The organism is Ruegeria sp. CDSC042, assembly GCF_059610745.1.
In genome coordinates, this window is the sequence record NZ_JBXWOF010000011.1 from 55,950 (window position 1) to 113,347 (window position 57,398).

51 protein-coding genes, 1 tRNA gene and 1 riboswitch (2 of these 53 cut by a window edge) are annotated in these 57,398 nt (G+C 58.0%); of the genes, 37 read left to right on the forward strand and 15 right to left on the reverse strand.

All coding sequences use genetic code 11. The features are described 5' to 3' along the window. Together AC2FHX_RS18365 and ilvA are read left to right on the forward strand one after the other, a co-directional pair. Positions 1-738, forward strand: partial view of a hypothetical protein gene (locus AC2FHX_RS18365; RefSeq protein ID WP_496703245.1) — the 3' portion only. It extends 24 nt beyond the left edge of the window; the window shows 738 of its 762 coding nt (coding positions 25-762); its start codon lies off the left edge, out of view; it ends in the stop codon at positions 736-738. A 57-nt stretch (positions 739-795) separates the two neighbouring features. Next, a complete protein-coding gene (gene ilvA / locus AC2FHX_RS18370) occupies positions 796-2,022 on the forward strand; it encodes a threonine ammonia-lyase IlvA (protein WP_142637386.1) in 1,227 nt (408 codons plus the stop codon). 125 nt (positions 2,023-2,147) lie between these two features. Here ilvA and AC2FHX_RS18375 read toward each other — a convergent pair whose 3' ends face one another. After that, complete coding sequence (locus tag AC2FHX_RS18375; RefSeq protein ID WP_496702884.1) at positions 2,148-2,471, reverse strand: Hpt domain-containing protein; 324 nt, start codon at positions 2,469-2,471, stop codon at positions 2,148-2,150. A gap of 156 nt (positions 2,472-2,627) precedes the next feature. On the opposite strand from AC2FHX_RS18375, the gene AC2FHX_RS18380 reads away from it, so the two are divergent. After that, complete coding sequence (locus tag AC2FHX_RS18380) at positions 2,628-3,899, forward strand: PP2C family protein-serine/threonine phosphatase (protein ID WP_496703243.1); 1,272 nt, start codon at positions 2,628-2,630, stop codon at positions 3,897-3,899. On the opposite strand, the gene AC2FHX_RS18385 is transcribed toward AC2FHX_RS18380, so the two are convergent. Continuing rightward, a complete protein-coding gene (locus AC2FHX_RS18385; protein ID WP_271950593.1) occupies positions 3,896-4,339 on the reverse strand; it encodes an NUDIX hydrolase in 444 nt (147 codons plus the stop codon). The genes AC2FHX_RS18380 and AC2FHX_RS18385 overlap by 4 nt on opposite strands. A gap of 76 nt (positions 4,340-4,415) precedes the next feature. On the opposite strand from AC2FHX_RS18385, the gene hslO reads away from it, so the two are divergent. The 8 genes from hslO (at position 4,416) to AC2FHX_RS18425 (ending at position 13,642) form a co-directional block, all read left to right on the forward strand. Then, positions 4,416-5,393: an Hsp33 family molecular chaperone HslO gene (gene hslO / locus AC2FHX_RS18390; protein WP_496703241.1), complete on the forward strand. Its 978-nt coding sequence runs from the start codon at positions 4,416-4,418 to the stop codon at positions 5,391-5,393. After that, positions 5,377-5,982, forward strand: a complete 606-nt coding sequence (locus AC2FHX_RS18395) for a CoA pyrophosphatase (protein ID WP_496703239.1) — start codon at positions 5,377-5,379, stop codon at positions 5,980-5,982. The genes hslO and AC2FHX_RS18395 overlap by 17 nt, the downstream gene beginning before the upstream one ends. Then, positions 5,982-7,133, forward strand: a complete 1,152-nt coding sequence (locus AC2FHX_RS18400) for a CCA tRNA nucleotidyltransferase (protein WP_496703291.1) — start codon at positions 5,982-5,984, stop codon at positions 7,131-7,133. The genes AC2FHX_RS18395 and AC2FHX_RS18400 overlap by 1 nt, the downstream gene beginning before the upstream one ends. 190 nt (positions 7,134-7,323) lie before the next feature. Next, the gene (locus AC2FHX_RS18405) at positions 7,324-9,162 is read left to right on the forward strand and encodes an ABC transporter ATP-binding protein (RefSeq protein ID WP_496703237.1); all 1,839 of its coding nucleotides are present in this window, start codon (positions 7,324-7,326) and stop codon (positions 9,160-9,162) included. Then, positions 9,159-10,991 carry an ABC transporter ATP-binding protein gene (locus tag AC2FHX_RS18410; RefSeq protein ID WP_496703236.1) on the forward strand — a complete coding sequence of 611 codons (1,833 nt, stop codon included), beginning with the start codon at positions 9,159-9,161 and terminating at the stop codon, positions 10,989-10,991. The genes AC2FHX_RS18405 and AC2FHX_RS18410 overlap by 4 nt, the downstream gene beginning before the upstream one ends. A gap of 38 nt (positions 10,992-11,029) precedes the next feature. Beyond that, complete coding sequence (locus tag AC2FHX_RS18415) at positions 11,030-12,259, forward strand: class I SAM-dependent RNA methyltransferase (protein ID WP_496703235.1); 1,230 nt, start codon at positions 11,030-11,032, stop codon at positions 12,257-12,259. 20 nt (positions 12,260-12,279) lie between these two features. Next, positions 12,280-13,065: an ion transporter gene (locus AC2FHX_RS18420; protein WP_271950705.1), complete on the forward strand. Its 786-nt coding sequence runs from the start codon at positions 12,280-12,282 to the stop codon at positions 13,063-13,065. A gap of 58 nt (positions 13,066-13,123) precedes the next feature. Next, on the forward strand, positions 13,124-13,642 hold the full coding sequence (locus AC2FHX_RS18425) for a L,D-transpeptidase family protein (RefSeq protein WP_142637369.1): 519 nt from the start codon (positions 13,124-13,126) through the stop codon (positions 13,640-13,642). Here the strand turns inward: AC2FHX_RS18425 and AC2FHX_RS18430 are convergent. From AC2FHX_RS18430 to cysQ, 7 genes are all read right to left on the reverse strand, one after another. Continuing rightward, positions 13,626-15,071, reverse strand: coding sequence for a nodulation protein NodH (locus AC2FHX_RS18430; protein ID WP_496692615.1), 1,446 nt, complete (start codon positions 15,069-15,071; stop codon positions 13,626-13,628). The two genes, AC2FHX_RS18425 and AC2FHX_RS18430, sit on opposite strands and share 17 nt — an antisense overlap. 6 nt (positions 15,072-15,077) lie before the next feature. Next, entirely contained in the window at positions 15,078-16,778 is a 1,701-nt protein-coding gene (locus AC2FHX_RS18435; protein WP_496703233.1) for a DUF5927 domain-containing protein, read from the reverse strand. Beyond that, a complete protein-coding gene (locus tag AC2FHX_RS18440; protein ID WP_496690221.1) occupies positions 16,775-17,761 on the reverse strand; it encodes a glycosyltransferase family 2 protein in 987 nt (328 codons plus the stop codon). Before AC2FHX_RS18440 ends, AC2FHX_RS18435 begins: the two co-directional genes overlap by 4 nt. Before the next feature lie 146 nt (positions 17,762-17,907). Then, entirely contained in the window at positions 17,908-19,002 is a 1,095-nt protein-coding gene (locus tag AC2FHX_RS18445) for a glycosyltransferase family 2 protein (RefSeq protein ID WP_496703231.1), read from the reverse strand. Next, entirely contained in the window at positions 18,962-19,945 is a 984-nt protein-coding gene (gene galE / locus AC2FHX_RS18450) for a UDP-glucose 4-epimerase GalE (protein ID WP_496703229.1), read from the reverse strand. The genes AC2FHX_RS18445 and galE overlap by 41 nt, the downstream gene beginning before the upstream one ends. A gap of 48 nt (positions 19,946-19,993) precedes the next feature. Further along, entirely contained in the window at positions 19,994-20,794 is an 801-nt protein-coding gene (locus AC2FHX_RS18455; protein WP_496692620.1) for a 3-deoxy-manno-octulosonate cytidylyltransferase family protein, read from the reverse strand. Beyond that, positions 20,794-21,591, reverse strand: a complete 798-nt coding sequence (cysQ, locus tag AC2FHX_RS18460) for a 3'(2'),5'-bisphosphate nucleotidase CysQ (RefSeq protein ID WP_496702870.1) — start codon at positions 21,589-21,591, stop codon at positions 20,794-20,796. The genes AC2FHX_RS18455 and cysQ overlap by 1 nt, the downstream gene beginning before the upstream one ends. Before the next feature lie 122 nt (positions 21,592-21,713). Here cysQ and AC2FHX_RS18465 point away from each other — a divergent pair, with 122 nt between their 5' ends. Next, positions 21,714-22,535 (forward strand): ABC transporter permease, encoded by an 822-nt coding sequence (locus AC2FHX_RS18465; protein WP_496692621.1) that lies wholly within the window; start codon positions 21,714-21,716, stop codon positions 22,533-22,535. Here the strand turns inward: AC2FHX_RS18465 and AC2FHX_RS18470 are convergent. Continuing rightward, a complete protein-coding gene (locus AC2FHX_RS18470) occupies positions 22,532-23,134 on the reverse strand; it encodes an alpha-ketoglutarate-dependent dioxygenase AlkB family protein (RefSeq protein WP_142637351.1) in 603 nt (200 codons plus the stop codon). The two genes, AC2FHX_RS18465 and AC2FHX_RS18470, sit on opposite strands and share 4 nt — an antisense overlap. 211 nt (positions 23,135-23,345) lie before the next feature. Between AC2FHX_RS18470 and dnaK the strand changes: the two genes are divergently transcribed. The 13 genes from dnaK to radC all read left to right on the forward strand — a co-directional run bounded on the left by dnaK (position 23,346) and on the right by radC (position 34,943). Beyond that, positions 23,346-25,253 carry a molecular chaperone DnaK gene (gene dnaK, locus AC2FHX_RS18475; RefSeq protein ID WP_281973405.1) on the forward strand — a complete coding sequence of 636 codons (1,908 nt, stop codon included), beginning with the start codon at positions 23,346-23,348 and terminating at the stop codon, positions 25,251-25,253. A 74-nt stretch (positions 25,254-25,327) separates the two neighbouring features. Then, complete coding sequence (gene dnaJ / locus AC2FHX_RS18480) at positions 25,328-26,476, forward strand: molecular chaperone DnaJ (protein WP_496692623.1); 1,149 nt, start codon at positions 25,328-25,330, stop codon at positions 26,474-26,476. 165 nt (positions 26,477-26,641) lie between these two features. After that, positions 26,642-26,748: riboswitch (TPP riboswitch) on the forward strand. Between the two features lie 44 nt (positions 26,749-26,792). Next, positions 26,793-27,596, forward strand: a complete 804-nt coding sequence (thiD, locus tag AC2FHX_RS18485; protein ID WP_496703227.1) for a bifunctional hydroxymethylpyrimidine kinase/phosphomethylpyrimidine kinase — start codon at positions 26,793-26,795, stop codon at positions 27,594-27,596. Beyond that, a complete protein-coding gene (locus AC2FHX_RS18490; RefSeq protein WP_496703226.1) occupies positions 27,593-28,570 on the forward strand; it encodes an FAD-dependent oxidoreductase in 978 nt (325 codons plus the stop codon). The genes thiD and AC2FHX_RS18490 overlap by 4 nt, the downstream gene beginning before the upstream one ends. Then, positions 28,554-28,748 (forward strand): sulfur carrier protein ThiS, encoded by a 195-nt coding sequence (gene thiS / locus AC2FHX_RS18495; RefSeq protein WP_496703224.1) that lies wholly within the window; start codon positions 28,554-28,556, stop codon positions 28,746-28,748. The genes AC2FHX_RS18490 and thiS overlap by 17 nt, the downstream gene beginning before the upstream one ends. 2 nt (positions 28,749-28,750) lie before the next feature. Further along, the gene (locus tag AC2FHX_RS18500; protein ID WP_496703222.1) at positions 28,751-29,515 is read left to right on the forward strand and encodes a thiazole synthase; all 765 of its coding nucleotides are present in this window, start codon (positions 28,751-28,753) and stop codon (positions 29,513-29,515) included. Next, a complete protein-coding gene (locus AC2FHX_RS18505) occupies positions 29,512-30,108 on the forward strand; it encodes a thiamine phosphate synthase (RefSeq protein ID WP_496703220.1) in 597 nt (198 codons plus the stop codon). The genes AC2FHX_RS18500 and AC2FHX_RS18505 overlap by 4 nt, the downstream gene beginning before the upstream one ends. After that, positions 30,105-31,070: a ThiF family adenylyltransferase gene (locus AC2FHX_RS18510; protein ID WP_496703218.1), complete on the forward strand. Its 966-nt coding sequence runs from the start codon at positions 30,105-30,107 to the stop codon at positions 31,068-31,070. The genes AC2FHX_RS18505 and AC2FHX_RS18510 overlap by 4 nt, the downstream gene beginning before the upstream one ends. 19 nt (positions 31,071-31,089) lie before the next feature. Next, positions 31,090-32,025 (forward strand): ABC transporter substrate-binding protein, encoded by a 936-nt coding sequence (locus AC2FHX_RS18515; RefSeq protein ID WP_142637333.1) that lies wholly within the window; start codon positions 31,090-31,092, stop codon positions 32,023-32,025. Further along, positions 32,022-32,696: a thiaminase II gene (tenA, locus tag AC2FHX_RS18520; protein WP_496703216.1), complete on the forward strand. Its 675-nt coding sequence runs from the start codon at positions 32,022-32,024 to the stop codon at positions 32,694-32,696. The genes AC2FHX_RS18515 and tenA overlap by 4 nt, the downstream gene beginning before the upstream one ends. Further along, complete coding sequence (locus AC2FHX_RS18525) at positions 32,693-33,421, forward strand: ABC transporter ATP-binding protein (protein ID WP_496703214.1); 729 nt, start codon at positions 32,693-32,695, stop codon at positions 33,419-33,421. The genes tenA and AC2FHX_RS18525 overlap by 4 nt, the downstream gene beginning before the upstream one ends. Continuing rightward, on the forward strand, positions 33,418-34,152 hold the full coding sequence (locus AC2FHX_RS18530; RefSeq protein ID WP_282022166.1) for an ABC transporter permease: 735 nt from the start codon (positions 33,418-33,420) through the stop codon (positions 34,150-34,152). The genes AC2FHX_RS18525 and AC2FHX_RS18530 overlap by 4 nt, the downstream gene beginning before the upstream one ends. A 35-nt stretch (positions 34,153-34,187) precedes the next feature. Next, a complete protein-coding gene (gene radC, locus AC2FHX_RS18535; protein ID WP_496703212.1) occupies positions 34,188-34,943 on the forward strand; it encodes a RadC family protein in 756 nt (251 codons plus the stop codon). A gap of 3 nt (positions 34,944-34,946) precedes the next feature. Here the strand turns inward: radC and AC2FHX_RS18540 are convergent, their stop codons facing one another. The 3 genes from AC2FHX_RS18540 to secA form a co-directional block, all read right to left on the reverse strand. Next, on the reverse strand, positions 34,947-36,503 hold the full coding sequence (locus AC2FHX_RS18540; RefSeq protein ID WP_496703210.1) for a phosphate ABC transporter substrate-binding/OmpA family protein: 1,557 nt from the start codon (positions 36,501-36,503) through the stop codon (positions 34,947-34,949). A 25-nt stretch (positions 36,504-36,528) separates the two neighbouring features. Further along, complete coding sequence (locus AC2FHX_RS18545; RefSeq protein WP_496692628.1) at positions 36,529-37,455, reverse strand: hypothetical protein; 927 nt, start codon at positions 37,453-37,455, stop codon at positions 36,529-36,531. Between the two features lie 100 nt (positions 37,456-37,555). Beyond that, a complete protein-coding gene (gene secA / locus AC2FHX_RS18550) occupies positions 37,556-40,273 on the reverse strand; it encodes a preprotein translocase subunit SecA (protein WP_496703208.1) in 2,718 nt (905 codons plus the stop codon). Between the two features lie 176 nt (positions 40,274-40,449). On the opposite strand from secA, the gene AC2FHX_RS18555 reads away from it, so the two are divergent. The 3 genes from AC2FHX_RS18555 to AC2FHX_RS18565 are packed head-to-tail and all read left to right on the forward strand — an operon-like array spanning position 40,450 to position 42,924. Further along, entirely contained in the window at positions 40,450-41,298 is an 849-nt protein-coding gene (locus tag AC2FHX_RS18555; RefSeq protein WP_142637319.1) for a peptidylprolyl isomerase, read from the forward strand. Positions 41,299-41,302: 4 nt separating this feature from the next. Further along, entirely contained in the window at positions 41,303-42,529 is a 1,227-nt protein-coding gene (argJ, locus tag AC2FHX_RS18560; protein WP_281973415.1) for a bifunctional glutamate N-acetyltransferase/amino-acid acetyltransferase ArgJ, read from the forward strand. Then, positions 42,526-42,924: a (deoxy)nucleoside triphosphate pyrophosphohydrolase gene (locus tag AC2FHX_RS18565; protein WP_142637315.1), complete on the forward strand. Its 399-nt coding sequence runs from the start codon at positions 42,526-42,528 to the stop codon at positions 42,922-42,924. The genes argJ and AC2FHX_RS18565 overlap by 4 nt, the downstream gene beginning before the upstream one ends. Before the next feature lie 133 nt (positions 42,925-43,057). On the opposite strand, the gene AC2FHX_RS18570 is transcribed toward AC2FHX_RS18565, so the two are convergent. After that, positions 43,058-43,144, reverse strand: a tRNA-Leu gene (locus AC2FHX_RS18570). A 198-nt stretch (positions 43,145-43,342) separates the two neighbouring features. Here AC2FHX_RS18570 and AC2FHX_RS18575 point away from each other — a divergent pair. Continuing rightward, positions 43,343-44,326, forward strand: coding sequence for a complex I NDUFA9 subunit family protein (locus AC2FHX_RS18575; protein ID WP_496703205.1), 984 nt, complete (start codon positions 43,343-43,345; stop codon positions 44,324-44,326). Here the strand turns inward: AC2FHX_RS18575 and AC2FHX_RS18580 are convergent, their stop codons facing one another. After that, entirely contained in the window at positions 44,327-45,130 is an 804-nt protein-coding gene (locus AC2FHX_RS18580; protein WP_142640289.1) for an undecaprenyl-diphosphate phosphatase, read from the reverse strand. A gap of 230 nt (positions 45,131-45,360) precedes the next feature. Here AC2FHX_RS18580 and AC2FHX_RS18585 point away from each other — a divergent pair, with 230 nt between their 5' ends. The 8 genes from AC2FHX_RS18585 to AC2FHX_RS18620 all read left to right on the forward strand — a co-directional run. Further along, on the forward strand, positions 45,361-46,794 hold the full coding sequence (locus AC2FHX_RS18585; protein WP_496703203.1) for an NAD(P)-dependent oxidoreductase: 1,434 nt from the start codon (positions 45,361-45,363) through the stop codon (positions 46,792-46,794). A gap of 23 nt (positions 46,795-46,817) precedes the next feature. After that, positions 46,818-47,252, forward strand: a complete 435-nt coding sequence (locus AC2FHX_RS18590) for a GFA family protein (protein ID WP_496702850.1) — start codon at positions 46,818-46,820, stop codon at positions 47,250-47,252. Further along, positions 47,249-51,781, forward strand: coding sequence for a glutamate synthase large subunit (gene gltB / locus AC2FHX_RS18595; protein WP_496703201.1), 4,533 nt, complete (start codon positions 47,249-47,251; stop codon positions 51,779-51,781). Before AC2FHX_RS18590 ends, gltB begins: the two co-directional genes overlap by 4 nt. 185 nt (positions 51,782-51,966) lie before the next feature. Further along, positions 51,967-52,881, forward strand: a complete 915-nt coding sequence (locus AC2FHX_RS18600; protein ID WP_496703200.1) for a Hint domain-containing protein — start codon at positions 51,967-51,969, stop codon at positions 52,879-52,881. Positions 52,882-52,920: 39 nt separating this feature from the next. After that, positions 52,921-53,655: a monofunctional biosynthetic peptidoglycan transglycosylase gene (mtgA, locus tag AC2FHX_RS18605; RefSeq protein WP_142640279.1), complete on the forward strand. Its 735-nt coding sequence runs from the start codon at positions 52,921-52,923 to the stop codon at positions 53,653-53,655. Between the two features lie 58 nt (positions 53,656-53,713). Beyond that, positions 53,714-54,379 (forward strand): FtsZ-binding protein FzlA, encoded by a 666-nt coding sequence (fzlA, locus tag AC2FHX_RS18610; RefSeq protein ID WP_271951686.1) that lies wholly within the window; start codon positions 53,714-53,716, stop codon positions 54,377-54,379. A gap of 76 nt (positions 54,380-54,455) precedes the next feature. Then, positions 54,456-55,493, forward strand: a complete 1,038-nt coding sequence (gene queG / locus AC2FHX_RS18615; protein ID WP_271951688.1) for a tRNA epoxyqueuosine(34) reductase QueG — start codon at positions 54,456-54,458, stop codon at positions 55,491-55,493. Between the two features lie 72 nt (positions 55,494-55,565). Further along, positions 55,566-57,398, forward strand: partial view of a hydantoinase/oxoprolinase N-terminal domain-containing protein gene (locus AC2FHX_RS18620; RefSeq protein WP_496703198.1) — the 5' portion only. Its footprint extends 171 nt past the window's final position; 1,833 of the gene's 2,004 nt are visible here — the first part of the coding sequence; its start codon is at positions 55,566-55,568; its stop codon lies off the right edge, out of view.

Consider the following 57,398-nt stretch of genomic DNA (forward strand, 5'->3'; position numbering starts at 1 on the left):
CATTCGGTGCGGATGGTTTTTGGGAATCTCAAACAGGTTTTGCAGATTACCTTCGGGCCATCTTTGGTTGCGACAGCGGTGATTGTCGCCCTGTTTTTTGTATTGGACGTTCCGCTGGATCAACTCAATACAACCACCGGAGAGTTGCCTGCAGGTGTTTCGAGCGGATCGGTGATTGGCTTCCTGGTGGGCTTTATGGTCGTGATATTTGTGACGATGTTCTGGATTGTGGTGTCGTGGCACCGCTTTGTCCTGCTTGAGGAATATCCAAGAGGTATTTTCCCAACCTTCCGGTTCGATAGAATTCTGGCCTATTTCGGGCGGGTTCTTCTGTTGGGTATCTTGATGGCTATCGCGTTCCTGCCGGCGGGCGCGGTACTTTCAGCGCTGGGCGGTGGAGCATTGTCAGTTGTGTTTGTCATTGTCCTTGTCGTCTTCCTCATCATCTGCTTCTACCGTTTGTCCATAATCCTGCCCGCAGCAGCGATTGGGCAACCGTTGACGCTTGGGCAAGCTTGGAACAACACCGCCGGTGCGGGTGGTGCGATCATCGTTCTATTGCTTGTAAGCTTTGTGTTCCAGGTCGTGGTCCAGTTGGTCTTTACAGCTCTCGCTTTCATCCCGGTTCTGGGTGTTTTGCTCTCACTGTTCTTTGGGGTTCTGGTTTTGCCGCTGATCAATGTCAGTATCTTGACCACCATGTACGGCGTGTTCGTTGAAAAGCGCCAGCTGACCTGAACTCGTACACATATGTATTCCTTGCTCTTTCAGCGATGATGGGGCAGGGAAACCGGCATGAGTGATTTCATGACCCGCGCCCGCGCTGCCGAACAGGCGATGCGCTCTGTGTTTCCGGTGACGCCTTTGCAGCGCAATGCCCATCTGTCTGATCGTTTCGGGGCCGATATCTGGCTGAAACGTGAGGACCTCAGCCCGGTGCGGTCCTACAAGATCCGCGGTGCGTTCAACGCCATGCGCAAACAGCAGGGGCAGAACCTGTTTGTCTGCGCCAGCGCGGGAAATCATGCGCAGGGCGTGGCCTTTATGTGCAAGCACATGGATGTGAAGGGTGTGATCTTCATGCCCGTGACGACGCCGCAGCAGAAAATCCAGAAAACTCGTATCTTCGGCGGCGACAATATCGAGATTCATCTGACCGGCGACTATTTCGATGACACGTTGGCCGCCGCGCAGGCGTGGTGCACCGAACAGGGCGGCCATTTTCTGTCGCCCTTTGACGATGTTGATGTGATCGAGGGGCAAGCCTCGCTTGCGGTTGAGATCGAAGCGCAGTTGGGTGGGTTGCCGGACCACATCCTTTTGCCAGTAGGCGGTGGCGGCATGTCTGCGGGCGTGGCTACGTGGTTTGGCGATCGGACCCATTGCCTGTTTGTGGAACCCAAAGGCGGTGCCTGTCTGCACGCGGCAATGGCAGCAGGACATCCGGTGGCATTGGATCAGGTGGACAATTTCGTTGACGGTGCTGCCGTTGGTCGGATCGGTGAAAAACCGTTCGAATTGCTGAAATCCCGTCATCTGTCGGATGCTCTGGTCCTGTCCGAAGACCGAATCTGCACAACCATGATCGAGATGCTGAATGTCGAGGGCATCGTTCTGGAACCCGCCGGGGCCCTCGCGATTGAGGCGCTGAGCGACATTCAGAGTTTTATCCGAGGGAAAACCGTTGTCTGCGTAACCTCTGGCGGCAACTTCGATTTCGAACGTCTGCCCGAGGTCAAGGAACGCGCGCAGCGCTATCTGGGGGTGAAGAAATACTTCATCCTGCGCTTGCCACAGCGCCCTGGCGCATTGAAAGAGTTCCTGAACATCCTTGGCCCCGAGGATGACATTGCGCGGTTTGAATACATGAAGAAATCGGCACGTAACTTCGGCTCGGTTCTGATTGGTATCGAAACCCGCAAGCCCGAAAACTTTGCCCGTCTGTTCGCGCATCTGGATGAAGCCGGGTTCACTTTTACGGATATCACCGAGGACGAGACCCTCGCCCAGTTTGTGATCTGAGCAAATGACCAGACTGCAATGTTGTCTTTCGCGGCGATGGATCAGCTGCGTTTGAAACAGGCAATATACAGGGCCGGGTTGTCACCCATCGCTAGTGTACCTGTTTGCTGCCTGTACGGCGCCGCTCAGAGCTCGTTCAATCCTGCCTGAAACTCCGTTGCTGAGGTCCGGAATGTGCCGACTATTTCGGCGATATCGACGGTTGCGGCCTGACCCTGTGCCGAATGGCGCTCACCATCCTGGCAGAGCCTGGCCAATGTCCTGAATCCCAGACTAAGCGCGCTGCCCTTCAAGGAGTGTAGATGCTGTTCGAAGTCAGACCGATCATCATCGACCTGCAAATGCTCCAGGCCTTGTTGCACCTCATCGAGAAAGATTTCCACTACCTCGTCAAACTCGTCGGCGCCGACCTCGTCCCGCAGCTGTCTGACCCTGGACCAGTCGATCATGGCCATCCTTTCCCTAAAGATAACGACCCGATTATCACTACAGGCCGTTGGTAAATCCGTGGTTAAGATGGATGTATTTACGACCTTCACAGGATGTTAAATAGCCGTGCGCTAGGGTCGTCCCGTTCCGCATTATATGGCAGAGCTGAGGGTCAGGTGGCAGAGGTCAGTCAGGCAGAAACAAAGGCAGAGCTGGATTTTGGTGCGATTCGCAAGGTGCTGGTCGTTGATGACAGTCGTCTGCAACGTCGCATCCTTGTGGCCTCGCTGAAGAAATGGGGCTTTGAGGTGCTCGAGGCAGACAGCGGAGAGGCCGCCATCGAAATCTGTGCGGCCATGTCCCCCGACCTGGTCCTGAGCGACTGGGTCATGCCGGGGATGAGCGGGCTGGAATTCTGTCAGGCATTTCGGGCGTTGGAGAATGACGAATACAGCTATTTCATCCTTCTGACTTCAAAAAGCGAAAAGCAGGAGGTTGCGCGCGGACTGGATGCCGGGGCGGATGATTTTCTGATCAAACCTCTTGAGGCCGATGAATTGCGGGCGCGCATATCTGCGGGCGCGCGGATATTGGATATGCAGCGTGAGCTGTCTGATAAGAACCGTATGATCGAGACCGCGCTCGAAGAACTGAAAGTGGTCCATGATGCGATCGACAAGGACCTGATTCAGGCGCGTAAGATACAGGAATCTCTGGTCCCCGAACTCACGCGTGATTTCGGTAGATCGCGTATCAGCATGTTGCTGAAACCTTGTGGGCATATCGGTGGCGATCTAGTGGGAATGTTTTCACCGGGGGTCAACCGTGTGGGGTTTTACAGCATCGATGTGTCCGGCCACGGCATCACCTCGGCGATGATGACAGCACGGCTGGGCGGGTATCTGTCCAGCAAACATTTCGATCAGAACGTGGCGATGGAAAAGCGGTTCGATAAATTTTACTCATTGCTACCACCTGATCAGGTGGCAGAGATGCTCAATTCCCGCCTTATGGCCGATGCTGGCGTCGAAGAGTATTTTACCATGGTCTATGCCATTATCGACCTGCGAAACGGACATCTCAAGATGGTGCAAGCAGGGCATCCGCATCCGCTGTTGTTGCGACAGGATGGTGGGACCGAGTATCTGGGGCAAGGTGGCCTGCCCATCGGACTGTTGCCGGATGTCACGTTTCAGCGAACCGATACCTACATGAAGCCCGGTGACAAGCTGTTGCTATATTCAGACGGGTTCACGGAATGCCGGATGGCGGATGGATCCCTGCTGGAAGAAGAGGGGCTGTGCAGAATGGTGACGGATTGTGCCACCGATCTCAGCGGGCCCGAATTTCTGGACGATATGTTCTGGCGGCTGACACAGGCCATGGATCCGGACCAGGGTATGGATGATGACGTATCTGCGGTTTTCTTTGAATACAGCGGGCCTTAAAGCCCCATCAGGTGTCCCGAAGCGAAATGTCGGTCACCGCTGTTGCCCAGCATCTGCGCGGCATCCGCACTGTCCAGCCAAAGGGCTTCGTGGAATGGCTCTGAAGGTGGACCTATGCGGCGCACAGGGCGGGCTCGATATATCAAACAGACCTTTTCGGCCCACAGGTCATATTCGGGCATGTATGTGAAACGGCGAAAAGCGCCGACCCGCCGCGGGCTGGCAATCAACCAGCCGGTTTCTTCAAAGACTTCGCGATGCAGGGCGGTGATGGGCGATTCGCCCGGGTCAATACCGCCACCCGGCAACTGTAGATCAGGGCCGGGCTCTGTCTGGCAGGTCAGCAACAGATGTCGTCCTCGAGGCAACAATGCGTATACACCCACACGTCGTGTGTATTTGCGCCCCGCTTGTGGGGTTTCACCGAACCGTCTGATCATGTATGGCCTCTTACAACCCGAAATCTTCGACCTATATGCTGGCGGTATGCCAATCTGTGGCGTTTAAGGAAACCCCATGTCTCTTGGAACAAAAATCGCGTGGGACGACACCGTCCTGCCCTTTCAACTTGATATACCGGATATGCGCGGACGTGTGGCGCGGCTGGACGGAGTGTTGGATGGCATTCTGAAACAGCACGACTATCCCGAAAAGGTCGAGGCTTTGGTGGCCGAGATGGCCTTGCTGACTGCTCTGATCGGCCAGACAGTCTCGCTGCGCTGGAAGCTGTCGCTTCAGGTTCAGTCCAAAGGCGCCGTTCGGATGATCGCAACCGATTACTACGCTCCGCAGGCCGAGGGCGAACCGGCTCGCATCCGCGCCTATGCCAGTTTTGACCCGGACCGCCTGACCGATTCCACACCGTTTGATCAGGTGGGTGAAGGCTATTTCGCCATCATGATTGACCAGGGCGAGGGCACGCAACCTTACCAGGGGATCACACCGCTGGCTGGCGGCTCTCTCAGCGCATGCGCAGAGGCGTATTTCGCACAGTCCGAACAGTTGCCGACGCGGTTTTCACTGAGCTTCGGAAAATCAACTGAACCTGGCGTCGGTGAGCACTGGCGCGCAGGCGGCATCATGCTGCAGCACATGCCCAAAGCGTCACCATTTGTAGCCAATGCAGAGGGTGACGGTCAGATTCTGTCGGCGGATGATCTGGTTGACGGTGAGGAAGGTGAAAATTGGGGGCGCGTCAATATCCTTCTGGATACTGTTGATGACCTTGAACTGATCGGCCCTTCGATTGCGCCAACCGACCTGTTGATCCGGCTGTTTCATGAGGAACAGCCACGGGTTTATGATGCGCAATCGGTTCAGTTCGGCTGCACCTGCTCGGAAGAGCGCGTGCGCCAAAGCCTGTCGATCTATTCGGCGCGCGACATCGAAAAGATGACAACTTCCGAGGGCCAGGTCACCGCCGATTGTCAGTTCTGTGGTGCCCATTACGTATTGGACCCCGTCACCGTTGGCTTCGATGCCGGTGAAGCCTGATCCAACAGAACAGCTGCGGGCGGCCCTGAGCCGCCCCGGCAACGGGTCCAGTGATTTCGATCTGAACCCTGATGCGGTTTTGCCAGCGGGGCGCAAGCTGCGTCCAGCCGGGGTTCTGGTTCCGATTCTTGTGACGGATGAGGCCCCACACCTGCTTTTGACCAAGCGCTCGTCGGCGCTGAAACACCATCCCGGCCAGATCGCCTTTCCTGGCGGAAAACAGGATGAGACCGATCCGGATGTAACCGCAACCGCCCTGCGGGAAGCACAGGAAGAGATTGGCCTTTCCTCGGATATGCCTGAAGTTCTCGGGCATTTGCCTACCCATGAAACCGTGACATCTTTTGTCGTAACCCCGGTTGTCGCGATCCTACGAGACGGGTTCGACCCAATTCCTGAGCCGGGTGAAGTTGACGAAGTTTTTTCAGTCCCACTTGCGCATGTTCTAAACCCTGCGAATTATATCGTTGAGTCGCGTCGCTGGCGGGGCCAGCGGCGGTATTATTTCACCGTGCCCTATGGCCCTTATTACATCTGGGGGGCTACGGCCCGGATGTTGCGGGGCTTGGCTGCGCGGGTGAGTGAATGATGAAGCTATCAGAAAGCTGGGTTACAAACCCGGCAACCCAGACAGTCTGCGCCGTTTTGATCGATGCCGGTTTTCAGGCGCTTTTCGTCGGCGGTTGCGTCCGCAACGCGCTTTTGGGGGCGCCGGTCTCGGATCTGGATATTGCCACGGACGCTCCGCCCCAGCAGGTGCTGGATTTGATGCGGGCGGCGGGGTTGAAGGCCATTCCAACTGGGATCGAGCATGGCACGATAACTGTTGTCAGCCAAAGCATCCCGCATGAGATCACGACCTTCCGGCGAGATGTCGAAACCGATGGCCGCCGGGCTGTTGTGGCGTTCTCGGACAATGTTGATGAAGATGCCAGCCGGCGCGATTTCACCATGAACGCGCTGTATGCCCGCCCGGATGGGACGCTTTTGGACCCGCTGAACGGACTGCCCGATCTAAAGGCCCGAAAGGTTCGGTTCATAGGCAACGCCCAGCATCGCATCCGCGAAGACTATCTGCGGTCTCTGCGCTATTTTCGGTTTCACGCCTGGTATGGGGATGTCGAAGACGGGTTTGATCCCGAAGCTCTGTCGGCCATTTCAACCAATCTGGACGGATTGGCAGGCCTGTCGCGCGAACGGGTTGGGGCCGAGTTTATGAAATTGCTGACCGCGCCTGACCCTGCGCCTTCGGTCGCTGCCATGCGCAGCACGGGCGTTCTGGCACAGATATTGCCGGGGGTTGAAGATCGATCACTTGCCCCGCTGATCGCCTTGGAACAGCAGGCTGGGGCAAAGCCCGAGCCGGTCCGGCGACTTTCCTCCATCGCCACGCCCGAGATTGCCCAGACCCTGCGTCTGAGCAAGGCCCAGATGCAACGCCTGACACGGATGCGGGATGAGGCCGCGGGAACCGCGGGCACTGCCGAGCTTGGGTTCCGTTATGGTGAAGAGGACGGCCTGCACGAAGTTCTGCTGCGTTGTGCTTTGTTGGAACAGCCCTGGTCCGAGGATAAGTGGCAAGCGCTCCGGGACGGGGCGGCAGCGGATTTTCCCGTGCGGGCCGCTGACCTGATCCCTGACTTTACCGGCCCGGCGCTGGGCAAGAAACTGGCCGAGCTTGAGGCGCGCTGGATCGCCTCGGGTTTCACCCTGACGCGCTCCGAGTTGCTGGTCGAGTAAATTGAAGTCTCAAAAGGGGATGACAAGCCGGATCGTTTGTGTTTTCTTGCGCCTGTAACATGAATGGAGGGATGCGAATGTATTACGGGATCTGGTTCGGCTAAAGCCATAACACTTGACCCGTAGGGGTGGTGTTCTGGCGCCATCTTTTTTCGCATGACTTGTTATCTGCTCAATCGGAGCACTCTCTATGTTTCGCTATTTCGAAAATCTCGTCGACCCTTTTGTCGACTACGAAGAAACCGACACGCCGCCGACACGGCTGTGGCCCTTTATGTTGAACTATTCCCGCCCTTTTATGCGGGTGTTCTTCTGGGCCGGATTGATTTCGGTCGTGGTGGCCGCGGTTGAGGTCGGTCTGATCTATTATATGGGTCGCGTTGTTGACTTGCTGTCCGCCCCGCCGGACGAAGTTTGGCAGACCCATAGTACGGAACTGATCCTGGTGGCGCTTTTTGTGCTGCTGCTGCGACCCATGCTGCATGTCGTTGACGTGCTGTTGCTGAACAACACGATCCTGCCGAATTTTGGCACTTTGATCCGTTGGCGCGCGCATAAGCACGTGTTGCGGCAATCGGTGGGCTGGTTCGAGAATGATTTTGCAGGCCGCATTGCCAACCGGATCATGCAGACGCCGCCCGCTGCGGGTGAGGCCGTGTTTCAGGTGTTTGATGCGATTTCTTTCTCGCTGGCATACTTGATCGGCGCAGCCATTTTGTTGATGACGGCTGATGCCCGGCTGCTGTTGCCGTTGTTGATCTGGCTCGTGCTGTATGGGTTTCTGGTGCATTGGACGGTGCAGCGGGTGGGGCCGGCTTCGAAGGCGGCCTCAGACGCGCGCTCGGCCGTAACGGGCCGGGTTGTGGACAGCTATACCAATATCCATTCCGTAAAGATGTTTGCCCATGGGGCACAGGAACTGGATTATGCGCGCGAAGCGATCGAGGAAACCCGCCGTACCTTTCAGGCTGAGATGCGGATTTTCACCATCATGGATGCGGTTCTGGTTGCATTGAACGGGTTGCTGATCGTTGGTGTGGTTGGCTGGGCGATTGCTCTGTGGATGCAGGGCAGTGCTACGGTCGGTGTGGTCGCGGCGGCCACAGCCCTGACCCTGCGCCTGAACGCGATGACCGGATGGATCATGTGGGCGCTGACCAGTTTTTTCCGCCAGCTTGGTGTCGTTGCCGAAGGTATGGAGACGATCGCTCAGCCGATCGACCTGTTGGATGCGCCGCAGGCCAAACCCCTGCATCTGTCCAACGGCAAGATCGAGGTTCGTGATCTGTCGCATCATTACGGTCGCAAGACCGGCGGGCTGGACCATATCAACCTGACCATCGAGCCGGGCGAAAAGATCGGTCTGATCGGACGGTCGGGAGCTGGTAAGTCGACCCTAGTTAAGCTCCTACTTCGGTTCTACGATGTGGAGCAGGGGGCCATTTTGATCGACGATCAGGACATTGCTCGGGTCACTCAGGACAGCTTGCGCATCCATATCGGTATGGTGCAACAGGACAGCGCGTTGCTGCACCGCTCGGTGCGCGACAATATCCTCTATGGCCGCCCCGAGGCTTCCGAAGAGCAGATGATTGCCGCGGCCAAACAGGCCGAGGCGCATGAGTTCATCCTTGACCTGCAGGACCCGAAGGGGCGTACCGGCTATGATGCGCATGTGGGCGAGCGGGGCGTGAAGTTGTCAGGTGGTCAGCGGCAGCGGGTGACGCTGGCGCGGGTGATCCTGAAGGACGCGCCGATCCTGTTGCTGGATGAGGCGACCTCGGCGCTGGATTCAGAGGTCGAAGCATCGATTCAGGAAACGCTCTATGGCATGATGCAGGGCAAATCCGTGATCGCGATTGCCCACCGCCTCAGCACCATTGCCCAAATGGATCGCATCCTGGTGATGGATGGCGGCCGGATCGTCGAGCAGGGCACCCATTCCGAATTGCTGTCACAGGGCGGGCTTTACGCCCAGTTCTGGGCACGGCAATCTGGGGGCTTCCTGAACACGGAGGCAGCTGAGTGAAACTTGCCGATCTCATAGATCCGTTCAAACCCACCGAAATGCCCCCGCCGCAAAGGCTGGGGGCGTTCATTCGCTGGTGCCTGTCCGGAGCTTGGCCGATGATCCTTGTCGCCTCCGTGTTTTCGGCCTCGGCCGGGGCGATGGAGGCCGGAACCGCCTGGATGCTGGGTCTGGTGATCGACATGGCAAACGAAAGCGGGCCGGATGGGGTTTTGACGGCGGGCAATCTTTGGATAATTGGAGGGGTCGCCGCATTTTTCATGCTGCTGCGACCGGCGCTGTTTGGTCTTTCGGCCTTTTCCAACAACTATATTGTCATGCCCAATATCCCGCCCCTGGTTCTGGCCAAGCTGAACCGGTGGACTTTGGGTCAGTCTGTGACCTATTTCGACGACGATTTTGCCGGGCGGATCGCTCAGAAACAGATGCAAACTTCGAACGCGATGGCCTCGGTCGTGTCCGAGACGATAAGCGCAATGGTTTTTGCGCTGGCGTCTCTGGCAGGGACTTTGCTTTTGTTAGGGTCTATTCATCTGCTGGTCATGCTGCCCTTCGCCGCCTGGTTGGCGGTGTATTTCCTGCTGATCCGCTGGTATTTGCCACGCATCCGGGCACGCTCAGCGGCGCGGGCCGGGGCGCGGGCGATGGTGTCGGGGCAGGTGGTCGACACGATCACCAATATCAAAACCGTCAAGCTGTTCGCCCATTCCGAGTTCGAGGATCAGGCAGCCCGAAACTCGATGGTCGATCTGCGCCACAAGATGCTGGCCTTTGGCAAGCTCTCCGCCAGTTTTAGGTTCATACTGATGGTTCTGGCCGGGGTGTTGCCCGTGCTGCTGCTGGGGGTGACCTTGCTGCTGTGGCGGTCCGGGTTGGCCAGCGCTGGTGATATCGTTGCGGCGGGCGCGATGTCCGTGCGAATTTCGCAGATGACAGGCTGGGTCAGTTTCACGCTGATGGGGCTTTATGCCAATGTCGGCGAGATCGAGAATGGCATGAAAACCCTGGCCAAACGCGACCGGGTTGAGGATGCAGCCGACGCCACCCGGCTGAGCGCGCCCCAAGGCCAGATCGAGTTTGACCATGTCAGCTTTGCCTATGGCGGTGATATTGGTGGCGTGACTGACGTGACCATGACCGTACATCCCGGCGAAAAGCTGGGTATCGTCGGGGCATCGGGTGCGGGGAAATCTACGCTCGTTTCGCTTCTACTCAGGCTCTATGAAGGGGAAAACGGCGCAATTCGGATTGACGGGCAGGACGTCAATCAGGTGACGCAGGACAGTTTGCGCAGTCAGATCGGGATGGTCACGCAGGAAACGGCGATGTTCAACCGCTCGGCGCGCGAGAATATCTTGTATGGTCGCCCCGACGCCTCAGAAGACGATATGATCGCGGCTGCGCAAAAGGCCGAGGCGCATGAATTTATCCTTGGCCTGCGGGATGCCCATGGTCGCAAGGGCTATGATGCTCATCTGGGCGAGCGCGGCGTCAAACTGAGCGGCGGTCAGCGGCAGCGGATTGCGCTTGCACGCGCCATCCTGAAAAACGCGCCGATTCTGGTGCTGGATGAGGCGACCTCGGCCTTGGATTCCGAGGTCGAAGCCTCGATCCAGACCGCGTTGCATCGGGTGATGCAGGGCAAGACGGTATTGGCGATTGCACATCGGCTGTCGACGCTAAGCGAGATGGACCGGATCGTCGTTCTGGATCAAGGGCAGATCGTTGAAATGGGAAGCCATGACGACTTGCTGGAACAGGGCGGGCTTTATGCCCGGTTCTGGGATCGCCAATCGGGCGGGTTTATTCAGGCCGCCGCCGCCGAATAAGGGTTTTGTTGTGGGTAAAGCCCAGCTATCAGGCCCTCATGACGCAGCATTACAGCATTTTACGCCTTGGTCATCAGGGCGACGGCATCGCCGATGGACCGATCTACGCCCCCCGCACCTTGCCAGGGGAGGTGGTCAGCGGGACATTGGTTGGTCAAGTGCTGAGCGACATTCGGGTCGAGACCCCCTCTGACCAGCGGGTCAAAGCACCGTGCCGTCACTACAAAGCCTGCGGCGGATGTCAGCTACAGCATGCCGCGGATGATTTCGTCGCTGATTGGAAGGTTGAGGTCGTGCGCAACGCGCTGGCCGCACAGGGGCTCGATGCCCCGATGCGGCCGATCCACACCTCGCCGGAACGCTCACGGCGACGGGCTACGATTGCGGTTCGGCGGACCAAAAAAGGCACCATGGCCGGGTTCCATGGCCGCGCCTCGGACACGATTACCGAGATTTCCGATTGTCATCTGCTTGATCCGGCCCTGATTTCAGCCGTCCCCGTGGCCGAGGCGTTTGCCCTTTTGGGCGGTAGCCGAAAGGGGGCGTTGGCCGTTACGTTGACCCTTTCCGAGGGTGGTTTGGATGTCGCCGTCAAAGGCGGCAAACCGCTGGACGGTCCGTTGGAACTGGCCCTGGCACAGGCGACCGAGGCACATGGGCTTGCGCGGCTCAGCTGGGATGGCGAGGTGATCGCCTCGCGTCACGCCCCGATTCAGCGATTTGGCGTGGCGGCTGTCGTGCCGCCTCCAGGGGCATTCCTGCAGGCCACGAAGGACGGAGAACAGGCTCTATTACAGGCAGTATTGCAGGCAACCAAGGGCGCCAAGCGGGTTGTGGACCTGTTTGCGGGTTGCGGGACATTCTCATTGCCACTGGCCGAGGACGCCGAAGTACACGCGGTTGAGGGTGAGGCCTTGATGACCGACGCGCTCGATCAGGGCTGGCGTCGCGCGCAAGGCCTGAAACGAGTCACGACCGAGGCGCGCGACCTGTACCGCCGCCCATTGATGCCTGATGAGTTGAAGAACTTTGACGCGATTGTCCTGGACCCGCCCCGCGCCGGGGCTGAGGCGCAGGTGGCCGAGCTGGCGCAGGCGCAACCGGCAGTGATCGCCTATGTCTCATGCAATCCGGTCACCTTCGCGCGGGACGCAAAAAATCTGATTAACGCAGGCTATACCCTTGAATGGGTACAGGTGGTTGACCAATTTCGATGGTCGTCACACACGGAACTTGCCGCGCGGTTTGCACTGAACCCCGCATCATGACCAAACAGGAGAGTTTCAGAATGGGGCTTGCCCAGCGCCTGCATGATATCACTGAAAACCCGACCTTCGGTCGGTTCATCACAGGTGTCATCATCTTCAACGCCATCCTGCTCGGCATGGAAACCTCACCGACGCTGATGGAGGCCGCGGGCCCTTTGATCGTGGTGTTGGACAGCCTCTGCCTGACCATCTTCGTTGCCGAGATCGCGATGAAGCTGGTCGCCACGGGGCGGCGGTTCTTTACCAATGGCTGGAACCTGTTTGACTTCATCGTTGTTGGCATCGCTCTGATCCCAAGCGCCGGCGGTCTGTCGGTGCTGCGGGCCTTGCGGATCCTGCGGGTGTTGCGGGTAATTTCAGTCGCGCCACGGCTGCGTCGGGTGGTCGAGGGTTTCATCTCAGCTTTGCCGGGTATGGCCAGCGTTTTCCTGCTGATGGCGATCCTGTTTTACATCGGCGCGGTAATTTCGACCAAGCTGTTCTCGGGCACATTCCCGGACTGGTTCGGCGATTTGGGCCTGTCGGCCTATACGTTGTTCCAGATCATGACGCTGGAAAGCTGGTCCATGGGCATCGTGCGCCCGGTGATGGAGGTTTATCCCTATGCGTGGATATTCTTTGTGCCTTTCATCATGGTTACGACATTTGCAGTGGTGAACCTGTTGGTTGGTCTGATCGTGAATTCAATGCAGGATGCCCATCACGCCGAGGATGAGGTGAAAACCGATGCCTATCGTGATGAGGTGCTGGAAAGGCTGGAATCCATCGAACGCCGCTTGCTTGAGCAGTCGAACAGCAAAAAGTGATTTCAGTTTTCTGGATTTCTGGCATAATCACAAAAAAAAGCAGAAGCAGGCATTAAACATGGATCGTCGAGCATTTGGAATGGGTGCTGTGGCTACGCTGGGTCTTTCGGCCTGCGCCTCGGCCAACCCCAGATTTCTGGCCTATGATGGCCCCGAGGTGACCTCTATGGTCATCAACAAAAGCGCGCGGAAGCTTTATCTTCTGCACAATGAACATGTCCTCAAGGAATATAAGGTCGATCTTGGCTTTGCCCCCAATGGCACCAAAACAAAACGCGGCGACGGCCGCACGCCAGAGGGCACCTATCTGATCGACCGGCGCAATCCCAAGAGCCGCTATCACCTGTCGCTGGGGATTTCCTATCCGGATTCGAAGGATATCGCAGAGGCCAAGGCTGCGGGCGTTGATCCGGGCGGTGACATTTTCATCCACGGCGAGCCGAAAACCCGGTCCGAGAAAAAGCGTGCCAAGAAGCAATCGGATTGGACGGCAGGGTGCATCGCTGTCAAGAATGAAGAGATCGAAGAGATCTATGCGATGGTGAATCGCGGCACAGTGATTACGCTGCGCCCGTAACCGGCTTCCAGACGTCAAACCCGAATTGCATATAGTCGCGCTGGTAGGTTTCGGCCGCCAGCGCCTCAAGTTTGGTGTCATAGATATCGCTCAGTGAAAACGGGATATCTGGTCTGGTATTGCCGGGCGCGGGCGGGCTGTCATGACCCAGCCGCCGCGCCAGATCCGGCAGGGCAGTTGCAATTTCTTCCTCGCGCAGGATCAGATCCGGCAGGGCAAAACCGACTACGCCCTCCAACACCTGCGCCTGACTGCACCAAACGCCGTCAACGCGCACAGGGGTTTGTCCCGCTAGGTTTTGCCGCAGGAAGGTCAGAAAAGCCGAGAATGCCTCATAATGCTGTTCGATGGGGTAGTTTTCAGCGCGTAACTGTCCGGGGATCGGAAGCTTGAACCGGTTGCGCAGCATATTGCGGATTTTCAGATAGGCGCCGGGCTCGGTGCTGAGGATATAGGAACAAAAGGCCGAATGTGCGCGTACCAGCGGGTGCCGCACCACGGTGAATTTGCGATGCCCCGGATGATCCTGTAACCACTGGCGGGTCTTTTTGCGGTTTTGATCAGTGATCAGGTCATCCGCACTGATTGAATCAAGCGCAGCCATCCATTGCTTCACAACCCCTTCAATGCCGCTCCGCACGGGCAGATACATTAACGGGGTTTTCGGCGTGGCGACATAGGTCGCAACGGCCGCGCCACGCCGGGGTTCAAAATTCGGAGTTCTGTGCAGGCTGAAACTGTCGATGCGCGATAAGGCCTGTTCGGTCTCATCAGGGTTTGTCACCTTGGACAAGGCCGGCTCAGGGTTTTGGGGTTTGAGCGTGTCGTCGATCGTGGTCAACCGACCCGATACCCCAAGCCAGGCCGCCAGGCCGTTCAGGCTGTCGAGCCGGTTCAGATCGTCGTAAGCGATGAAAAAGGCGGTTTGCCCGCTGGCCTGAAGATGATGCAGCAAAGTCAGTTGAAAGGCCTGTTGCTGGTCCAGATAGTTTTCGAACTCACGAGGGTTGAAGGCGATCTGCTCGGTGCGCCGCCGCTTGACGTTTTTCAGCTGCCATTGCTTGGTCTCGCGCGCAATCTTCAACGAGATATAGCTGTCCAGAGGGTTGCGCGTCAGAATGATCTTGGCGCAACTCGGATCATCCAAAACAGGCTCTAACACGCGAGGATCGTGGCCCTGAAAAAAGCGAAACCCATTCATTTCACCCTCAGCTGATCGGATGGCGTTCAGCAGGGTTTTAGGGTCATTGTCGCGTTCTTCGAGAGTGACGCCCAGCAGGCTGTCCCCCTTTAGCCTGCCAATGAAATGAGGATTGAAGGCCTCACCATGGCTGGAGACACCTTCCAATGCGTTCAGATTTGCCTCAAGCAGGTTCGATCCGGTCCGCATGGCGGCAAGTATTACGAAATAGTCGAACTTGGATGACATGAAACGCTATTGCACCAGATATGGTTTTCGATAAGGCCTGAGTTGCCGGCCAAAAATGTCATCGGCTGGAAAATCTCCCATAAGATAAGGGTGCATACCCTGGTTCTTCAGGTTTTGCAGGAACTTCCCGAACCCGGACAGGTCGACCATCGTAGGGGCTTCGGTCAGGTGGCTGGGGTTCTGGCATCCGGTTTCTTCCAGAATGGATTGCAGAGGCTCCATCGGAGATTCCACAAACTCGGCCAGCGACCAGGTGCGCACTTTGGCCTTGGTCCAGACCGAAGTTAAAACGTCAAGCTGTTTGGTCTCGATTTGTTGCAGGCGGGCGGCTTCGTTACGGATATCCGCGAAATTTCCATTCGAACGGAACAGGGGAATGGCCCAGGCGCCTGTGACAACGGAAATCTGCGCATTTCTGTCGCGCGCCAGAAACCAGTTGATATCCTGCGTATCCGTGGGGCCAAATTGAAAGCACTGCCTCTCGCCCCGAGTATTCCAGATCAGGTTCGACAGAAACGCTGTAGGGTTATAGTCCCGCAGGCTGGCACAATCGCTTAGTGCGCCGTTGACCAGAGGCGCCCCGCCGGCGAATTCCGCACGTTCGGGACCGAAGAGGTGACCGTGGACCTTTGTTCCGGTGGCTTCCGACAGCCAGGGCTCGAAATCTGCGAACAGTTCGGTAAACCCTTGGAATACCGAATAGGGGAACGACGTCAGTCCGTTCTCGCTGCCGTGGCGGGGAAAGCGGCTTTGCATATACAGGCCATCCCGGCCTCGGGTCCTGCGATCGACCGCTTTCGAGAATAACCGGTCGATCTTGCCCGGGTTGGGTTCTGTAGGCTTCATCGCCTGTGCCTGGTTGGTCAGAAACGCCTGATAAAGCCGATTGGCCTGGGGCCAGATCTTGCGTGCTACAAAACAGTCCGACCGTCGCAATAGCTGTAGATGATCGTCATAAAAGATATGCGGGCGACCTTGATAATCGAATTTGGACAGCGTCAGGGAGCGACTTTCGATATGTGTTGAATAAAGCCGAGTTAGGGTCTGAAAATAGCTTTCGTCGGGAATCCAGACGCGCCGGAAATAGCGATCATATGTTTTGCGTTTGGGATCTTGCAGAATGGCCGACAGCGTTTGACGGGTCAGGCACCACCATTGACTGCCCATATGTGGCACCAGACCTTCGGGTATCGACCGTCGGATTCCGATGGTCCGCTGTAGCTTTACGTAAGCGTCGAACAATTTGCGCTGTTTACGCCACGAGAACGGAAATCTCAGCGTAAATCGTTCCTGATCCAGTCCGCCAATCGTCCAGCTTACATCAGCTGTTGTCGCGCTTTCGATAAAGTCGACACGGGGCCGTTCCGCTAGATATGTGACCAGCTCATCGACGGGCCGTAGCGGCAGGCAGGCGCCCGAGGCCAGAAAGATATGGTGTACATCGGGAAAGGCCTTCAGCATCAGTTCAGCCGCTGATTGCGAGGCTGCAACGATGCCCCAACCGCCCCAGTTGCAGGTGTGGCGCTCCGAGAACCGGATCAGAGGTTCGTCCGCACAGGAGGCTACAAAGTCATCAAAAACAGTGTCCGCAACCTTGCGGTCGACATGGATCACCACCGGGCAGCCGGATGCCGCCCAATGGCGCGCGACCTGTTGCGCCCTTGGAAGCGCGGCATGCACCAGCATGATGACGCCAAGGCTGCTCATGCCCAGTTCCCTTTCGACATGAGGCCAAGAATCTCAAGCTGTCGCCAGTTTATATAAGCCTCGGACCAGTCGCACCAAAACACCGGACGGTCGTTCAGCCCTTCGGCATAGGCGCGATATTCGCCGGACCCGCGATAGTGCTGACGCCGCTCCATCTCTTCATGTGCCTTGTCGCCCAAGGTGTTGATCAGCTTGGCATGCAGCAACGCCCCGCTGGTTTTTTCGCCCCCCCAATCGTCATAGACCTGGTTCAGCCCGCGTGGCAGCAGCGAATGGGTCGAACTGACATAGACATACCGACGGTCCCACTTGACCAGCGGTATCTTGTTCAACGCAGGCGCCTTTTCCGGAGCCTGGCGGAAAAAGACACGGGCGCGCGGTCCACCCTGTATCCAGAGATTCCCGTATTCAGGGTTTTTGCTGATCACATAATTCCCGGCATCGAACCAACGGGCAATTTCGAAGGGGTCTTGCCCTTCACGATAGGGTTCGGCATCTACCGGGCCCTGCGGGTACATGTCGATCAGCATGGTGCCGAAACTGCGGACGGCACAGCCATCAAGCCAGTCGGTCAGGGCACGAATGGGCCGCGTGTCGCAGAACGGATAGATGAAGAACTCATCCGGATCGACCGTCAGAACCCAGTGCCCATCGGCGTATTTGCGCAGCAGATAGTTCGACCAATCAGTGCCATATGTGGCCCGCTTATAGCTGCCGTTGGACTGCCAGACCGATACGTCCGGCTGACTACTCAGAAACTCGCGGGTGCCGTCGTCGCTGTTGTTGTCCACAAACAAAAAACGATCAACGCCAAGTTTTCGGTAATATTCCAGAAAATAGGGCAGGCGGATTTTTTCGTTTCGCACAACGCTCATCAACAGGATGTCACCGGGTTGAATGGCGTTGGTTTTGTCGGAAACCGCTTCTAATTCGCGTCGTTTGCGAACGCAACGCAACAGGCGGCGCTTGCGCCGCAATCTCATTCGGTATGAATCCAACAGGCTCACGCGACTGCCCAACCTTTGTTTATACGCGAGCATACCCGGGGCCTGAACAAGCCAGAGTGGAGCCGGGCGAATGCCATTTTATGCCACTTTACCATCTAATGAAGCAACGCATTTAAAAGTAGTTAGTCCGAAACGTTGTCTTTCCAGTCAGTTTTGCCCATCAAGCCAAGCTCACACAGTTGGCGCCATCCGATATATTCCACCGATTGTGGATCCCACATGATCGGGCGGTTAATTATGCCATCATAATAGCTGTCGAACTCCGCCGGGTCGTGAAAATGCTGCGCTCGGGTTTTCTCGGTTCTTGATTTGATGACCACCTCGGGCAGGAACTTTGTGTGCAGTAGCACGCCCGAAGGGCCGTGGCTCCCCGGTCCGTCATAGGTGGCGTTCAAATCTCGGGGCAGGGCGGAATGGCAGGAGTTCACGTAAGCATAGTGCCGCGACCAGCGTACCAGCGGTATTTTGTTTAAAGTTGGTGACCGCTCGGGCCGGTCAGCAAAAAACACACGTTCCCGTGCACCGCCCTGAACCCAGAGATTGCCCAGCGGCGATTGCCGATTGGCGCGCAACGGGCCTGGATCAAACCAGCCCAAAACTTTGGTCGGGTCGGTCCCGGGGTCATAGGGCTGTGTGCCGAGCTGATCTTTGGGGTACAGGTCCAACATCAAGGCTCCGAAAGCGTCGCGCCCCTGCACCTCTAGCTGTTGGGTCAAATCCTGCAGCAGATGGCTGTCCCATTCGGGATAGATAAGCAACTCATCCGCATCCACCATCAAAGTCCAATGGCCGTGACCAAATCGCATCTGTAGCCAGGTCAGCCAATCCAGCCCGTATCGTGAGGCGCGATAGCTGGCATCGGTTTGCCACAAGGATACATCCGGTTGATCTTTCAGATATGCGACCGAGCCATCATCGCTGCCGTTGTCCACGATCAGAAAATGATCAACGCCCAGCGACCGGTAGTGATGGAAATACCAGGGCAGGCGCGTGATTTCATTTCGCAGGGTGGTAAAGACCAGTATCGCACCCGGGCGTATCTGGTCGGTTCGGTCGACCAGTTGGGTTAACTGATGGCGGCTGCGAAAGGATCGCCACAACAGCCGCCTGCGTTTCAGGCGCAAGCGATAGCGTTGCACCCATCCGATTGGCGGCAGGGTATCGCTCACGCGGCCCTCATCTGTCGTAATGCCCGTTCTGATGCCAGCGCCAGGCATCGGCAATCATCGTCTCTAACACGGACCTTTTGGGGGACCAGCCCAGTTCTTGCCCGGCCCTGTCCGAGCCCGAAACCAGCTTGGTGCAATCTCCGGCGCGGCGTGGACCGATTGTATAGGGCACTGCGCGATTGGTGACGGATTTCGACTGTTCGATCACCTCCATCACTGAAAAGCCGGACCCGGTGCCCAGGTTGAAAACGCGACTGTCTTTGCCCTGTTCCAGCCAGCGCAGCCCCAGAACATGCGCGTCAACCAGATCGCAGACATGCACGTAATCGCGGATACAGGTGCCATCGGGCGTGTCATAGTCGGTTCCGAACACAGTCAGCCCGTCGCGCTTGCCGTCAATCGCATCCAACATCAGCGGAACCAGATGGGTCTCGGGGCGGTGGAATTCGCCTACCTCTCCGTCCGGATCGGCGCCAGCCACGTTGAAGTAGCGAAAAATCACGTGGTTCATCCCGTGAGCGGCCTGGAAATCACGCAGGATATCCTCGATCGCGCGTTTGGAGGCGCCGTAAGCGTTCAGCGGGTTTTGCAGGGTGTTTTCGTCCAGGACCACATTGTCATGTTCGCCATAGGTGGCGCAGGTCGACGAAAACACGAAATCCAGACATCCAGCCGCCACGGCGGCCTCGATCAGGGTCAGCGAACCGGTGACATTGTTCGCCCAATATCTTCCGGGTTCAGACATCGCCTCACCCACCTGGCTGAGCGCTGCAAAATGCATCACGGCGGCGGGCTGATACTTGGCGAAAACCTCATCCAGCCGCGCCCGATCCAGCAGATCACCCTGTTCGAACGGGCCAAATTTGACCGCGTCCTGCCAGCCGGTGATCAGGTTGTCATAGGTGACAGGTGTGTACCCGGCCAGCGCCAGCGCCTTGCAGGCATGGGATCCGATATATCCGGCACCGCCGGTTACAAGGATATGTGTCATATCAGATCCCGTTATTCCGGTTTTTCAGGGTGCGACAGCCTGCGGCACTCAGTCCAGCCCCATCGCGGCCATCATCTCTTCAAGTTTGGGAACGTCCTGCGGATTGTTTAGTTCCCAGAACTGGCGGCCTTTGGATTCGACTTCAACACACAGAACCTTACGCCCGTTTTCCATGAAACGCAGCTGTTCCAGCCCTTCCAGCTGCTCTAATGGACCGACAGGCCAGGACGGATAAGCCGCCAGCGCGTCAGGGCGGTAGGCATAGACGCCGACATGGTGAAACACCGGCGTTTCCTCCCCACCCGCATAAGTCTGTGAAGTAAAGGGCACGACCTCTTTCGAGAAATACATCGCGCCGTGATCAGCGGCGAAAACGGCGGTTGTTCCACCGACGCGCCCGTGTTTGCGGTCATTCAGCAGGCTGTTGAGCGCATCGCCGTCGCAGCGCAGAACCGGAGTGGCCACCCCAGCCTTGGGTGCGGCACGCAGACCGGTGATCAGATCTTCGACGAACCAATGCGGGGTCAGCGGTGCATCGCCCTGCAGGTTCACCACGATGTCATAGCTTGCCCCCAGCACATCATGCGCTTCGGCGCAGCGTTCGGTGCCATTGCCACAGGTTTCCGAAGTCATCACAACCTCGGCCCCGAACCCTTCGGCCACCTCGCGAATGCGGTCGTCATCGGTGGCAACCACAACGCGGTCCACGCCCGAGACCGAACTGGCAGCGCGCCATGACCGCTCGATCAGAGTCATTGCATTGCCACTGGCCCCGGTGAGCGGCACCAGAGGTTTGCCCGGATAGCGGGTCGAGGCGTAGCGGGCGGGAATGGCGATCAGAACGGACATCAGGCCTCCTTCAGGTCTACACCCGGAGCGTAGGCGATAAAGAACGGGTTTGCATAGCCGTCCTTGCCATAGGTCAGCGGCGCATGATTGTCGAACCGGACAACTTTGCCGCCCGCACCTGTCAGCACGGCGTGACCTGCTGCGGTATCCCATTCCATCGTGCGGCCAACGCGGGGATAGATATCTGCCTCGCCCGTCGCAATCAGGCAGAATTTCAGCGACGAGCCCGCGCTTTTGCTGTCCTGCACTTGATATTTGTTGATGTAATCGTCGGTCGCCTGGTCACGATGTGACTTCGAGGCCACGACCAAAAGCGCGGAATTGTCTGGATCAGAGACCGAAATCGGAGCCACGGCGCCGGGTTGATCCTTGTCCAGCGCGCCGGTTTCCTCGACCGATTGCCCGTCGGCCAAAGTATAGAACATCCGGCCGCGGGCTGGCGCATAAACCACGCCACGCGTTGGGGTGCCGTTTTCGACCAGCGCGATATTAACGGTGAAATCGCCGCGCCGGTTGATGAACTCTTTGGTGCCATCCAGCGGATCAACGATCAGGAACGTATCGCCTTTTTCAGAATGCGAGGCGGCCTGTTCCTCAGTCACCAGCAGGATATCGGGGAACGCCACGCGCAGACCGGCCGAGATCAGCGCATCGGCGGCCTCATCTGCTTCGGTCACGGGGCTGGCATCGGATTTGACCTTCACGTCAAACTCATCCGAGTTATAGATGTCCATGATCGTATCGCCCGCTTCCAGGGCCAGACGTCGGATGACGGGGATGAGGGCATCATAGGTCACAAAAAAGCTCCGTTCCTGTGATTTGTTGATCGAATAACCTGACGGCCTTATGCTGTGCTGGTTACGGAACGGCAAGAATTTCGTGCCAGATTGCAGGCAATAATACAGGAAAGACGCTTCGGGTGTTTTATTACAAGCGAAACCGGTCGCTTATAGGCGGTGCGTTTACGACGGCGGAACTGGTGTTTCACGCCGTGGTCCGGAATGTCCGATCTCAACACAGCAATGCTGTGCTTTCGGTGCTTATCAATATTTTCCAGGTTCTGGTGCTGGTGAGTGTGTTTTACGTGATCATGTCCCTTCTTGGCGCGCGCGTTGCCAAAATCCGGGGTGAGTTCATTCTGTATCTGCTGTCTGGGGTTTTCCTGTTTCTGACGCACATTAAAGCCGTCGGTTCGGTTTCCGGAGTGGACACGGGTAATAACCCGATGATGCTGCATTCGCCGATGAACATGATGGTCGTGCTTATGGCTGCTGCTTTCGGGTCGCTGTATACTCAGGTTTTGACAATCGTCATCATTCTGTTTGTCTACAGCGTATCGGTTGCTCCGCTGGAAATTCAGGAGCCCGGTGGCGCCTTTGCCATGCTGATGCTGGCCTGGTTCACGGGCTGTGCGGTCGGCGTGGTGTTCATGGCGATCAAGCCCTGGTTTCCGACCACTGCGACGATCATGAGCACGATTTACCGGCGTCTGAATATGGTGTTCTCGGGGAAAATGTTCGTCGGCAATGCGCTGGGCGGGTTCATGTTGACCATGTTCGCCTGGAATCCGCTGTTTCACATTATCGACCAGTGTCGGGGTTTCGTTTTTCGAAATTACTATCCGCGCAATACCAACTGGGAATATCCTGTCTGGGTCGGGTTGGCTCTGTTGTTGATCGGCTTGCTTGGAATTTTCTTTACCCGCCAGCATGTGTCGCAAAGCTGGAGCGCACGCCGTTAACCCGCCACGCGCAAGGTCAGGTTGATCCGCCCGCCCTTTGGCAACAGTTTTGAAGACCCGAAACGAATGCGATCTACCCCGTGATAGGTTAGGCGCGCGGGTCCGCCCATCACAACAACATCGCCCGAGCCAAGCCAGATCGATTCCGTTTTGCCCCCTCGGGTCGTGTTGCCAATGCGGAACAACGCGTCGTCACCTAATGAGATCGAAAGGACCGGCCAGGAAAAATCGGCCTCGTCCTTATCCTGATGCAGGCCCATTCGCGCCCCTTCGCCATAGTAGTTGACCAAGCAACAGTCGGGGTCACGTTCGGGGCTGGCAAGATCGCGCCAGATATCCAGAATGCAGTCTGGAATGGCGGGCCATTCCATGCCCTTTGGATGGTGCGGCTGGTACCTGTACCCGTTCTTGTCAGTGACCCAACCCAGCGCCCCGGCCGAGGTCATGCGAACAGACATTTCCTTGCCCGAAGGGGTGGTCGGGCGGAACAAAGGTGCTGATTTCAGAATCGGACGCAACAGCGTGATCAGCTGTGCCTGGGCAGCTCCGTCAAGGTAAGCTTTCCTGATTTCAAAACCGCGTAAAAGCAGCCGCGCCATTCCAGATTCCTCAATCCTTGCCAAAACCTTGCTAAAAAGGCTGCAGATTCCTGAAAACCTGCATTTGTGAATGCTTGCAGGCCCCTGTTCCCGTCCTTATATACGCCGGGACGCGCGATGGTGTAGGACCATTGCGCAAATCAGATCGGGGCCAGATGCCATAACGGGTCGGGCCTCGGGACATCGCCTTGAAGAGAAAGGGATTGAACATATGGGAAAAGTAATCGGGATTGACCTCGGCACCACCAACTCGTGCGTTGCCATCATGGACGGCTCGCAGCCGAAGGTCATCGAAAACGCCGAAGGGGCCCGGACCACGCCCTCGATCGTCGCCTTCACCGAAGATGAGCGACTGGTCGGTCAGCCTGCGAAACGCCAGGCGGTCACCAACCCTGACAACACGGTTTTTGGCGTCAAACGCCTGATCGGTCGTCGTGTAGATGATGCCGAAGTCGAAAAAGACAAGAAAATGGTACCATACGCCATCGTTGATGGCGGCAATGGCGACGCGTGGGTCGAAGCCCGCGGTGAAAAGTACTCCCCAAGCCAGATTTCGGCCTTCACTCTGGGCAAGATGAAGGAAACCGCTGAAAGCTACTTGGGTGAGGAAGTCACACAAGCCGTTATCACCGTTCCGGCCTATTTCAACGACGCACAGCGTCAGGCGACCAAAGATGCCGGTAAAATCGCCGGCCTGGAAGTGCTGCGGATCATCAACGAACCGACAGCTGCCGCTCTGGCCTATGGTCTGGACAAGGAAGAAACCCAAACCATCGCGGTTTATGACCTTGGTGGCGGCACCTTCGACGTAACCATTCTGGAAATCGACGACGGGTTGTTCGAGGTTAAATCGACCAATGGCGACACCTTCCTGGGTGGTGAAGACTTTGACATGCGCATCGTCAACTACCTGGCGGATGAGTTCAAAAAGGAACACGGTGTCGATCTGTCCCAGGACAAGATGGCGCTGCAGCGTCTGAAAGAAGCTGCGGAAAAAGCCAAGATCGAACTGTCCTCGACCTCACAAACCGAGATCAACCAGCCGTTCATCTCGATGGGCGCCAACGGCCAGCCGCTGCACATGGTCATGAAACTGACCCGTGCCAAGCTGGAATCGCTGGTTGGTGATCTGATCAAGAAGTCGATGAAGCCCTGCGCGGCTGCTCTGAAAGATGCTGGCCTGTCGGCTGGCGATGTAGATGAGGTTGTTCTGGTCGGTGGTATGACCCGGATGCCGAAAGTGATCGAAGAGGTCACTAAATTTTTCGGCAAAGAGCCGCACAAAGGTGTGAACCCGGACGAAGTGGTTGCCATGGGCGCCGCCATTCAGGCCGGTGTTCTGCAGGGTGACGTCAAAGACGTTGTTCTGCTGGACGTGACACCGCTGTCGCTGGGTATCGAAACGCTGGGTGGTGTGTTCACCCGACTGATCGACCGCAACACCACGATCCCGACGAAAAAGTCTCAGGTCTTCTCGACTGCCGAAGACAACCAGAACGCCGTGACCATTCGCTGTTTCCAAGGGGAACGTGAAATGGCTGCGGACAACAAGATCCTGGGCCAGTTCAACCTCGAAGACATCCCGCCCGCACCGCGCGGCATGCCGCAGATCGAGGTGACTTTTGACATTGACGCCAACGGCATCGTCTCGGTTTCGGCCAAGGACAAAGGCACTGGCAAAGAGCAGAAGATCACCATCCAGGCATCGGGCGGCCTGTCCGACGAGGACATCGAAAAGATGGTCAAGGACGCCGAAGAGAACGCGGAGGCCGACAAGGAACGCCGCGAGCTGGTCGACGCAAAGAACCAGGCGGAAAGCCTGATCCACTCGACAGAAAAGTCGATGGAAGAACATGCCGACAAGGTTGATCCAACAACCATCGAAGCCATCGAGCTGGCGATTGCCGCGCTGAAAGACGAGCTGGAAACCGAGAATGCCGACAAGATCAAGTCGGGCATCCAGAACGTTACCGAAGCGGCCATGAAGCTGGGCGAAGCCATCTACAAAGCGCAAGCTGAAGACGGCGAAGATGAACCTGCCGCTGCGGATGCTGCACCGGGCGAGGATGACATCGTCGATGCCGAGTTCGAAGATCTGGACAACGACAAGCGTAGCTAACGGGTAACCGGGCCAATTCGGGCCGGTCCGGTCACCGGGCCGGCCCGATTACGTTGAGGCAGAAGGAAATACTGATGTCAAAACGCGACTATTACGATGTGCTCGGCGTATCCAAGGGTGCATCAGCGGACGAGATCAAGAAAGGCTTTCGCAAGAAGGCCAAAGAATTGCATCCCGACCGCAACAAGGACAATCCGGAGTCAGAGGCACAGTTCAAAGAAGCGAACGAGGCCTATGACGTCCTGAAAGATGCTGAACGCAAGGCGGCTTATGACAGGTTCGGTCATGCCGCATTCGAAAATGGCATGGGCGGCGGTGGCCGACCTGGCGCTGGCTTTGGTCAGGGCGACTTTTCCAGTGCATTCTCGGATGTGTTCGACGACCTGTTCGGCGATTTCATGGGTGGCCAACGGAGCGGGGGCGGTGGACGTCGTGCCGCACGCGGTTCGGATCTGCGCTATAACCTGCGCGTCTCGCTGGAAGAGGCGTATTCAGGTCAGCAGAAAACCATCAATGTCCCGGCAGCGGTTGCCTGTTCGTCCTGCGACGGATCCGGGGCTGAAGGCGGTGTTGAGCCCACCACCTGTCCGACCTGTTCGGGTATGGGCAAGGTGCGTGCGCAACAAGGCTTTTTCACAGTAGAACGCAGCTGTCCGACCTGTTCGGGCCTGGGTCAAATCGTCAAGAACCCCTGCAAATCCTGTCAGGGTGCGGGCCGTGTTGAAAAAGAACGCGCTTTGTCCGTTAACATTCCAGCCGGTGTCGAAACCGGCACGCGCATTCGTCTGGCCGGTGAAGGCGAGGCTGGAATGCGCGGTGGCCCTCCGGGTGATCTATACATCTTTGTAGAGGTCTCAGATCACAGGCTGTTCGAGCGTGACAGCGTGAACCTCTATTGCCGCGTGCCGGTCAGCATGGCCAAAGCCGCGCTTGGTGGTTCGATCGAAGTTCCAACCATCGACGGTGGCCGCGGGCGTGTGCAGATTCCAGCGGGCAGCCAATCGGGTCGCCAGATGCGCCTGCGCGGCAAGGGCATGCCAGCCCTACGCGGTGGCGGTGTTGGAGATATGTTCATTGAGCTGGCCGTGGAAACTCCGGTAAACCTCACCAGCCGCCAGAAAGAGCTGCTGCGCGAGTTCGACGACCTGGGTGAAGATAATCACCCGGAATCCAACAGCTTTTTCTCCTCCGTCAAATCCTTCTGGGACGGGATGAAGGGCTGAAGTCTTTTCCCAAAAAGGGGGCGCTGCCCCCCGCGACTCCCCCGAGGTATTTAGGGCCAGATGAAGCAGGTGATCCGCATTTCATCTGGCTAAAAATACCTCGGAGCGCGAGGCAGCGCCTCGTAATTCTTCGCTTGATTATTGTCGCCGCGCCTGAAATGGTCCGCGCAACCGTTGGGGTGCCTTGTTCGCAAGGCTGAGAGGTGCTGCTGCATCAACCCATCGAACCTGATCCGGGCAATACCGGCGGAGGGAACGGTCTTATGAATACAGACGTTTTCCCTGCCCCGTTGCCCCTAGAAGATGGAGCAACGACATGGCGGCAATTGCCCTGACCATTGCAGGGTCCGACAGCGGAGGCGGGGCCGGAATTCAGGCGGACCTCAAGGCGATGTCGGCGCTGGGCGTTTATGGGGCCAGCGTTATTACGGCGGTGACTGCGCAGAACACCCTGGCCGTGACAGCCGTTCATGGCATTCCTCTGAGTGTGATCCGCGCGCAAATCGAGGCCGTGCTGAGCGATCTGGATGTCGGGGCGATCAAGATCGGCATGCTGGCAACTCCCGAGATTATCGAGACCGTTGCAGATGCCCTTTCAGGCTATGCCGGGCCCATAGTTTTGGACCCTGTCATGATAGCGAAATCCGGGGATGCATTGCTGGCGGGTGACGCAATCCGGACCCTTATGGACCTTCTGATACCACGCGCGACTGTTCTGACGCCCAATTTGCCCGAGGCTGCGCGCTTGCTTGGACAGTCCGAAGCGCAGTCTCCGGATGAAATGGTGGTTCAGGGACAGGCCCTTTGCGCAAAGGGGGCCGCGTCTGTTTTGATGAAAGGTGGGCATGGACAGGGCGAGATATGTCATGATCTGTTGGTCGACGGTTCGGGATTGGTGGATGAATTCACAGCGCAGCGCCGGAACACAAAGAACACCCACGGAACCGGATGTACATTGTCCTCGTCAATTTCCGCCGGGTTGGCCAAAGGTCTGAGCTTGCGGGATTCCGTGGCAGAGGCACATGCCTATTTGCAGGGCGCCATCGCTCAGGCCGATGGGCTGCGCGTGGGCCAGGGCCATGGCCCGGTGCATCATTTCCATCGGGTCTGGCCGGCGTGACGATCTGGTCTGTCATAGGGGCAGGAGTGGCCGGTTTGGCTGTTGCGTCCGAATTGGCTCATCGCGGCGCACGGGTGCAAGTCTTTGACCCCGCCGGCCTGCCGGGTCCGCATAGCTGTTCTTGGTGGGCCGGGGGAATGCTGGCCCCGTGGTGCGAGTTCGAAAATGCCGAAGAGCCGGTCTTGCGCCTGGGGCAGGGTGCTTTTGACTGGTGGGCGACCCGGACCAAGGTTCATCAGCGCGGTACTTTGGTCGTTTGCGGTGCGCGCGACTTGCCGGATTTACGTCGATTTGGTCGTCGAACGCAGGGGTATCATGAGGTAGATCAGCAGGAACTAGCTGCATTAGAGCCTGATCTACATGGTTTCGGCAACGGTCTGTATTTCAAGGACGAAGCCCATATAGACCCACGCATGGCGCTGCAGGATGTGTTCGACAATCTTATCGCGCGGGGCGTTGCCTTTCATCGCGAACCCGCCCCTGCTGGGTTGGAGAACGCGATTGACTGCCGTGGTCTTCAGGCGCGGGACGCCTTGTCTGATCTTCGGGGCGTAAAGGGTGAGATGCTGGTGATCCGCTGCCCTGATGTGACGCTGACCCGGCCCGTGCGCCTGTTGCATCCCCGGATGCCGCTTTACATCGTGCCGCGTGGCGATGGCATCTACATGCTGGGCGCGACGATGATTGAATCCGAGGATAAAACCCGCATCACCGCGCGCTCGATGCTGGAACTGCTCAGCGCGGCCTATGCGTTGAACCCCGCTTTTGGCGAGGCCGAGGTGCTAGAGATCGGCGTCGATCTGCGCCCGGCCTTTCCCGACAATCTGCCTCGGATCCGGCGTCGGGGCAGGACGATTTACGCCAACGGGCTGTACCGCCACGGGTATCTGTTGGCACCGGCGCTGGCCCAGGGCGTTGCCGATCTGGCGCTTGAACACAAACATTCGGAGATGGTCGATGAAGATCGTGCTTAATGGCAAGCCGCGCGAGGTGCGGGCCGAGACCTTATCGGAATTGCTGATGGAATGCGGCTACTCGGGCCGTGTCGCCACTGCGGTGAACGAAGATTTCGTGCCCTCGGGGCTGCGTGTTGCCCATGCTTTGGCAGAAGGGGATCGGATCGAAATCGTCGCGCCGATGCAGGGGGGCTGAGGATGAAATCCTTTTACGGAACCACATTGGCCAACCCGCTGATGCTGGGCACGGCGCAATATCCCAGCCCGGCTATTCTGGAGCAGGCCTTTCGCGAAAGCGGGGCGGGTGTTGCCACGGTCTCGCTTCGCCGAGAATCAGGGGCGGGGCAGGCATTCTGGCAGATGATCCGCGATCTGGGCGTGTTGGTGCTGCCCAACACCGCCGGATGCCATACGGTCAAAGAGGCGGTAACCACCGCCCAAATGGCGCGTGAGGTCTTTGATACCAGGTGGATCAAGCTGGAACTGATCGGCCATACCGACAGCCTGCAGCCGGATGTGTTCCAGATGGTCGAAGCCGCGCGCATTCTGACCAGCGACGGGTTTCAGGTCTTTCCCTATACGACCGAAGATCTGATTGTTGGCGAACGGCTGCTTGCCGCCGGGTGTGAGGTGCTGATGCCATGGGGCGCGCCGATCGGGTCAGGGCGGGGGCTGAACAATGAATATGCCCTGCGTGCGATGCGGGCAGAGTTCCCGGATGTGCCCTTGGTGATTGACGCGGGCATCGGCCTGCCCAGCCACGCCGCCCACGCGATGGAGCTGGGTTATGACGCTGTACTGCTGAACACTGCTGTGGCCCGCGCCGGGGACCCCGTTTTGATGGCCCGCGCAATGGCCCGCGCGATCGAGGCCGGGCAACTGGCCCATCAGGCCGACCCGATCGAGGCGCGCGATATGGCGGAACCTTCGACCCCGGTTATTGGAAAGGCATTTCTGTCATGACACTCGACCGGTTTTATCCGATCTTCGATCATTCGGACTGGCTGCGCCGGATGCTGCCGCTGGGCATCAAGTTGGTACAGCTGAGGGTCAAGGACCAGCCCATGGATGTGGTGCGTGACCAGATTGCCAAGTCGCGTGACCTGTGCCGCGCAAATGGGACAGTTCTGGTGGTCAATGACTATTGGCAGGCGGCCATCGACGCCGGCTGTGACTGGGTTCATTTGGGGCAAGAGGATCTGGATGAGGCCGATTTGATTGCCATCCGCAAGGCGGGTTTGAAACTGGGCGTGTCCACCCATGATGATGATGAGTTAGAGCGCGTGCTGGCCATGGACCCCGACTATGTGGCGCTTGGCCCGGTCTATCCCACCATCCTGAAAAAGATGAAATGGCAGCAGCAGGGTCTGCCCCGCGTAACAGAATGGAAAGCGCGTGTTGGGGATACGCCGCTGGTTGGCATTGGCGGGATGAGCGTCGAACGTGCGCCGGGTGTCTTGCAGGCGGGTGCGGATATCGTCTCGGTTGTGACCGATATCACCCTGAATACCGACCCCGAGGCGCGCTTGCGCCAGTGGATCGAGGTCACCAGATGAGCCGATATGCCCGTCAGACGCTGTTGCCAGAGGTTGGGGCAAAAGGGCAGGGCCGACTGTCCTCGGCGCGTGTCTTGGTGGTAGGGGCAGGCGGGTTGGCTGCCCCGGCCCTGCCATTGCTGGCCGGGGCAGGGGTCGGGCAGATCACGATCCTGGATCGGGATCAGGTTGAGCTGTCCAACCTGCATCGGCAGACCTTGTTTTCTGAGGCGGATTGCGGACACCCCAAGGCCGAGCGTGCGGCGGCACGGTGCAAGGCGATCAATGGGGACATAGACGTCAGCGGCAAAAAACAGGCTCTAACAGGCGAAAATGCCAGTAACTCGGTCGCTCAGGCGGATGTGATCCTGGATTGTGCAGACAGCTATGCGGCCAGCTATATCCTCTCGGACACTTGCTTGGCGCAGGGCAAGCCGCTGATCAGCGCCTCGGTGCTTGGGCTGTCGGGCTATGTCGGAGGTTTCTGCGGCGGCGCGCCGTCTTTGCGGGCGCTGTTCCCGGATGCGCCGGACAGCGGGGCCAGCTGCGCCACCGCTGGTGTTCTGGGTTCGGTCGTCGGGACGGTCGGCGCGATGCAGGCACAGATGGCGTTGAACCTGATCCTTGGACTGACGCCCTCGGTGCTGGGTCAGATGGTTCAATACGATGGTCGGACACTCCGTAGCACGGCCTTCCGCTTTGACGATGCGCCCGAGCCGAACAGCTGTTTCCGGTTTCTCTCGGCCGGGCAACTGGCGACAGATGACCAGATCATCGAGCTGCGCAGCCCCGAGGAATCCCCGCGCCCGGTACATCCTGATGCGCAACGGATATCGCCGGATGATCTGAATCAGATAGACCCTAATAAGGGCAAAAGGCTGGCATTGTGCTGTGCTACCGGATTGCGCGCCTGGCGCGCTGCCGAACGAATTCAACCGAATTGGCCGGGCGAGATTGTTCTTGTCGCGGCTTCAACCTCGTGAACAGAAGGAACCGCGAGATATGAAAAAACTGATCGCTGCAATCGCCCTGCTGGCTGCCGCGCCGGCCTGGGCCGAGGATAAGATGACCGTCTTGTTGGATTGGTTTGTGAACCCTGACCATGGTCCAATTATCGTCGCACAGGAAAACGGCTATTTTGCCGACCAGGGGCTTGAGGTTGAGATCATTCCGCCCGCGGACCCCTCCGCGCCGCCGCGTCTGGTGGCCGCTGGTCAGGCCGATCTGGCGGTGTCCTATCAGCCGCAGCTGCACCTGCAAATCCATGAGGGCTTGCCGCTGAAACGGGTCGGCACGCTGGTTGCCACCCCGCTGAACTGCCTGCTGGTGCTGGATGATGGCCCGATCAAGTCGCTGGCCGATCTGCGGGGCAAGAAAATCGGTTTCTCGGTCGCCGGTGTCGAAGAGGCGATCCTGACAACCCTTCTGGGTCAGCATGATATCGGTCTGGATGAGATTGAGATGGTCAACGTCAACTTCTCGCTGTCGCCGTCGCTGATGACCGGTCAGGTGGATGCGGTTATCGGGGCGTTCCGGAATTTTGAGCTGAACCAGATGGATATCGAAGGTGTCGCGGGTCGCTGTTTCTATATCGAAGAGGAAGGCATCCCACCCTATGACGAGCTGATCTATGTCGCCAATCCCGATACGATGGATGCCGACAAAATCGCCCGTTTCTTGGCTGCAACCGAGAAAGCGACCCAATATATCGTCAACAACCCGGAAAAAAGCTGGGAAATCTTCGCGGCCACCTCGACCGAGCTGAAGGATGAGCTTAATGCCCGCGCCTGGGTCGACACGCTGCCCCGGTTCGCACTGCGTCCGGCGGCGTTTGATGCGGGTCGCTATGCGCGGTTCGAGGAGTTCCTGAAGAACAGCGGCATGATCGACAGCCTGAACCCGGTCAGCGACATTGCCATCGATGTGACCGCGCAATGAGCAATTACGGCAAAGCTTTCGCATTGATGCGGGATGCCGCGCAGGGGCCGTGGCGGGATTACACTCGCCACACCTTTGTGGAAGGGATGAAAGACGGAACGCTGCCGCGCGCGGCGTTCCTGCATTACCTGCGACAGGACTATGTGTTCCTGATCCATTTTTCCCGTGCTTGGGCACTGGCGGTTGTCAAATCCGAGACTCATTCGGAAATGCTGACCGCCGTAGCCACGGTAAATGCGCTGGTTGCCGAGGAAATGCAGCTGCATATCGGTATCTGTGAGGCGGCTGGGATCTCCCATGAGGAGCTGTTCGCAACCCCTGAACGCGCCGAAAACCTGGCCTATACGCGCTTTGTACTTGAGGCCGGGTATAGTGGCGATTTGCTGGACCTGCTGGCGGCTTTGGCCCCCTGTGTGATGGGCTATGGCGAAATCGGGACGCGGCTGGCCTCCGAGGCAACATCCGAGGTCTATCGTGACTGGATCAATACCTATGCCAGTGACGACTACCAAGGCGCGTGCAAAGCGGTTGGAGAACTGCTCGATCAGGCTCTAACACGGCGTATTGGTGAGAACTTTGCAGCTTCGCCTCGCTGGGACCGCCTGTGCCAGACCTTCCGCACCGCAACCGAGCTAGAGGTTAACTTCTGGCAAATGGGGCTGACCCCATGACACGGGCGCCCGAACTGAGCATCAACGGCACGGCTACGATTGACGGGGCGACGTTGTTCGCGCCGCTTACCCTGACCCTTGGGGCTGGGCAGTGGACTTGCCTGTTGGGCGGATCGGGCGTTGGCAAAACCACAATTCTACGTCTAATTGCCGGGCTTGATACAGGTGCCGAGTTCAGCGGGCAGATCACCGCCGGTGACGGTGCTCCGATGCAGGACCGCGTGGCCTATATGGCGCAGGATGATCTGCTGCTGCCCTGGGCAACAGTCGCACAGAATGTCTCGTTAGGTGCGCGGCTTCGGGGCAAGTCGGTCGATCTGGAGCGACGCAACCGTCTGATTCAGCGCATGCGATTGCAGGATCATATGACCAAGAAACCCGCCGAACTGTCGGGCGGCCAACGCCAACGCGTGGCCTTGGCCCGGACGTTGATGGAAGACCGCCCGATTGTTCTGCTGGATGAGCCGTTCTCGGCCCTTGATGCTCGCACCCGCGCCGACATGCAGGATCTTGCGGTCGAGGCATTGCAGGGCCGGACTGTTCTGCTGGTCACCCATGACCCGGGTGAGGCCGCCCGGCTGGGCCAGTCCATCATGGTGATGACACAGCAGGGCCTGACCCCTTGTGAACCGCCGCATGCACCTGCCCCGCGCCATGTGGACGACCTTGAGACGCTTGAGACGCAAGGTGCGCTGTTGCGCTTGCTGCGCGAGGCGGTCGCATGAAATATCTCTCAGCCCTTGCAGCCACCGTGTTTGCGATTGCGATCTGGCAGGGGATCGTCTGGACGACCGGCCTGCCTAAATTCATCCTGCCAAGCCCCGCCGTGGTGGTCGAGACCTGGTGGCAGAACCGTTGGCTGATCGCCGAACACACTTGGATCACTGCGGTCGAAGTGGTGATTGGATTGGCTTTTGGGACGGTTCTGGGTGTGGTCACGGCGCTGCAACTGGCCAATTCGCGGGCGGCGCGAGTTTTGGTACAGCCGATGCTGGTGTTCACGCAGGCTCTGCCGGTTTTTGCGCTGGCCCCGTTGCTGACGCTTTGGCTGGGCTATGGTCTGTGGTCCAAGGTCGCGATGGCGGTGCTGATCATCTATTTCCCGATCACCTCGTCTTTCTTCGATGGGCTGATGCGGACGCCGCAGGGCTATCTGGACCTTGCGCGCACGATGCAGGCCAGTCCGCGTGCAGTGCTGTGGTATATCCGCATTCCGGCGGCGATGCCCTCGCTGGCGTCGGGGATGAGGCTGGCCGCCGTCTATGCGCCGATCGGGGCGGTGATTGGTGAATGGGTCGGCTCGTCCCAAGGGTTGGGATATTTGATGCTGTTGGCCAATGGCCGTGCAAAGACTGATCTGATGTTCGCCGCGATGCTGACCTTGGGGGTGTTTTCCATCGTGTTGCATATGGTTGTCCGCCGCGCCACTGCCCGCATGGCAGGTGAGGTGCGTTAACCATCTGGAAACCGATTCTGCGTCAGGCTGAGAGCATGACACAGGACGCCTTTTCCGAAGCCCCAATGCTGTTCGATACAGACGAAGCCCCCGCGCAGCCGCTGCCGACGGGTCGGTTACCCTCCTACATCAAAGATCATCGCAAGCGGCTGCGCGAACGGTTCATGTCTGGCGGGTCCGCCGCCATGCCGGATTATGAGCTGTTGGAACTGGTCCTGTTCCGTTCAATCCCCCGGCAGGATGTGAAACCGCTGGCGCGTGCGCTGATGGAAACGTTCGGCGATTTCAATCGGGTGCTGACCGCCCCCGAGGAACGGCTGCGCCAAATCAAAGGTGTCGGGGATACTGTGATCACCGATCTGAAAATCCTTGAGGCCTGCGCCCATCGTATGGCCCGCGCGCGGGTGATGCGGCGACATGTGATTTCCGGATGGGACGCATTGCTGGACTATTGCCACACCACCATGGCCCATCGTGAGACCGAACAATTCCGTGTGTTCTATCTGGATCGCAAAAACGTGCTGATCGCTGATGAGGAGCAGGCCAAGGGCACGGTGGATCATGTCCCTGTCTATCCGCGCGAGGTTGCCAAACGGGCGCTGGAGCTGAATGCCTCGGCGTTGATACTTGTGCATAACCATCCGTCAGGTGACCCGACCCCGTCGCAATCGGATATCGACATGACCAACCGAATTCAGGATGCCTGCCTGGCACTGGGCCTGACGCTGCATGACCATCTGATCATTGGAAAGTCGAACGAGTTGAGCTTCAGGTCCGAAGGCTATCTGTGAGTGCTATTGAACCCAGACCTCGACCCGGCGGTTGACCTTTCGGCCCCATTCCGTGTCGTCGCAGGCCATGGGCATGGCCTCGCCAAAGGCGTCGACCGTGATTTCGACGCTGTCCCCGATAGCGGTTTCAATCTCGGCCAATACGGCATTGCGAACGGTTTTTGCCCGCAACAATGCGATCCGCGCATTGGTTGACGCTGCCCCTTCGCCATCGCTGAAGCCGACAAACCTAAGCTTTCGGGCATCGAGGGTCCCGGATTCCAAAAGAAGGGCAAGATGTCGGATATTGGACCGTGACTGCGCATCCGGGCGCGAGGAACCGGGCTCGAACCGGAAGGACAGTGACAGGCGGGACATGGGTCTGAAAATCTCGACCAGCCGCTGAAGTTCCTCCAAACCAACTTCTGATCCGCCCGACGCGATTGCATTGGCAAGTCGATCCCCTTGCACCCCAAGACCCATAGTCTCGGGGGTTTGATCGACAAAGCCAGCTTCGCGTATTGCCATCTGCGCCTCGATTCCTTGGGTGTAGGCCAGGAATTGACGTGCAAAACGCGGCAATCGCCGGTCCGGCAGGTATAGAAACATAGGCGAGGTCAGCGGATAATCTTCGGTCTTGATTGACTGCCGAGTTGCCGCCAGCGCATGACCGCACCCGCCGGTCAAAGGCAGGGCACGCGCGGTGCTGGCTTCGGCTTGGCTTGCGACACCTATTGAAAAGGGATCCGCAGCAACGGTACGCACCAGATCAGTACTGCGGTCATGCCGAATGGCCGCCTCGGAAAGGGCTGTGCCGGAGGGTCCCAGAAGCCTGTCTTCGACATTCTGGGCCAGACCCGAACCGGCTTCCGGAAGGTGCAGTGAAATTGGCGCATCGGGTCCGCCCAACTCGGCCCAACTCGTAATCTCGCCCGAAAACACCCGGGTTAATTCCGCAAGCGAGATTTGCTGTAACGGGTTCGAGTTGGCAACGATTGGTACCAAAGCGTCAAGCGCGATGACGCGGGCCCGGCGGGTGCGGGTCAGATCGCCAAGGCCTACCGCTTGTGCGGCTTGCTCCTCTTCGGGTCGGATTTCGCGCAACGCCAGAACAATATCAGCCTGGTTTTCTGCCTGCGCCCTAAATCCGCGCTCAGTGTTCCCTGCGTCAAAGAAGAACCGACCCAGCGGTGCTGCCCGCCCGGGTTGGTGCAGTTCGTAAGAAAATGTGTTGGCGGTCAGCCTGTTTGGGGTCGCCGACAACCCTTGCTGCTGTGCGAAGCCAACAATCAGCGCTGGTAGAACCTTTTCCGCCATGACCGAAGATCCGGCAAATCGGATTTCAGCCACAAAATCGGTCAGGCTTGGGCAGGCAGGTCCGGTACAGGTCACACCGGACCCATCAACTGTCAGCGTGCCGAATTGTGTTGCCACGCGATAGAACTCGCCGTCAAATCCCAGCAGGTCACCGGTGATTTCGACCTTGCCGTCATGCGACATAAGCGAGATGTCTTGCGCCTGTGCACCCGACGCGATTGTAACGGAAGCCAGTGCAGCCGCTGCCACACGAAAGAATTTCATAAGATGCCCGAGCCTGCCTGCGGATTTAGTTTGCGGCGATTGTCAGGTCTTGGAAGAGATTATTCAACACCAGAAACTCTCCGGTGCGGGAGCATTCAGGAAAACTCAGCGTCCTGTCTTTTGATCTCAACCGATCATCCCGCAATTCAAGCGACTGGATGTTCAGGTCGCGCCCGCAATTTTCTGAAGTCACCTCGGTTTCGACAGTGATTTCTATCGACCCGTTTTGGTTGGAAAGACCAGCAGGGAACGAATAGATTTCGATGTTTTTCATGTCCCCGGTTCCGGTATTGCCCAGACGCACTACCTGTCCGGCGCCTTCGGTCGGGGTCTCGGCCGAGACATGGCCATTGCCGCCATAGATGGCCCCGAATTCCAGCGCATGAATTTGCAGGTCAGTTTCACCCTGCCATTGCAGGGCAATGCGTTCGTAATTGGCAATGTCAGCGATATGGGTGGTTGCGACTGTTCCATGCTGGTCTTCAAACGAGATCAGAAAGATCGCATATTCTGACAGGGCCGGGATTGTCATGTCCATGCGCCCTACTGCGTCGGTGCGCTGTGTGACTGTCAGACCGCTATGGTGAATTTCCACGGATTCATTACTGTGGCAGGGGGCGTTGACGACCAGCCGGGCGGCAGCACCGGGAACGGCAGTAGCGCGCGCACTGAGGGTGCAGTCAACGGAATTGACAGGTTCTGATCGACTGGATTCGATAAAACGGTTGTCGGACCCGGTCTCTTCGCTTGTTCCGTGAACCGGCGCAGATGAGGTCAGAACGACTTCGCTTAACCCGGGGATGATTGAAGCCTGATCTGTAACTGATGCCACATCAACAGAAGCCCGCTCCCCTCGCGGTTGCGCAGGGGTTCCGTTCTGCATGAGGTAGCCAATAGCCAATGCACAAGCAACGGTGCCGCCAGTGGTTACATAGTTCTTAATTACAAACAAGACACCCTCCCCAGTTGAAGGAGCGATTCGCACCCTGCAGTTGAATCACGGCTAATATGTGGCCGTGAGGCGGACTCATTGTGTCTCGATTGTGGTGACGTCAGGTCAACCGGCCATGGCAATGCTTAAACTTCTTGCCTGAACCGCAGGGGCACTTGTCGTTGCGCGACGGGTTTCCCCAAGTTGCCGGGTCGTCTTCGACAAATCCAGGCCGCGCATCACCCGAGGCTTCGGCCTCGGCCACCGCTTCGGCGTGACCAGCGGCCTGATCTACCGCCTGCTGCGCGCGTGCCTGCTGCGCTTGCATCTGGGTCAGCATTTCGCGCTGTTCCTCTTCGGTCAGCGGTCGCACGCGGGACAGCTGCTGGGTCACGGTTTCGCGCAACGAATCCAGCATGGATTCGAACAGCTGGAAGCTTTCGTTCTTGTATTCGTTCAGCGGGTCGCGCTGGGCATAGCCGCGGAAGCCCACGACCGAGCGCAGATGTTCCAGCGTCAACAGATGTTCGCGCCATTTGCTGTCGATCGTGTTCAGCAAGACCTGCTTTTCGATGTTGCGCATGTTCTCGGGGCCGAACGCGGCCACTTTTTGCGCCATCATCTCGTCGGCGGCATTGATCAGCCGTTCGCGCACCTGGTCGTCATCCACGCCTTCTTCGGCGGCCCAGTCCTGAACCGGGGCGTCGATGGTCAGCTTGTCCTTGACCGCCTCGTGCAGACCCTCGGTATCCCACTGATCAGCATAGGATTTCGGCGGCATATATTCGTCGATCAGATCGTCGATCACCTGTTCACGCATGTCTGATACGATTTCGGACAGATCGTCAGCGGACATGATTTCGCGCCGCTGGCTGAAGACCACTTTACGTTGGTCGTTCATCACATCGTCGAATTTCAGAACGTTCTTGCGCATGTCAAAGTTGCGACCTTCGACCTTGGATTGCGCCCGCTCCAGCGATTTGTTCACCCAGGGGTGGACGATGGCTTCGCCTTCTTTCATGCCTAGCGTGGTCAGAACCTTGTCCAGACGTTCCGAGCCAAAGATACGCATCAGATCGTCTTCAAGGCTCAGATAGAACACGGTGCGGCCTGGATCGCCCTGACGGCCGGACCGGCCCCGCAACTGATTGTCGATGCGGCGGCTTTCGTGGCGTTCCGAGGCCATGACGTAAAGGCCTCCTGCGGCCAGAACCTTTTCCTTTTCTTCGGCATGGCGCGCCTCTTCGGTGGCGCGCAACTGGGCCGGGTCGGCATCGGGGTTTTCTTCCAGCGCCTGCAGAACCTTCATATCCACATTGCCGCCCAACTGGATGTCGGTACCACGACCGGCCATGTTGGTGGCGATGGTTACTGCGCCATATCGGCCCGCATCGGCAACAATCTGCGCCTCCTGCTCGTGTTGGCGGGCATTCAGAACATTGTGCTGGATACCTTCTTTGGTGAGCATCTGGCTGAGCAATTCGGACTTTTCGATGGACGTGGTGCCCAGAAGGACCGGTTGTCCGTTTTTCTGGGCTTCCTTTGTCTCGTCAATCATGGCGCCGTATTTTTCGGCTGCGGTACGAAAGACCTGATCGTCCTCATCCAGACGCGCGATCGGTTTGTTGGTTGGTACTTCGACAACGCCCAGACCGTAGATTTCGGCAAATTCCTCTGCCTCGGTCAGCGCGGTGCCGGTCATGCCACCCAGCTTGTCATACAGACGGAAATAGTTTTGGAACGTCACGCTGGCCAATGTTACGTTTTCGGGCTGGATCTGCACGTTTTCCTTGGCTTCGATGGCCTGATGAAGACCTTCCGAAAGGCGACGACCTGGCATCATGCGACCGGTGAACTCATCAATCAGAACGACATTGCCGTCCCGCACGATGTAATCTTTGTCACGTGTAAACAGCTTGTGCGCGCGCAAGCCCTGGTTCACGTGGTGAACGACTGTGGTGCTTTCAGGATCATACAGCGAATTGTCTTCTGGGATCAGGCCGTTGGCAATCAACTGTTGCTCCAGAAACTCGTTACCCTCATCCGTGAAGGTCACGTTCCGGGACTTTTCGTCCAGCGTGAAGTGATCTTCTCCCAATGACGGGATCAGCGCATCAATCGCGGTATACAGGTCCGACCGGTCCTCGGAGGGCCCGGAAATGACCAGCGGCGTCCGCGCCTCGTCAATCAGGATCGAGTCGACCTCATCCACGATCGCGAAATTGTGGTGTTTCTGGTAAATTTGATCCAGTTCCGCCTTCATATTATCGCGCAGATAATCAAAACCCAGCTCATTGTTGGTGGCATAGGTCACGTCACAGGCATAAGCAGCCTTTTTCTCGGCATCGGGCTGCCCTGACCAGATGACACCGGTGGTCATGCCCACGGCGGCAAACACCTTGCCCATCCATTCCGAGTCGCGCTTGGCCAGGTATTCGTTCACCGTGACCACGTGCACGCCCTTACCGGTCAGCGCGTTCAGATAGGCGGGGAGGGTCGCAACCAATGTCTTGCCTTCACCCGTTTTCATCTCGGAAATATTGCCCTGATGCAGGAAGGCGCCGCCCATCAACTGCACATCAAAGGCACGCAGGCCCAGCGCGCGTTTTGCCCCTTCGCGTACGTTGGCAAACGCCTCGGGCAGCAGATCATCCAGGCTTTCGCCTTCCAGCGCACGTTTGCGCAGCTCGGCGGTCTTTGCGATCAGGCCGTCATCCGACAGATTCTCGAACTCGGGTTCCAGCGCGTTGATCTGTTCGATCAGGGGGCGGGTCGCCTTGATCTTGCGGTCGTTCGGTGTTCCGAACACCTTTTTGGCGAGCGTTCCGAGTCCCAGCATGTTCACTCCAGCGGATCTGTTCTTGTCTTGGTTTTGACAGGCTTGCCCACCTTGCGCGCAACCCATAGATACGGGGGGTGAAAGGCGGCCCTGTCCAAGGCTTCAAAGCGATGTAAGCGGCAGGTTCCAGAGTGTCAACGCTGCGCCCTGCCGTGGCAAAGAAATAGGATGATTCCATGCCCAAAGGCCTCACTTTTCTGCCATCGCTGGCCCTTGCAACGGTGATGGCGCTGCCATTGGCCGCCGAAACCAAGCCCGATGCCAGCACGGTGGTCGCCCGCGTAAACGGCGAAGAAATCACTCTGGCGCATGTGATCGCAACAGTTGCGACACTGCCCCCCAACTATCAGCAGGTCGAAGATGATGTTCTGTATGATTTCATCATCGAACAGCTGATTCAGCAGCAGTTGCTGGGCCAGGAGCAAGAAGGGCTGAGCAATCTGAACGCCTTGGCCATCGAGAACGAGACGCGGTCTTTGCTGGCGGTTCAGACCGTAAATGCCCTGATCGACGAAGTTGTAACGGCAGAAACCATTCAGACCGCCTATGATGCGCGCTTTGCCGAGTTTGAAGGCGAAGATGAGTTTAATGCCAGCCATATTCTGGTCGAGACCGAGGATGAGGCCAAAGACCTTAAGGCTCAGTTGGATGATGGCGCCGACTTTGCCGAGCTGGCCAAAGAAAAATCAACCGGTCCTTCCGGCCCGAATGGCGGGGTGCTGGGTTGGTTCGGCAAGGGGCAGATGGTTCCCGAGTTTGAAACCGCAGTTGTCGCGCTTGAGAAGGATCAGGTGTCGGACCCGGTGCAGACACAGTTCGGCTGGCACGTGATCATTCTGAATGACAAGCGCAAATCCGAAGCGCCCGCACTTGATGCGGTGCGCGACGAGCTGGCACAGGATCTGCAAAGTGAAGCTATTCAGGCCCGTATCGGCGAGTTGACCCAGGCTGCACAGATCGAACGTCCTGCGCTCGAAGATGTGACCCCGGGCATCGTGCGTCAGTTGGACCTGATTCAGGAGTAACCCCGTGGCCTCGATCACTAAAGTCTCTCCGCTGGCCCCGGCGGCGTTTCCCGAATTGCCCGCGATTGACGGTGTGCGCTTTGCGACCGTCGAAGCCGGCGTACGCTATCAAGGCCGCACTGATGTGATGCTGGCGGTCCTGGATCCGGGCACATCAGTGGCTGGGGTTTTTACCCGCTCTGCCACACGCGCGGCACCCGTGCTGGATTGTCAGGACAAGATCGGCGGGCCAAGTGACGGACCGGCGGCGATCCTTGTGAATTCGGGCAATGCCAATGCATTTACCGGGCATTATGGCCAAAGCTCGGTCGCCGAGGTGACGCAAGCAGTGTCCAAGACCACAGGCGTACCGGTCGAACGGGTTTTTACGTCGTCAACTGGTGTGATCGGTGAGCCCTTGCCGCATGACCGCATCGTGGCGCAGCTTGAGGCCCTGAAATCCGGGCTCAGTCGCCACGCAATCGAAGATGCAGCGCGGGCCATCATGACCACGGATACCTTTCCGAAAGGAGCCTCGGCGCAGGTCGAGATTGATGGAAAAACGGTCTCTATTGCGGGGATTTCCAAGGGTTCTGGCATGATCGCGCCTGATATGGCGACGATGCTGGTTTATATCTTCACCGACGCCCAGGTCGAGCAATCCGCGCTGCAGCAGATGCTGGGTGCGCAAACCGACCGCACTTTCAACTGCATCACCGTCGACAGCGACACTTCGACCTCGGACAGCCTGCTGCTGTGTGCTACTGGGGCTTCGGGGGTGGATGCGACAGACAATGCCGCCTTTGCCGAGGCTTTGGAAACCGTGATGCTGGACCTTGCCCAACAAGTGGTACGCGATGGCGAGGGCGCCACGAAATTCGTAGAAATTCGTGTGACCGGGGCCGTCACCGATGCCGACGCCAAGGTGCATGGATTGGCGATTGCCAATTCACCACTGATAAAAACCGCCATTGCGGGCGAAGACCCGAATTGGGGCCGCGTCGTCATGGCCATCGGAAAATCGGGTGCAGCTGCCGACCGTGACCTGCTGAGCATTTCTTTCGGAGACATCCTTGTGGCCGAAAAAGGCTGGGTCAGCCCCGATTACCGCGAGGAAGACGCCGCCGAATACATGAAGGCTCAGGACCTTGTAATCGGCGTCGATCTAGGGCTGGGCGCGGGTAAATCCACCGTTTGGACCTGCGACCTGACCCATGGCTATATCGAGATCAACGCGGATTACCGGTCGTGAAAACAGTTCTGGTTTCTGCGGTCGCCCTGATAGACATTGAGGGCCGGGTGCTGCTGGCGCAGCGCCCCGAAGGCAAATCCATGGCTGGACTTTGGGAGTTTCCCGGCGGCAAGATCGAACCCGGCGAAACGCCCGAGGTCGCCCTGATCCGCGAACTGTACGAAGAACTGGGCATCAATACATGGTCCTCCTGCCTTGCGCCGCTGACCTTCGCCAGCCACAGCTATGATGATTTCCACCTGCTGATGCCGCTGTTTGCCTGCCGCAAATGGGAGGGCATTCCGCAATCGAAGGAAGGACAGGCGCTGAAATGGGTGCGTGCGAATGATCTGCGCAGTTACCCGATGCCTGCGGCAGATGTGCCGTTGATCCCGATTTTGCGGGATTGGCTTTAGGGTCCCGGTTCGATCTTGTCTGGACGCTGGAATTCAGCGGGCGATTTAAACCTATTGCAGCGCTTAGGCGCAGGCAAGAAATGGAAAAGCGCACGAGCGCAATCGCTTGAAAATTAGGGAGATGTTTGGAGTTTGGTGCCCAGGAGAGGACTCGAACCTCCACGTCCATACGGACACTAGCACCTGAAGCTAGCGCGTCTACCAATTCCGCCACCTGGGCAGGTGTCGTGGAGGGGCGTTTAAGCCTACTGGCGGAAGGCGTCAACCGGATTCGGGAAGTTTTTCGAAAGTTTTTTGACCACCGCTTTCAACCGTCTGTGCCGCGTTGCTTTTTCGTGGCTGCGCGGCGTTATTGCGCCTTGTTTGAAAGGGCATTGGGCGGTAGATCGGATCAGGACCCAATAGCAGGAGCCCTCAAATGTCCAAACTGGTCACGATTTATGGCGGATCCGGATTTGTCGGCCGGTATATTGCGCGACGTCTGGCGAATGAAGGCTGGCGCGTTCGGGTTGCGGTGCGCCGTCCGAACGAAGCGATGTTTGTTAGACCCTACGGTGCGGTGGGGCAGGTCGAACCTGTCCTGTGTAACATCCGCGATGACGCTTCGGTTGCTTTGGCGATGCGGGGGGCTGATGCGGTGGTGAACTGTGTTGGTGTGTTGAACGAGATTGGCCGGAATGAATTCGATACCGTTCAAACCGAAGGGGCTGAACGCGTTGCGCGTCTAGCAGCCGCTGAAGGTGTAACCCGTATGGTCCATATCTCGGCCATTGGTGCTGATGCCGAGGCGGGGAGCGAATATTCTCGTACCAAAGCGCAGGGCGAGGCCGGTGTTCTGGCGCATATGCAGGGTGCAATGATCCTGCGCCCTTCGGTGATTTTCGGAACCGAGGATCAGTTCTTCAACCGTTTCGCTGCGATGACCCGGATGGGGCCATTTCTGCCGCTGGTCGGGGCCCAGACGCAATTTCAGCCGGTCTATGTGGATGATGTCGCTAAGGCTGCGGTGCAGGGCGTGCTGGGGCAGGCCAGCGGGGGTGTCTACGAACTGGGCGGACCCGAAGTGAAAACCTTCCGTGCGTTGATGCTGCAGATGCTGGATGTGATCAACCGCCACCGGATTATCCTTGGGATTCCCTTTTGGGTGGCCCGGATCATGGCGGGAATGCTGGACGTAATGAAATTTGCGAGCTTTCAGTTGTTTCCGAACAATATCCTGACGCGTGATCAGCTCAAGAATCTGCGTCACGACAATGTTGTCTCAGATAGCGCGCTTGGCTTTGCCGATCTGGGGATCGAGCCGGCGACGCTGGAATCGGTCCTGCCGGATTATCTGTGGAAGTTCCGCCCCTCGGGTCAGTATGATGACATACAGAACTCGGCCAGCAATATGCGGACCTGATCAGCTGTAGGCGATGACCAGAAGGATTGCGCCCACTACTACGCGGTAGATCACGTATGGCGTAAAGCTGACGCTGCGCAACAGGCGCATCATTAGCGACAAGGCAAGCAGCGCGGACAGAAACGCAAAGAACGCAGCAACAGCACTGTCGAACGCCAGTTGGGCATTTGCCTGGCGGATGACCTCTGTGGACAGCAGCGCTCCGGATGCCAGAATCGTGGGTATGGACATCAACATCGCGATGCGTGCACCGTCTTCGCGGCTGTATCCAAGCTGGCGCGCCCCGGTGATCGTGATCCCGGACCGGGATGTTCCGGGGATCAACGCCAGAACTTGCCACAGGCCCATGATCATCGCATCGCGCAGGCCCCAGTCAGAGGTTTCTTTGCTTTGCGGCCCTTTCTGGTCCATCCAGTAGAGCAATATGCCGAACCCCAGCATCGTCCAGCCGATGACCGTCATTGAGCGCAGAGACTGGCTGAGCCCGGTTTTGAACAGGATCGCTCCGACAATGACGGTTGGGATCGTGGCCAGAATCAGCCCCAGGGCCAATCGGGCTTGTGGTGTATCGGTGCGCCCCAAAAGAGCCTGGGGCAGTCCGGAAATCGCCATTTTTACATCAGACCAGAAATACAGAATTACGGCGCCCAGAGTGCCCACATGCACAGCGACATCGATGGCCAACCCCTGATCGTCCATACCGGTCAGGCTGGGTAAAAGTATCAGATGACCCGAAGATGAGATCGGCAGAAATTCGGTAATTCCCTGAATGACTGCTGCAAGAATCAACTGAAAAAGACTCATTTACCTGCCCGTGCTGCCGTCACGTGTTCTTTGTGAACCCTGCGTATAAGCGCGGTAAGGAAAAGAAAAGGATGCAAATAGGTCCGAATCGGAGCTAAAATCCTGTATTTCTCACTGGCCATCGGTGAAATCCCGCAAAGTTTTTGAAAAAAGGTCAGTACACTTGACTTTTAATCCCCCTGCGCATCTTTTAAAGAGGCGCGACCAAGCCAATTCATGGAGTCTGACCCGTGGCCAAGCAACCGATGCTGAAATTTGTGCAGATCGACCGAGTAATGCCGGAAAAACGGGCCGCAGATGCCCGCACGGAAGACTTTGACGAAATCTATGCCGAATTCGCTGCTGCCAAAGCTGAAGAACAGGCCAGCCGCTGCAGCCAATGCGGTGTGCCTTATTGTCAGTCGCATTGCCCGCTGCACAACAACATTCCCGACTGGCTGAACCTGACCGCAACGGGCCGTCTGGAGGAGGCCTATCACACCAGTCAGGCCACCAACACCTTCCCCGAGATTTGTGGGCGCATCTGCCCACAGGACCGCCTGTGTGAAGGGAATTGCGTGATCGAACAATCCGGGCACGGCACTGTTACCATTGGCTCGATCGAGAAATATATCACCGACACAGCCTGGGAAAAGGGGTGGGTCAAGCCGGTCGTACCGGGTGCTGAGCGCCGCGAAAGCGTCGGCATCATCGGCGGCGGCCCTGGTGGACTGGCAGCGGCGGACATGCTGCGCCGTGCGGGTATTCAGGTCTCCGTGTATGATCGCCATGACCGGGCAGGCGGACTGCTGATGTATGGAATTCCGGGTTTTAAGCTGGAAAAAGACGTTGTTCAGCGCCGCAATGACCTGTTGGCTGATGGCGGGGTTGAGTTTGTTCTGAATTGCGACGTGGACGCCGCCAAATTCGCGGAAATCCGTTCCAAACATGATGCGATTATCATCGCAACCGGCGTTTACAAGTCGCGCGACCTGTCCATGCCTGGGAGCGGTTTGACGGGTATTGAAAAGGCCATCGACTTCCTGACAGCCTCGAACCGCAAAAGCTTTGGAGACGAGGTCGAAGATTTCGACAATGGCCGTTTGAATGCCGAAGGCAAAAAAGTTGTCGTGATCGGTGGCGGTGATACCGCGATGGATTGCGTGCGGACTTCGATCCGTCAGGGTGCGACCTCGGTCAAATGCCTGTATCGCCGCGACCGCGCGAACATGCCCGGATCGCAGCGCGAAACGCAGAATGCCGAGGAAGAAGGCGTCGTATTCGAATGGCTAAGCGCGCCAAAGGGCTTTACCGGCGATGATCAGGTTTCCGGCGTTATGGTCCAGAAGATGCGTCTGGGTCAGCCCGATGCCACCGGCCGTCAGGCCCCCGAGTTGATCGAAGGCGCGGATTATGTCGAAGACGCTGATCTGGTGATCAAGGCGCTGGGGTTCGAGCCCGAAGACCTGCCCACCCTGTTTGGCCAGCCTGACCTGCCCGTGACCCGCTGGGGCACTGTAAAAGCAGCATTCGAGACCGGCGAGACCGAGATGGACGGGGTCTATGCCATCGGTGACATCGTGCGCGGTGCCTCGCTGGTGGTCTGGGCGATCCGCGATGGGCGCGACTGCGCCGACGCGATCCTTGAACGTTTCAACAACACGGCTGCGGTTGCAGCCGAATAAGCCCCGCGACAGGAGGGACAGAGATGCCCGAATTGCAAGGCCAATGTATGTGCGGCGCGGTCACAGTGACTGCCACCCCGGCGAAAGAGTCGTTGGGCGCGTGCCATTGCGACCAGTGTCGCCGCTGGACTAGCTCGATGCTAATAACGTTTCCCGCGCAAGAGGGGTATGCGGCCCTTGGGCCGGTTAAGACCTTTACGTCCTCGGACTGGGCGGAACGCGCGTTTTGTGCCGATTGCGGATCGGCGCTTTGGTACCGGATTACCCTGCCAGGTCAGATGCACGGCCATACCCAAATGGCAGCAGGCCTGTTCGACGACACGGACAACCCGCTGCAACTGGAACTTTATATCGACAAAAAACCCGACGGGTACGCGTTCGCAGGTGAGCGTCGGCAGATGACCAAAGCTGAGGTCGAAGCCATGTACGGCCTGCCGGAAGAAGGAGACAGCCAATGACCAAATATGATGCCGATTGGGTACGGGCCGAAGAAGCCAAACGTCAGTTCATGGCCGAAAACGGTCTCTATTCCGAGGAAGAAGAGCATTCGTCCTGCGGTGTGGGTCTTGTGGTCTCAGTCGATGGCAAGCCGTCACGCAAGGTTGTGGATGCTGGCATCGCCGCGCTCAAGGCGATCTGGCACCGCGGCGCGGTAGATGCGGATGGCAAAACCGGCGACGGCGCGGGTATCCATGTGCAGATCCCGGTTCCTTTCTTCTATGACCAGATCCGTCGCACCGGGCACGAGCCCAAATTAGATCAGCTGATCGCGGTTGGTCAGGTCTTTCTGCCCCGCACCGATTTCGGCGCGCAGGAACAGTGCCGGACCATCGTGGAATCCGAAGTGCTGCGCATGGGTTATTATATCTATGGCTGGCGCCACGTTCCGGTTGATGTCACCTGCCTCGGCGAAAAGGCCAACGCGACCCGGCCCGAGATTGAGCAGATCCTGATCTCGAATTCCAAAGGCGTGGACGAAGAGACATTCGAGCGTGAACTTTATGTCATCCGTCGCCGTATTGAGAAGGCTGCCGCAGCGGCCGGGATTTCCGGGCTGTATCTGGCGTCACTGTCCTGCCGGTCAATCATCTACAAGGGCATGATGCTGGCCGAGCAGGTTGCGGTTTTCTACCCCGATCTGATGGATGAACGGTTCGAATCCGCCTTTGCCATCTATCACCAGCGCTATTCCACGAATACCTTCCCGCAATGGTGGCTCGCCCAGCCCTTCCGCATGCTGGCCCATAACGGTGAGATCAACACTCTCAGGGGCAACGTCAACTGGATGAAAAGCCATGAAATCCGCATGGCCAGTGGCACCTTTGGCGATTACGCCGAGGATATCAAACCGATCATCGCTGGTGGATCGTCGGATTCTGCCGCATTAGACTCTGTATTCGAAGTTCTTGTACGCGCAGGCCGCTCGGCCCCGATGGCGAAAACCATGCTGGTGCCCGAAAGCTGGTCCAAGCAGGCGGTGGAACTGCCGCAGGCCTGGCGCGACATGTATTCTTACTGCAACTCGGTGATGGAACCCTGGGATGGCCCTGCCGCGTTGGCCATGACCGATGGCCGCTGGGTCTGTGCCGGTCTTGACCGGAATGGATTGCGTCCGATGCGTTATGTGGTCACTGGAGATGGTCTTGTAATTGCAGGCTCCGAGGCCGGGATGGTCCCGATTGATGAGGCCAGCGTGACCGAAAAGGGCGCGTTGGGCCCGGGCCAAATGCTGGCCGTGGATATGAAAAAGGGCAAGCTGTATCGCGATACGCAGATCAAGAACAAGCTGGCCCGCGCACTGCCATTCGGCGATTGGGTCGGCAAGATCAACGATTTGGACGAGTCTCTGGCTGGAATCACCGAAGCGCCGATCTATGCGGGCGAGGAGCTGCGCAAGCGTCAAATCGCCGCCGGATATTCGATCGAGGAACTGGAGCAGATTCTGGCGCCAATGGCCGAAGATGGAAAAGAGGCACTGGCTTCAATGGGCGATGACACGCCATCGGCTGTTCTGTCGAAACAGTACCGTCCGCTCAGCCATTTCTTCCGCCAGAACTTCAGCCAGGTGACCAATCCTCCCATCGACTCGTTGCGCGAATATCGTGTGATGTCGCTGAAAACCCGGTTCGGAAACCTGAAAAACGTGCTGGATGAAGACAGCAGCCAGACCGAAATTATCGTGCTGGAAAGCCCGTTTGTGGGCAATGCCCAATGGGAAGCACTGGCTGAAAACTTCAATGCTCCATTAGCAGAAATCGACTGTAGCTTTGAAGCCGGACAAGGGGCGCTGGGCGCAGCTTTGGCCCGTATTAGAGCCGAAGCCGAAGAGGCCGTGCGCTCGGGCGCGGGGCATTTGGTGTTGTCCGATATGAATTCAGGTCAGGGTCGCGTGGCGATGCCAATGATCCTGGCAACAAGCGCGGTGCATTCGCATCTGACCCGCAAGGGTCTGCGCACCTTCTGCTCGCTGAACGTGCGGTCGGCGGAATGCGTTGATCCGCATTACTTCGCCGTTCTGATCGGGTGTGGGGCCACTGTGGTCAACGCCTATCTGGCCGAAGATTCTCTGGCCGATCGTATTGATCGCGGGTTGCTGGATGGCAGCCTGACCGAAAATGTCGCGCGGTACCGCGAGGCGATTGACCAGGGCTTGCTGAAAATCATGGCCAAGATGGGGATTTCGGTGATCTCATCCTATCGTGGCGGATTGAACTTTGAGGCCGTGGGCCTCAGCCGTGCCATGGTCGCCGAATTTTTTCCCGGTATGACCAGCCGGATTTCCGGCATCGGTGTTACGGGCATTCAATCCAAGGCCGAAGAGATCCATGCCAAGGGCTGGGAAAGCGGTCTGGATGTTCTGCCGATCGGTGGTTTCTATAAGGCCCGTAAATCAGGCGAGACCCATGCGTGGGAAGCGACTTCGATGCACATGCTGCAGATGGCCTGCAACAAGGCGTCTTACGAGCTGTGGAAGCAGTATTCGGCCAAGATGCAATCGAACCCGCCGATCCATCTGCGCGACCTGATGGATTTCAAACCGCTGAGCAAGCCGATCCCGATTGAAGAGGTGGAATCTATCACCTCGATCCGCAAACGGTTCGTGACGCCGGGCATGTCGCTGGGGGCGCTGTCGCCCGAGGCGCACAAGACGCTGAACGTTGCGATGAACCGGATCGGGGCGAAATCCGACAGCGGCGAGGGCGGCGAAGATCCGGCGCATTTCGTGCCGGAACCCAATGGTGACAACCCCTCGGCCAAGATCAAACAGGTGGCTTCGGGCCGGTTCGGTGTAACCGCCGAATACCTGAACCAGTGCGAAGAGCTGGAAATCAAGGTTGCCCAGGGTGCCAAACCCGGTGAGGGCGGGCAGTTGCCTGGCATGAAGGTCACCGACCTGATTGCGCGCCTGCGCCATTCGACCAAGGGTGTAACACTGATCTCACCGCCGCCGCACCACGATATCTATTCGATCGAGGATCTGGCGCAGTTGATCTATGATCTGAAACAGATAAACCCGCGCTGTAAGGTGACGGTCAAGCTGGTGGCGTCCTCGGGTGTTGGCACGATTGCTGCAGGTGTAGCCAAGGCAAAAGCGGACATTATCCTTATTTCAGGTCACAATGGCGGCACCGGCGCATCGCCGGCGACCAGCATCAAATATGCCGGGCTGCCATGGGAGATGGGCCTGACCGAGGCGCATCAGGTTTTGGCGATGAACAACCTGCGGGATCGCGTGACCCTGCGAACCGATGGCGGCTTGCGTACCGGTCGTGACATCGTCATGGCCGCGATGATGGGGGCCGAGGAATACGGTATAGGCACCGCCGCCCTTATCGCGATGGGCTGTATCATGGTGCGTCAGTGCCAGTCCAACACTTGCCCAGTTGGCGTGTGTACTCAGGACGAAAGCCTGCGCACCAAATTCACCGGTAACGCGGATAAGGTCGTCAACCTGATCACCTTCTACGCGCAAGAAGTGCGCGAGCTGCTGGCCAGCCTGGGTGCGCGGTCGATTGACGACATCATCGGTCGGGCCGATCTGCTAGCGCAGGTCAGCCGAGGGTCGGCGCATCTGGATGATCTGGACCTCAACCCGCTGCTGATCACCGTCGATGGTGCCCATAACATCGTCTATAATCGTGACAGAGACCGGAACGCGGTGCCCGATACGCTGGACGCAGAAATCGTGCGCGATGCGGCCCGGTTCCTGAAAGACGGCGAGAAAATGCAGCTGTCTTACGCGGTGCAAAACACGCACCGAACCGTTGGGACGCGGGTTTCCAGCCATATCGTGCAAAATTTTGGGATGCGGAACACGTTCCAGTCGGATCACCTGCACGTGAAGCTGCAGGGCTCTGCTGGTCAGTCGCTGGGGGCGTTTGCAGCGCCGGGACTCAAGCTTGAAGTTTCAGGTGATGCCAATGACTATGTCGGCAAGGGCTTGTCTGGTGGTATGATTGTTGTGCGTCCACCGCAGGTCAGCCCGCTGAAGGCGGATGACAACACCATCATTGGCAACACGGTTCTGTATGGGGCCACGGACGGGTATCTGTTTGCAGCAGGCCGCGCCGGAGAACGGTTCGCGGTGCGCAATTCAGGCGCCAAGGTGGTGATCGAAGGCTGCGGCTCGAACGGGTGCGAATACATGACCGGCGGGGTCGCCGTGATCCTGGGCAGTATCGGCGCCAATTTCGGAGCGGGCATGACAGGCGGCATGGCTTACCTGTACGACCCCGACGGCAAGGCGCAGGCGCTGATGAATATGGAAACGCTGGTGACATGCCCCGTGACCATTGGCCATTGGGAAGATCAGCTGAAATCGCTGATCGAAACCCATCAGGCCGAAACCATTAGCCGCAAGGCTGCGGATATCCTGCAGCACTGGGAGGTCGAGAAGGCGAACTTTATCCAGGTCTGCCCGAAAGAGATGCTGAACAAGCTCAGCCATCCGTTGGCGGTCGAGGCAACAGCGGTTCCTGCAGAGTAATCTGAGGACTAATGAAAATGGCAACCCCGCGTGTCTTTTAAAACACGTGGGGTTTTCTTTTATTGGTCCTAGGTGGTCGTTTGCCTTGTCGAAACGGGCCCAATAAGCCTAGATTTCGTCACTTTTTGTTCGGAAGTTGCGGTTAGGCTGCTTTGCAGTCGTGCGAACGCGTAGGAGTCTGTTAGATGCCAACCACATATCTTGATCAGTTTTATTCGTTTGACCCCGCGAATCCGCCACCGGGCGGTACATCAGTAGTTGTTGATAAATTCAACCTCACCGATGTGGATGACGATGGCGAGATCGACGCGCCCAGCGGGGATACGGTAAACGGCCAGGATGTTACTTCGTCGTGGCCGGGTGATGTTGTTACGATTAACGTGACCGGCGTTGGCAATGTCACCTATACCGGCACGACCTTCTATCTTGCTGACGGAACCCGTGTCTTTACACCAACAGACGGGCAGGTTCTGCAACCGGGCACGTTTGTCTCATCAACCTTTGTCAACACGCAGGGGCCGCTAGATGTTGGCAATCTTGGCCCGCCCTGTTTCACCCCCGGAACGCTGATCGAAACGCCTGATGGCCCGCGTCTTATCGAAGATCTGAAGCCCGGCGATATGGTCATCACATCGGACAACGGTGCGCAGCCGCTGCTTTGGGTGGGGCGGACCACGGTTGAGGCCGAAGGCAAGCTGGCGCCGATCCGGTTTGAGGCTGGCGTGCTAAGGCTGGAACAGCCTTTGATCGTGTCGCCACAGCACCGGATGCTGGTCTCGGACTGGCGGGCGCCGTATTTGTTCGGCCATTCCGAAGTGCTGATCGCAGCGCATTGCCTGGTCAACGGGGATTCTGTTACGCGTGTTGAGGGTGGTCAGATCGACTATATTCATCTTCTCTTTTCGCGCCATGAGATCGTCATTGCAAATGGGGCCAAAAGCGAAAGTTATTACCCTGGGCACGCGCTCTCTCAGTCTGACGCCGAGACAAAGGCTGAAGTTCTGGCCCTGTTTCCCGAATTGCAGACCCGCGATGCGGTCCTGCCAGAAACCGCCCGTCCCGTGATACGTCCGCGCGAGGCGCGCGCTTTGGCGATTTAATCCGTTCCAAACATCGTCGCCGCGTCGTATAGCAACAATATGGCAAAGAAAGCAGCGCGCAAATCGAGCAGTAAGAAAAGTAAAGCGTCGAAGGCAAAGAACCAGACACAATCGCGGATTCGCCGCTGGGTGACCCGCGCGGTATTGGGTCTGGTTGCGTTTGTTGTGGCGCTTGTGGTGCTTTTTTCTGTGGTGAATCCCCCGGTAACCCATACGATCTGGTCTGAATGGCGGCGGCTGGGCAAGGTTCAGCGCGATTGGGTGCCGATTGAACAGATCTCGCCCGTCATGGCGCGATCCGTGGTGGCGGCAGAGGATGCCAATTTCTGCCTGCACTGGGGGTTTGACGTCGATGCCATTCGCGATGCTTTGGAGGAAGGCGGTACACGTGGCGCCTCTACCATCACGCAGCAAGTGGTGAAGAATGTGTTCCTGTGGCAGGGGCGCAGTTGGGTGCGTAAGGCGCTTGAGACATCTCTCACCCCCGTGGTCGAGATTTTCTGGAGCAAGCAGCGCATTCTCGAGGTCTATTTGAACGTGGCCGAGACTGGCGAAGGTGTGTTTGGCGTTGAGGCCGCAGCCCAGCGCAACTTCAATGTGACCGCGGCCCAGCTGTCGCCAGTTCAGGCCGCACGTATTGCCGCAATCCTGCCTTCTCCCAAAAACAGGTCCGTTCGGGATCCGTCGGTCCGCACACGCAGACGGGCTGCCTCGATCCTCGATGGGGCGGCCACCATTCGCGCAGATGGTCGCGCGGATTGTTTCGAGGATTGAAACCCAAGGCCCTGCAAGGCTAAAGCTTGAGTGTAATCACTGGTTCGATTGGAAGCCCATGGCGCGTCTGTTTCATGTTCCCCTGTCCCCCTATTGCCGCAAAGTGCGCCTGTCGCTTGCGGAAAAGAAGATCGAGGTTGAGCTGGTCGAGGAGAAATACTGGGAGAAAGACCCGGATTTCCTGCGGCGCAACCCGGCCGGAAAAGTCCCGGTTCTTCGTCTGGACGGAAAGATCATGTCCGAAAGCAACGCGATTTGCGAATATATCGAGGAAACCCGGCCCGATCCTGCGCTGATGCCCCAAACGCCGGAGGCACGATACGAAATGCGTCGGCTGGTGGCCTGGTTTGATGACAAGTTCCATCACGAGGTAACATCCAAACTGGTTTATGAGCGTGTGAACAAGAAGGTCACCGGACAGGGCTATCCCGACAGTAAGAATGTCAAACAAGGTGCCAAGGCCATCAAGTATCATCTGGATTACATGGCCTGGTTGCTGGATCACCGCCGTTGGCTGGCCGGGGATCAGATGACATTGGCCGATTTTGCGGCTGCGGCGCATCTATCGGCGCTGGATTATATCTCGGACGTGGATTGGAACCGGTCGCAGGCGGTTAAGGACTGGTATGCCAAGATCAAATCCCGGCCTGCGTTCCGGTCAATTCTTGCAGATCAGGTTCCGGGGTTCCGCCCACCGGCCCATTACGCAGATCTGGATTTCTGATAGGGTCGCACAAGGGGGGCTGTTTGCCCCCCATCGCGCCTTGGGGCGCGATTCCCCCGAAGGTATTTAGGGCCAGATGAAGAGCGGATCGGGTTTAAAGGATAGGCTGGTGGCACAGGCGCTGAGCGAGGGCTTTGTGTCTTGTCGCATTTGTCGCCCGTGGGATGTCCCCGAAGTGCCCGCCCGGCTGGAGGCGTTCCTGCAGGCCGAATATCACGGGCAAATGGGATGGATGGCCGAGCGGACCCATTGGCGAGGCGATCCGGCAGCGCTCTGGCCCGAGGCGAAATCGGTGATCATGTTGGCAGAAAGCTATGCGCCCGAACATGATCCAACCGAGATTCTGGACCACCCCGAGAAGGGGGCGATCTCAGTCTATGCGCAGAACAAGGACTATCACGACCTGGTCAAGAAGCGGCTCAAAAGGTTAGCCCGCTGGTTGATAGCCGAGGCTGGTGGCGAGGTGAAGGTCTTTGTCGATACCGCCCCGGTTCCGGAAAAGGCCTTGGGTCATGCTGCGGGGTTGGGATGGCTGGGTAAGCACACCAATCTTGTAAGTCGCGATTGGGGAAATTGGGCCTTTATAGGGTCTGTTTTTACAACTCTGGACCTACCTTCGAATCAAGCAGAGGTGGATCACTGTGGATCCTGCCGGGCCTGTTTGGCCGCCTGTCCGACAGACGCATTCCCGGCGCCTTATCAGTTGGACGCGCGGCGCTGCATTTCTTACCTGACAATCGAACACAAGGGTCCGGTTGATCATGACCTGCGCGCGAAACTCGGCAATCGGATCTATGGTTGCGATGATTGCCTTGCCGCCTGCCCCTGGAACAAATTCGCAGTCACGGCAAGTGACATGCGCTATGCAGCGCGTGAGGATCTGAAGGCTCCTCGGCTGGCGGAATTGGCTGGCCTGGACGATCCGGAATTTCGAACGAAATTCTCGGGCTCTCCAATTAAGCGGATTGGACGGGACCGGTTTGTGCGAAATGTGCTGTACGCCATTGGCAACTCGGGCCTGCAGGGGTTGATACCGATTGCACAGGATTTGACAGAGGATCCGGATTCAGCCGTGGCAGATGCCGCGCGCTGGGCGGTCAAACAACTCTCCTAGGTGCCGCAAACAGGCTGGACGTGTCGGTGCAAACCGCTAAACCCAATCACAGCGAACAGGAAGGAGAACCCGATGGCGCTGGCTTTGGGGGTTGATACAGGCGGAACCTATACGGATGCGGTGCTGGTCCGGGATGAGACTGAGGTGATCGCTTCAGCCAAATCTCTGACAACACGAGCTGATCTGGCGATTGGCGTCGGCAAGGCGATTTCCGCGGTTCTGACGCAGGCTCAGGTGTCACCGGAGCAGATCTCAATGGCGTCCCTGTCAACAACTTTGGCCACGAATGCGCTGGTAGAAGGGCAGGGTGGCCGGGTTGCCCTTGTCTATATCGGGTTCAGGGAAGGAGATCTGGAAAAGCATGGTCTGCGGGATGCTTTGAAAGGGGATCCAGCTTTGGTTGTGGCGGGCGGTCACACGCATGCTGGAACAGAGGCCAGGCCATTGGATGTTCAGGCGATTGAGGCCTTTTTAGACTCCAACTCTGGTATCTCCGGCTTCGCGGTGGCCGGGCAGTTCGCCACTAGAAACCCGGCGCATGAACTTGAGGTCGCCCGCATTATTTCTGATCGGACGGGTGCGCCGGTGACATGTTCGCACCATCTGTCGGCCAAGTTGAATGGCCCAAAACGTGCGGTGACAGCGGTGCTGAATGCACGGTTGATTGGCATGATCGACCGCTTGATCGGACGGGCACAGGATCAGCTTGTGACGCTAGGTATTTCAGCGCCAATGATGGTGGTTCGCGGCGACGGAGCGTTGATGAGCGCCGAACAGGCGCGGGATCGACCGATTGAAACGATTTTGAGCGGCCCTGCGGCCTCGATCGTCGGGGCGCGCTGGCTAACGGGAGCCGAGAACGCGCTGGTATCAGATATCGGTGGTACCACAACCGATGTCGCCTTGATCCGGGATGGCAAGCCCGCCATTGATCCCGAAGGTGCCAGGGTTGGCGGCTTTCGCACCATGGTGGAGGCCGTCGCAATGCGGACCCACGGGTTGGGCGGGGACAGTCAGGTACATGTTGTAACCGAAGGGCTGGGCGGCGGCATCTTCCTGGGACCGCGCCGTGTTTTGCCCGTATCTCTGATCGCGTCAGAAGCGCCCGACGAGGTTCACACGGCCTTGGATGCGCAGTTGCGGGCCCCAACTGTGGGTGAACATGACACCCGGTTCGCACGTCTGGTACCGGGTGTTCATGCCGAAGGTCTGGGGGCAAGGGAAACCGCCCTGGTGGATCGCTTGGGGCAGAAGGTCCTGCCGCTGTCTGATTTGCTTAAAACGCGGATGGAGGCAGGCGCACTTACTCGTTTGGTGGATCGTGGAATCGTTCAGGTATCCGGCGTGACACCTTCGGATGCCAGCCATGTTCTGGGCCGTTTGGATGCCTGGGACGCAGAGGCTGCACGCAAGGCGCTGGAACTGGTGGCGCGAAAACGGATTGGCACCGGTGATATGCTGGCTGCAACACCGGATCTGTTGGCGCAGATGATCGTTGATCAGTTGACCGAACAGACCTCTTTGACCTTGTTAGAGACCGCTTTCTCAGAAGAAGCCGAGGAGTTCGGCGTTCCGGCACCCGATCTGGCCCGGCATGTTTTGACGCGGAAAGGTCTGGCCGGGCATCGCGGTTTGGTGGCGCTGGACGCGGCACTGAATGTGGATGTGATCGGTCTTGGGGCGTCGGCCCCCAGCTATTACCCCGCAGTCGGGGAAAGATTGCGATGCCGCATGATTTTGCCGGAACACACGGGCGTGGCCAATGCGATTGGAGCGGTTGTTGGCAGGCTGACACTGCGCCGGGCCGGGACCGTCACGGCGCCATCCGAAGGGCGGTACAGGGTGCATCTTGAAGACGGGCCTCAGGACTTTAGCGATTCTGACGAGGCGATGGCGCTGCTGGAA

Bases quoted from the DNA above. Each gene is read 5' to 3' on its own strand.
- ilvA (WP_142637386.1), top strand. From the start codon at position 796: ATGAGTGATTTCATGACCCGCGCCCGCGCTGCCGAACAGGCGATGCGC.
- AC2FHX_RS18375 (WP_496702884.1), bottom strand. From the start codon at position 2,471: ATGATCGACTGGTCCAGGGTCAGACAGCTGCGGGACGAGGTCGGCGCC.
- AC2FHX_RS18385 (WP_271950593.1), bottom strand. From the start codon at position 4,339: ATGATCAGACGGTTCGGTGAAACCCCACAAGCGGGGCGCAAATACACA.
- hslO (WP_496703241.1), top strand. From the start codon at position 4,416: ATGTCTCTTGGAACAAAAATCGCGTGGGACGACACCGTCCTGCCCTTT.
- AC2FHX_RS18395 (WP_496703239.1), top strand. From the start codon at position 5,377: ATGCCGGTGAAGCCTGATCCAACAGAACAGCTGCGGGCGGCCCTGAGC.
- AC2FHX_RS18400 (WP_496703291.1), top strand. From the start codon at position 5,982: ATGAAGCTATCAGAAAGCTGGGTTACAAACCCGGCAACCCAGACAGTC.
- AC2FHX_RS18405 (WP_496703237.1), top strand. From the start codon at position 7,324: ATGTTTCGCTATTTCGAAAATCTCGTCGACCCTTTTGTCGACTACGAA.
- AC2FHX_RS18415 (WP_496703235.1), top strand. From the start codon at position 11,030: ATGACGCAGCATTACAGCATTTTACGCCTTGGTCATCAGGGCGACGGC.
- AC2FHX_RS18420 (WP_271950705.1), top strand. From the start codon at position 12,280: ATGGGGCTTGCCCAGCGCCTGCATGATATCACTGAAAACCCGACCTTC.
- AC2FHX_RS18425 (WP_142637369.1), top strand. From the start codon at position 13,124: ATGGATCGTCGAGCATTTGGAATGGGTGCTGTGGCTACGCTGGGTCTT.
- AC2FHX_RS18430 (WP_496692615.1), bottom strand. From the start codon at position 15,071: ATGTCATCCAAGTTCGACTATTTCGTAATACTTGCCGCCATGCGGACC.
- AC2FHX_RS18435 (WP_496703233.1), bottom strand. From the start codon at position 16,778: ATGAGCAGCCTTGGCGTCATCATGCTGGTGCATGCCGCGCTTCCAAGG.
- AC2FHX_RS18440 (WP_496690221.1), bottom strand. From the start codon at position 17,761: ATGAGATTGCGGCGCAAGCGCCGCCTGTTGCGTTGCGTTCGCAAACGA.
- AC2FHX_RS18445 (WP_496703231.1), bottom strand. From the start codon at position 19,002: ATGCCTGGCGCTGGCATCAGAACGGGCATTACGACAGATGAGGGCCGC.
- galE (WP_496703229.1), bottom strand. From the start codon at position 19,945: ATGACACATATCCTTGTAACCGGCGGTGCCGGATATATCGGATCCCAT.
- AC2FHX_RS18455 (WP_496692620.1), bottom strand. From the start codon at position 20,794: ATGTCCGTTCTGATCGCCATTCCCGCCCGCTACGCCTCGACCCGCTAT.
- AC2FHX_RS18470 (WP_142637351.1), bottom strand. From the start codon at position 23,134: ATGGCGCGGCTGCTTTTACGCGGTTTTGAAATCAGGAAAGCTTACCTT.
- dnaK (WP_281973405.1), top strand. From the start codon at position 23,346: ATGGGAAAAGTAATCGGGATTGACCTCGGCACCACCAACTCGTGCGTT.
- dnaJ (WP_496692623.1), top strand. From the start codon at position 25,328: ATGTCAAAACGCGACTATTACGATGTGCTCGGCGTATCCAAGGGTGCA.
- thiD (WP_496703227.1), top strand. From the start codon at position 26,793: ATGGCGGCAATTGCCCTGACCATTGCAGGGTCCGACAGCGGAGGCGGG.
- thiS (WP_496703224.1), top strand. From the start codon at position 28,554: ATGAAGATCGTGCTTAATGGCAAGCCGCGCGAGGTGCGGGCCGAGACC.
- AC2FHX_RS18500 (WP_496703222.1), top strand. From the start codon at position 28,751: ATGAAATCCTTTTACGGAACCACATTGGCCAACCCGCTGATGCTGGGC.
- AC2FHX_RS18505 (WP_496703220.1), top strand. From the start codon at position 29,512: ATGACACTCGACCGGTTTTATCCGATCTTCGATCATTCGGACTGGCTG.
- AC2FHX_RS18510 (WP_496703218.1), top strand. From the start codon at position 30,105: ATGAGCCGATATGCCCGTCAGACGCTGTTGCCAGAGGTTGGGGCAAAA.
- AC2FHX_RS18515 (WP_142637333.1), top strand. From the start codon at position 31,090: ATGAAAAAACTGATCGCTGCAATCGCCCTGCTGGCTGCCGCGCCGGCC.
- tenA (WP_496703216.1), top strand. From the start codon at position 32,022: ATGAGCAATTACGGCAAAGCTTTCGCATTGATGCGGGATGCCGCGCAG.
- AC2FHX_RS18525 (WP_496703214.1), top strand. From the start codon at position 32,693: ATGACACGGGCGCCCGAACTGAGCATCAACGGCACGGCTACGATTGAC.
- AC2FHX_RS18530 (WP_282022166.1), top strand. From the start codon at position 33,418: ATGAAATATCTCTCAGCCCTTGCAGCCACCGTGTTTGCGATTGCGATC.
- radC (WP_496703212.1), top strand. From the start codon at position 34,188: ATGACACAGGACGCCTTTTCCGAAGCCCCAATGCTGTTCGATACAGAC.
- AC2FHX_RS18540 (WP_496703210.1), bottom strand. From the start codon at position 36,503: ATGAAATTCTTTCGTGTGGCAGCGGCTGCACTGGCTTCCGTTACAATC.
- secA (WP_496703208.1), bottom strand. From the start codon at position 40,273: ATGCTGGGACTCGGAACGCTCGCCAAAAAGGTGTTCGGAACACCGAAC.
- AC2FHX_RS18555 (WP_142637319.1), top strand. From the start codon at position 40,450: ATGCCCAAAGGCCTCACTTTTCTGCCATCGCTGGCCCTTGCAACGGTG.
- AC2FHX_RS18575 (WP_496703205.1), top strand. From the start codon at position 43,343: ATGTCCAAACTGGTCACGATTTATGGCGGATCCGGATTTGTCGGCCGG.
- AC2FHX_RS18580 (WP_142640289.1), bottom strand. From the start codon at position 45,130: ATGAGTCTTTTTCAGTTGATTCTTGCAGCAGTCATTCAGGGAATTACC.
- AC2FHX_RS18590 (WP_496702850.1), top strand. From the start codon at position 46,818: ATGCCCGAATTGCAAGGCCAATGTATGTGCGGCGCGGTCACAGTGACT.
- gltB (WP_496703201.1), top strand. From the start codon at position 47,249: ATGACCAAATATGATGCCGATTGGGTACGGGCCGAAGAAGCCAAACGT.
- AC2FHX_RS18600 (WP_496703200.1), top strand. From the start codon at position 51,967: ATGCCAACCACATATCTTGATCAGTTTTATTCGTTTGACCCCGCGAAT.
- mtgA (WP_142640279.1), top strand. From the start codon at position 52,921: ATGGCAAAGAAAGCAGCGCGCAAATCGAGCAGTAAGAAAAGTAAAGCG.
- fzlA (WP_271951686.1), top strand. From the start codon at position 53,714: ATGGCGCGTCTGTTTCATGTTCCCCTGTCCCCCTATTGCCGCAAAGTG.
- queG (WP_271951688.1), top strand. From the start codon at position 54,456: ATGAAGAGCGGATCGGGTTTAAAGGATAGGCTGGTGGCACAGGCGCTG.